Below are 57,671 nucleotides of genomic sequence, written 5' to 3'. Positions count from 1 at the left end.
CGAAATTCAGCGCGAAGGGTCTTGGTTTGCCGGTGCTGAGATCCGCCCCCATCTCGATGAATCCGTATCCGGAATAGGCGTTGTCGAGCGAATGCAGGATCGTCAGCTCCTGCCGGTCATAGCTCTTCTCGCCCTGCCAGGGGATCGTCCGGTCGAAATAATCCTCCCAGATGTCCATCACGAAGCGCACCGTGCCAAAGAGATGCGCCGTCTCGAACTGCGGCGTGCCCGGCTCCAGATAGTCGAAATGGCCCTCTGCATCCGGCATCGCGGGCGCCTCGACCTCGCCGGTCCAGGGCGGCGCCAGCGCATCGGAGCCATCGGGCGAGATGCCGTAGGGCTGCGCCTTGCCGATCGGGAAGATCGTGTACATCCGATCATCCGACGGGCCGGGCCTGAGCGAGCCTGCAGGCGACGAGACCTCGATCACCTCCGGCTCGGCAAAGGCATCGAGAAATCCGGGCTGCGGGAACAGTTTGAACCGCGTTCCTTGCATGGCTGTTACCCCTCACCAAACACCGTGGGTCATGGCTAGCGCAGATTGGCCCGTGCGTCTATTCATCAAAGAGCGAGGCGCCGGCCCTGACGCGGTCGCCCCATTGGTGCCTCTCGCGTGCGACTGAAGCCCGCTGCCGCCAGATCTTTGTCGCCTCATGCCAGAGCGCGGACTCTTCGAAATGCACATCCGGCTGCGGGTCTTCGAAGGCCCCGGCCGCAAGGTGCTTCATCAGGAGGGCTGCGTCCTCTTGCTTCTGATCCACCTCGTTTTTCAAAACCCAGTCGCGCAGAGTTGCGCTTTCGTCCGCGAGAATCGAGGCCCAAGTCCGCGTCTTGTAGAACTGCGCCTTGGCCCGGGCCACGAGACGGGCGGCCCCATCGCCATCCACCACGCCCGCGGTCTCAGCTGCAGCAAGCGTCGCGCGGACGTTCACCATCGCAAGGCTCAGTGCCGGATATCCCATCTCGGCCGGGCCATGCAGGAGTGCCACCTCATCGTCATCCTCCAGCGCCCCGTCCCGATAGCCGTCGTAGATCGCGCCCACGCCGACCATGCCGAAGACATCCATTTCGGCCGCTCGCAAGGCCCCCATGCTCGCCGCCCCCAGCACCGGGATGCTGCGTGTCAGCGCCCAAAGGATCTCCTTGTGCCAGACCGCCGGCATCCCTTCGAAGAAACCGTCAACAACGGCGATGGCGCGCGGGCTCTCAAGAGCTGCGAGGTAGATATCGCCCTGCTGAACCGGCGCGCGCAGGCTGATGTGATCCGGGAGCCCGTCGGTCAGGCCGGCCAGAGAGGGCCCGGCAAAGAGGATTGTCCGGCTCATATCGCCAGGCGATCCGCAGCGGCCAGGGCGCGCGGACCGGGCACATAGGCAACGTCATCATGCGGTGCTTCCAGCCCCGGTATGATCACGCGCACCACGGGGATGCGAAAGGGATCCCGCGTGAGATCGACAACACATATCTCTTCGGTACCAATTGATTGCAGCTTGTTCTTCAACCAGTCAAGATCCTCTCCGACGGTCGTATTGATCACGCCTGTTGTCTGCCCGAAGGTGCGCTGGGGGTCGGATGCCTGCAAGAGATCGGCGAACTCGGCTGCTTTGGCGGCGCGCCCCTCGGCGCTGTATTCGTCATGGAACAGATCTTCACGTGCGCCCGAGATGTAGTTCAGCCGCGTCTGGGCGGCCTCGTTCAAGGTCCGATGCAGCGCGATGACGGGATCGGGGTGCGTGCCCGACCCCAAGCCGATGTGGTCGGCCTGCGCCTCTGGGTCGTGCAGAACGGCAACGAAGCTCGGCACGCCGGCATCGCTGGTCGCCTCCCAGATGGCACAGCGCAGTCCGGCGGCCTCGAACTTCGCCAGCGACTGCTGCAGAAGGCGGTCGTTGATTGTGCCCGGATCGAGCCGCGTCCGCGCGCGGCTGCGCAGAGGCGCGGCATGCCAAAGGGCCAGCGCATCGCGCTCTATCACCTCGCAGATGCCATGGCAGATCGCCTCCATCACGTGATTGCCGGAGGCGAGACCGTTGGTGCTGGCCGGGTATCTGCCCGCCTCGGCCGCAACCGGATAGGTGTAATCCGCATGCACCATCTCGAAGGGCACGAGTTTTTCGCAGTCGTTCAGGATGTCCTGCGCGATGACCCAATGCTGCCGTTCCGTGCGCGGCGGCTGCGGGTGCGGTGTGCCCGGCAGGCGGTCGAGATTGACGAAACTGTGCTCGGCCTCCAGGTCTGCGATACTGGCATAGAACACCGGCTGGTCCAGCCGCTCCGCGTGCCAGATCTCGATCGACTCCATCAGCGCCGAGGCCTTGGCGTGGGCCAGCGTCATCCCCTTGCCCTGCGACACGGCGATCGACCGGGCGTTCGGGCGAATGGCGATCACCACAGGCAGCCCTACCCTGTCCAACCCGGTCACATTGGCCAGCCGCGTGATCCCGAAGGCGCGTTGATGCGGCAGGATGCGCGTCAGCGTTTCCTCCGCGGCGCAGATGCGCTGGGACCCTCCAAGAAACTGCTTCTCGATATGCGATGTCAGATCCAAAACGCGGCCTTTCGATACTGCGATGCCCCGCGCCGATCATATCCCGTCCATCGGCGGAATGACCATATTTTCGCTCACGCTGCGGCCTGCTTGAGGTGATCTGTCAACATGGCTTGACCCGCGAAGCGCATTCTTTCTATGGTCAAACAGGAAATTTGCGCGCGCCAATTTTGACGGATGGCTTGACCAACCCACCGGCGCCGGCGCAGCGCAGGACCAGGCGCCGCAAGCCAGGATGAGGCATGAGCGACAAGAAGATCAAGAATATGGCCGAGTTTGCCAGCGTCAGCGGTATCTCGCGCCCGACAATCTCCAAATACTTCAACGATCCGGGCAGCGTGCGCGACACCATCCGCGAACGTATCGAGGCGGCGTTGGAGCAATACGACTACCGCCCCAACATCTATGCGATGAACCAGAACCGGCGGCTGACCAAGAATATCGGCATCGTCGTGCCCTATCTGGCCGACCCCTTCTTTACCGAGATCGCGCGCAAGATCGAGCGGCGCTGCATCGATGCTGGATTCTGGCCCACGCTCTTCAGCGCGCATGGCTCGCAGGATCTGGAGAACAGCATTCTTGACAGCCTGCGCTCGTTGAAGCCTGCGGGCGTCTTGCTCGCACCACTGGGCCGCGCGTCGGACAAGAGCGTGGTCGAGAAGTTCTGCCGCGACGTGCCCACTGTGCTGTTCGACAGCGATATCGAAGGCGTGGGCGCGGCCTTCGTCGGCTCGGACAACCACAGTTTTGTGGCGCAAAGCGTCGAATACCTGGTGCGCTCGGGCTCGGCGCCCTGCTTTTTCGAGATGCGCACCCCCGCGAACCCCAACGCGAACAAGCGCCGCAACGCCTATATCGGCATCATGGAAGGCATGGGGCTCACCCCCGAGGTCATCAAGGTGGAGGGCGAAGGCTGGGCCTTCGAAGAGATCGGGTATGAGGGCGCCATGCGGGTTCTTTCCGATGGGACGCTGCGCAGCAACACCGTTCTGTGCAGCAATGACCGGCTGGCCATCGGCTTTCTCGCCGCGGCCTTCGAAAAGGGCATCCGGGTCGGCCGCGACGAGGGCTGCCAGATGCGCGTCGCGGCCCATGACGACCACCCGTTCTCGCGCTTCACCTGCCCGTCGCTCACCACGGTGGCACATGACTATGAAGCGGTGTCGAATCACAGCGTCGAGGCCCTCTTCAACCTCATCGAGAGCGGCGGAACGCGGGATGCGCGGACCGAACGGCTCTTCCCGGCGCGGCTGATCCTGCGCACATCGGCTTGAATCTGCGCGCCTTTTGACGCGCGAAAAATATAAACTTGACGCGCGCAAATATTTTATTCATTTTCGGTGTCGGGAAATCCAAAGAACCAAAGGGAGGAATCGGATGCACCTGAGAACCGCATTTTGTGCGGTGAGCGCGCTTGCGCTTACTGCTGGGGCTGCCGTGGCGCAGGCCACCCTCACCATCGCGACCGTGAACAATGGCGACATGATCCGTATGCAGGGCTATACGGATCAATTCACCGCGGAAACGGGCATCGGGGTGGAGTGGGTCACGCTCGAGGAGAACGTGCTGCGCTCGCGTGTCACGACGGACATCACCACCAAGGGCGGTCAGTTCGACATCATGACCATCGGCATGTACGAAACCCCGATCTGGGGCGCAAACGGTTGGCTCGTGCCACTGGACGATCTGTCCGCGGAATATGATGCGGCTGACATCCTGCCCGCGATGGCGGGCGGTCTGAGCCATGATGGCACGCTCTACGCGGCACCCTTCTATGGCGAGAGCTCCATGGTCATGTACCGCACCGACCTGATGGAGAAGGCCGGGCTTGAGATGCCCGACGCGCCCACATGGGAGTTCATCCGTGAGGCGGCCGCAGCCATGACCGACCGGGATGCGGATATCAACGGCATCTGCCTGCGCGGCAAGGCTGGTTGGGGTGAAGGCGGGGCCTTCATCACCGCGATGTCCAACTCCTTCGGCGCGCGCTGGTTCGACATGGACTGGAATGCGCAGTTCGACACCGAAGCCTGGGCCAACACGCTCAATTTCTACAAGGGTATGATGGATGAATCCGGCCCTGCGGGCTACGCCACCAATGGCTTCAACGAGAACCTGAGCCTGTTCAACCAGGGCAAATGCGGCATGTGGATCGACGCCACCGTTGCCGCGTCCTTCGTGACCAACCCGGATTCGTCCGAAGTGGCGGACAGCGTCGGCTTTGCTCTGGCCCCTGACAATGGCCTGGGCAAACGCTCCAACTGGCTCTGGGCCTGGGCGCTGGCGGTTCCGGCCGGCACACAGCAAGAAGCGGAAGCCAAGCAGTTCATCGAGTGGGCCACCTCCAAGGACTACATCGAGCTTGTCGCTGAAAACGAGGGCTGGGCCAATGTGCCTCCCGGTGCGCGGACCTCTCTCTATGAGAATCCCGAGTACCAGAAGGTGCCCTTCGCCCAGATGACGCTCGACTCGATCCTCTCGGCGGATCCGAACGACTCCACCGTCGAGGAGAGCCCCTATGTGGGGATCCAGTTCGCAGCGATCCCGGAGTTCGCGGGTATCGCGACACAGGTGAGCCAGGAATTCTCGGCCGCCTACGCGGGCCAGCAGTCCGTGGAAGAGGCGCTTGAGAAAGCCCAGGCGATCACCAACGAAGCCATGGAGGCGGCGGGCTACCGGTAAGCCACGCCTCCCCTGAGGGCGGCCGCCAGTTGAGCCGCCCTCTGCCCCTCACGTATCTTTCAGGTGTAGATCCGCAATTCTGCAGCGCTGCCTGACCCTGGCCGCTGCGCACAGAGGAGACGTGTCCAATGGCCACCAAAGCTTCCCGATCCGCGGCCCGCGTGATGATGGCCCCCGCCGTCGTCCTGCTTCTGGGCTGGATGCTCGTCCCGCTGATCATGACATTGTGGTTCTCCTTCCGCACCTATTTGCCGCTGCGTGGCGGCGATCAGGGATGGACCGGGTTTGACAACTACGTCCGCTTTGTGACCTCCAGCTCCTTCTGGCCCGCGATCTCGACCACGCTGGTCCTGCTGATCGGCGTTCTGGCCATCACCATCATCTGCGGTGTCTTGCTCGCGATCCTTCTGGATCAGCCCATGTGGGGCCAGGGCGCCGTCCGCATCCTCGTGATTGCCCCGTTTTTCGTTATGCCCACCGTGTCGGCCCTGGTGTGGAAGAACATGTTCATGGATCCGACAAACGGCCTGCTGGCGCATCTGTGGCGCTTCTTCGGAGCCGACTCGGTCAGTTGGTTATCGGACGTTCCGATGCTCTCGCTGATCATGATCGTCAGCTGGCAGTGGCTGCCCTTCGCCACGCTGATCCTGCTGACCGCGATCCAGTCGCTCGACGGTGAGCAGATGGAGGCCGCCGAAATGGACGGCGCCTCGGTCCTGTCACGCTTCTTCTACATCGCCCTGCCCCATCTCAGCCGCGCGATCACCATCGTGATCCTGATCCAGACGATTTTCCTGCTGGCGATCTTCGCCGAGATCTTCGTGACAACCGGCGGCGCCTTCGGCACCCGCACTCTGTCCTACCTGATCTTCCAGCGCGTGCTGGAGAGCCAGAACATCGGGCTCGGCTCCGCCGGCGGCGTCTATGCCATCATCCTGGCCAATATCGTTGCCATCTTCCTGATGCGCATCGTCGGCAAGAACCTCGACTGAAAAAGGGAGGACGACGTTATGGCACGTGCGGTTACCAACCAACGCAAGGCGATCAACACCGCCGCGGCTTGGATCATCGGTCTGCTGATCTTCTTCCCGATCCTGTGGACCATTCTGACCAGCTTCAAAAGCGAGGCGCAGGCCATTGCAGACCCGCCGATTTTCCTCTTCTTCGACTGGACGACCGAGAACTATTCGACGGTGATGGAGCGGTCGAATTACGCGCGCTTCCTATGGAATTCGATCTTCATCGCAGGCGGCTCGACCATCCTGGGCCTGATCATCGCAGTGCCCGCGGCCTGGAGCATGGCCTTCGTCCCCTCCCGGCGCACCAAGGACATCCTGCTCTGGATGCTGTCGACGAAGATGCTGCCGGCGGTGGGCGTGCTCTATCCGATCTACCTGCTCTTCATCCAGTTCGGCCTCTTGGACAACGTCTATGGGCTGACGTTCGTGCTGATGCTGATCAACCTGCCGATCATTGTCTGGATGCTCTACACCTACTTCCGCGAAATTCCGGGAGAGATCCTGGAGGCCGCGCGGATGGACGGCGCCGGGCTGCGCGAAGAGATCTTCTTCGTGCTCACACCCATGGCCCTGCCGGGCATCGCCTCGACGCTGCTTCTGAACTTCATCCTGGCGTGGAACGAGGCGTTCTGGACGCTGAACCTGACCGCGGCCAAGGCGGCGCCGCTCACGGCCTTCATCGCCAGCTATTCGAGCCCCGAGGGCCTCTTCTATGCCAAGCTCTCGGCCGCCTCGACCATGGCGATTGCGCCGATCCTCATCCTGGGCTGGTTCAGCCAGAAACAACTCGTCCGCGGCCTGACGTTCGGCGCGGTCAAATAAGGAGCGACATCATGGGACAGATTACGCTTGAGAACGTGACCAAGAGTTTCGGCGAGACGCAGGTGATCCCGCCGCTGGATCTGGACATTCAGGATGGCGAGTTCACGGTCTTCGTCGGCCCCTCGGGCTGCGGAAAGTCAACGCTGCTGCGCCTGATCGCGGGGCTGGAGGATATCACCAGCGGCACGATCCGCATCGACGGGACGGACGCGACGGACATCCCCCCGGCCAAGCGCGGGCTTGCCATGGTGTTCCAGTCCTACGCGCTTTACCCGCATATGTCGGTGCGCAAGAACATCGCCTTTCCCATGCGCATGGCCGGGATCGACGCCGCCGAGCAGGAGCGGCGGATCGAACAGGCGGCCGCTGCGCTGAACCTCACCGACTACCTCGATCGCCGGCCCGGTCAGCTCTCGGGCGGGCAGCGGCAGCGGGTGGCGATTGGCCGCGCGATTGTGCGCGAACCGGCGGCGTTTCTCTTCGACGAGCCGCTGTCGAACCTCGATGCAGCACTGCGGGTCGGCATGCGGCTGGAGATCAGCGAGCTGCACAAGCGGCTGGCCACAACGATGATCTATGTGACCCACGACCAGGTCGAGGCGATGACCATGGCCGACAAGATCGTGGTGCTGCGCGCCGGCCATATCGAACAGGTGGGCTCGCCGCTGGAGCTCTATCGCAATCCGCGCAACACCTTCGTGGCGGGCTTCATCGGCTCGCCCAAGATGAACCTGATCGAGGGTGAAGAAGCGGCCCGCAACGATGCGCATACGCTGGGTATCCGGCCCGAGCATATCGACGTGTCGGCCACCGAGGGGGCCTGGCATGGCAAGGTCGGTGTGGCCGAACATCTGGGGTCGGACACCTTCTTCCATGTGCATGAGACGGGGCTTGCCGAGACGATCACAGTGCGGGCGCCGGGCGAGGTGAATTTCCGCCATGGCGACACCATCTACATGACACCCCGCAGCGAACAGCTGCATCGCTTCGGCGCAGACGGGCTGCGGATCGGATGAGCCGGGTGAGGGGCAATGGCGCGCCGATGACGAGAGCGGAGCAGGCTCGCTCGGCGCTCCGGATACGGTCTGGTGGGCGTGATGATCGGGCCCGCAGCTTGGATCGGACGAAATGACCGCGTTGGTCCGTCTGTCGAATGCCACCCTGGGGCAATTGCCGACGCGGGTGCGCGTGCCGCGCTATGACCGCGCGGCCCTGAGCCCCGGCATCGTGCATATCGGATTGGGCAATTTTCATCGGGCTCATCAGGCCTGGTATCAGCACCGGCTGTTCGATGCCGGGCTCTGCCACGACTGGGCCATCATAGGCGCCGGCGTCCGCCCGCAGGACGCTGTACAGCGCGACAAGTTGCTGGAGCAGGACTGCCTCACCACGCTGCTGGAGCTGGACCCGAAGAGCAGTTCCGCGGAAGTCACGGGCGCGATGATCGGATATGTCCCGGTCGAGCCGGGGCATGCAGCGCTCATTGCACAGATGGCCGACCCGGCGATCCGCATCGTCGCACTCACCGTGACCGAAGGCGGGTACTATACCGATCCGGCAAGCGGCGGCTTTGACACGGGCCACCCCGACATTCAGCATGACGCGGCCTACCCTGACACGCCGCGCACGGCCTTCGGTGCAATAATCGCCGCCCTGAAGCAACGCCGCGCCGCGGGGCACGGCGCGTTCACCGGACTTTGCTGTGACAATCTTCAGGGCAACGGCGATATTCTGCGGCGCACGGTGGTCTCGCTCGCCAATATGTCCGATCCCGAGCTGGGCGCCTGGATCGACCAGACCTGCAGCTTCCCCAATTCCATGGTGGATTGTATCGTCCCCGCCACAGGACCCAACGAGATCGCGCTGGTGCAGAGCTTCGGGATCGACGACCGCGCACCTGTCACGCATGAGCCGTTCCGGCAATGGGTGATCGAGGATGACTTTTGTGCGGGCCGCCCCGACTGGGACAAGGTGGGGGCCACCTTCACTGCCGATGTGCACAGCTACGAGTCGATGAAGATCCGCATCCTGAACGCGGGGCATCAGGTGCTGGCGAATGCAGGCGAGGTCCTCGGGCTCGAGACCATCGCCGATTGCATGGCTCACCCGCAGATCGCCGCCTTCTTCCGCAAGGTCCAGACCGAAGAGATCGCGCCCCATGTGGCGGCTGTGCCGGGCATGACGGCGATGAGCTACATCGGCCTGATCGAGCGGCGCTTTGCCAATCGCGCGATCGTCGACACCACCCGGCGCGTGGCCTTCGACGGCTCGTCCCGTCACACCGGGTTCGTGCTGCCGATCCTGCGCGACGGGCTGGCCGCTGATGCACCTGTCGAGGGGCTTGCTCTCGTCGAAGCGCTCTGGGCGCGGATGTGCGAGGGCACCCGCGAGAACGGATCGCTGATCGAGCCCAACGATCCGTTCTGGCCCCAGCTCAACACCGCCGCACGCGCGGCCAGGGTCCGCCCCTTGGCCTGGCTGGAACAGCGCCAGTTCTATGGCAGTCTTGCACAGAACCCGCGCTTTGCCATGGCGTTCGAACACTGGCTGAGCGCGCTCTGGGCCCGGGGCTGCGTGCATACTCTCGAAACTTACAGGCAGCACGGCAAACTGGCCGAGCAGGCTTAGGCGCACGCGGTGCGGACCGGCTTATCCGGTTGGTACCGCGTGCGTTCAGGCGTCCTGCACCGCCGGTCGTTTGACCGTGAAGATCCGCCGCAGCGTCACGTAGAAGACCGGCGTCAGGAAGAGCCCGAGGAAGGTCACCCCCGACATACCGAAGAAGACCGCGGTCCCCAGCGCCTGGCGCATCTCCGCACCTGGGCCCGTCGAAACCATCAGGGGAATGACCCCCAGAATGAAGGCAAAGGCCGTCATCAGAATGGGCCGGAACCGCAGCCGCGCGGCATCCAGCGCCGCATCGACAGGGCCAAGCCCCCGCTCCTCCTGCGCCTGTTTCGCGAACTCGACGATCATGATCGCATTCTTCGCGGCAAGCCCGACCAACACGATCAACCCCACTTGCGTAAGGATGTTGTTGTCCATGCCGCGGAACATCACGCCCAGAAGGGCCGCGAGAACCGATAGCGGCACGATCAGGATGATGGCCACCGGCAAAACCCAGCTCTCGTAGAGGGCGGCAAGGAAGAGGAAGGCGAAGAGCACCGAGAAGGCGAAGATGTAAGTCGCGGTATTGCCCTGATTGCGCTCCTGCAAGGCCAATTCCGTCCACTCGTAATCAACACCCGGCGGCAGCACCGTCTCGGCTAGCTGCTCCATCGCGATCAGGGCCTCGCCGGTCGACACGCCCGGCGCGGCATTGCCCTGAACAGGGACCGAGACCTGTTGGTTGTAGCGTTGAACGAGTGCCGGCCCGGCGGTGTCCCGGACGCTGACCAGGGTCCCAAGCGGCACCAGCGCCCCCGTGGCCGAGCGCACCCTCAAAGCGGCGATATCCTCCTCGTCCAAGCGGAACTGCTCATCAGCCTGGGCCCGCACCTGGAACAGCCGCCCGAAGGCGTTGTAATCGTTCACGTAGGACGAGCCGAGGTTGATCGCGAGGGTTTCGAAGATCTCTCCGATGGGCACGTTGAGCATCTGCGCGCGCACCCGGTCGATCTCGAGGAACACTTGCGGCGAGCCCGCCGAGAAGGTGGTGAAGACACCCTGCACCTGCTCGGACTGCTGCGATGCGCCCATGATGGCATAGGCCGATTCCAGCACACGGGTCATCTCGGCGCTTTCGTTCTCGCGCAGTTGCAGCTTGAAGCCGCCACCGGTGCCCACACCGCGCACGGCAGGCGGGGCAATCGCAATGATGAAGGCCTCGCGTAGGGCCTGCATGCGTCCGAAAAGCTGCCCGATGATAGCGTCGGCGCTCAGACCGCTCTCGAGCCGATCCTCGAAGCTCTCGAAGGTGGTGAAGATCACACCCTGGTTGGTGGCATTGGTGAAGGTGGCACCGGAGAACCCCGCAAAGGCCACCGCATTCGTGACACCAGGCGTCTCGAGCGCGATCTGGGCAGCCTGCTGCACCACCTCATCCGTTCTGTCGAGCGAGGCACCGTCGGGCAGTTGCACCACCACAATGGCATATCCCTGATCCGCTTCCGGGATGAAGCCCGTCGGCACCTGCTGGCTGATCCAGTAGGTGGCGCCAAGCAGGCCGACAAAGACGGAGAGCGACAGGCCCAGCATCGTCTTCGAGCACACCATGCGCCTGATGATTGCCATATAGCCGCGCGTGAGCGCATCGAAGCCACGGTTGAACCCTGTCGCGATCGGCCCGAAGATTCGGCCCGCGATGCTGGGCTGTTCCCGGTCATCCTTGGATTTCAGCAGGATCGCCGCCAACGCGGGCGAGAGGCTAAGCGAGTTGATCGAGGAGATAACGGTCGCCACCGAGATCGTCACCGCGAATTGCGTATAGAATTGCCCGGTGATCCCCGGCACGAAGGCCGAGGGCACAAAGACGGCGATCAGCACAAGCGTGGTGCCGATGATCGCACCCTGCACCTCGTCCATGGTGCGCGCCGAGGCCTGCCTCGGGCTCATGCCCTCCCCGATGTTGCGCTCCACATTCTCGATCACGACAATCGCGTCGTCGACCACGATCCCGATGGCGAGGATCAGACCGAAGAGCGTGAGCAGGTTGAGCGTGTAGCCCAGCGCCAGCATCACCGCGAAGGTCCCGATCAGCGATACCGGGATCGCCAGAAGCGGGATCAGCGCCGTCCGCCAGTTCTGCAGGAAGACCACGATGACGATGACCACCAGCAGAACCGCCTCGAAGATCGTCTCATAGACGGCATTGACCGAGGCTTCGATGAATTCCGTGGGGTTGTAGACAACCTGATACTCGAGGCCGGGCGGAAAATCCTCGGACAACTCTTCCATCACCGAGATGATCTCATCGGCCGACGCCAAGGCGTTGGACCCCGGCCTCTGGAAGATGCCGAGTGCCACGGCGGGCTTGTTGTTGAGATAGGAGTTGGTGACGTAAGACCGCGCGCCGATCTCCACCCGCGCCACATCCCGCACTCGTACAACACGGCCATCGTCCGAGGCCCGAACGATGACCTGTCCGAATTCCCGCGGCGTTTGCAGCCGGCCCTGCGTGGTGACGGCCACCTCGAAGGCGCTGTCGGAGTTGTTCGGTGGCGCACCAAGCGCACCACCCGAGACCTGCACGTTCTGTTCGCGCAGCGCATCCACCACATCGCCTGCGGTCAGACCCAGCGAGGCCAGGCGATCCGGATCGAGCCAGACGCGCGCGGAAAACTCTCGCTCGCCGAAGATCATCAGATCTCCGACCCCATCGAGCCTCACCAGCCGGTCGCGGACCCGCGAACGGGCATAGTTCGACACATAAAGCTGGTCGAAGCTTTCATCGGGCGAGAGCATGTGCACGACCATCATCAGGTCCGGCGAGGACTTGGTCGTCGTCACGCCAAGCGCGCGCACTTCCTCGGGCAGTCGCGGCTCGGCAATGGCGACACGGTTCTGCACCAGAACCTGCGCGGCGTCGAGGTCGGTGCCGAGCTCGAAGGTGATGGTCAGGCTCATCGCACCGTCCGACGTCGCGTAGGACGACAGGTAGAGCATGTTCTCGACCCCGTTGATTTCCTGCTCAAGCGGGGTGGCCACAGTGGCCGCGACGGTCGCTGCATCCGCTCCGGGATAGCTTGCGCTTACCACGATGGAGGGCGGCGCGATCTCGGGGTACTGCTCCACCGGCAGCTGGAAATAGGACACGATGCCGACAATCGTCAGCAGGATGGAGATGACGGCCGCAAAGATGGGACGGGTGACGAAGAAGCGACCCATTTCAGTTTTCCGCGATCAGAGGCAGGTCGATCTTCTCGGGCGCCACGACGCTGCCGGGCCGGGCCCGCACGATGCCTTCGACGACAATGACCTCCGAACCGTCGAGCCCGTCGCGGATCACGCGATACCCGTCGATGCGCGGCCCCGGCCGGACCTCGAGCGGCGTCACGTTGCCCTCGCCGTCCACGCTCATCACCAGCCTGCGGTTCTGATCGGCGACGATAGCCTCGTCGGGCACCAGAATACCCTCGTAGGGCAGCGAGCCAGGCACGTTCACCCGCCCGAACAGCCCCGGTGTCAGCACCTCGTCGGGGTTTTCCAGAACCGCGCGGATGCGCATAGTGCCGGTATTGGGATCGATCCGGTTCTCGGAGAAGTCCAGATAGCCGCTCTGTGGCGGGATATCGTCGTCAGAGAGCGTGACCTTCACCTCAAGCCCGCCACCGCCTTCCTGCAGCGACACGCCCCGCGCCCGCGCATCGCGCGCATAGGCCAGGAAGTAGCGCTCGTCGATGTCGAAGTAGAAATAGATCGGGTCGGAGGAGACGATCGAGGTCATCACCGTCTCGTTCGCGGTGACCAGATTGCCGGGGTCGACCTGGCGCCGGTCGATCCGGCCTGCCATGGGCGCGCGGATTTCGGAGTATTCCACGTCGAGCTGGGCCAGCTCCAACGCCGCGCGGGCCTGCTCCAGCCCGCCTTGCGCGGCGAGATAGGCTTCGCGGCGCTCATCCACGGTGCTTTGCGGGATATTGCCGTTCTGCACCAGAGATTGCGCCCGTTCGAGCTGTTCGCTGGCGAAGTCATAGGTCGCCTCGGCCACGTCGATCTGGGCCTGCGCCTGCCGCAGGGCCGTGTTGAACTGGCGCTGATCGACGGTGAAGAGGATCTGCCCCTCTTCCACCAGGCTGCCATCGGTGAAATGCACCTGCTCCAAGTAACCCGAGACACGCGAGCGGACGACAACCTCGGCCCGCGCCTCAAAGCGCCCGACGAACTCGTCGTCCTCCACGATTGTTTTCACAACCGGGTTCGCAACCGTCACCGGGGGCGGGCCCTGCTGGGCGAGCACCGCAGGAGACAGCAGGATCAGGCCGAGGGCAAAAAGAGATGCGGTGAAAGGTTTCATGAAAGCTCCGCCAAAAGGTATCTCGCAGGGTCACAGTAGTCTGCGAGAGTTCAATTGAAAGTAGTTTGTTGAAGACCCAAGACTTTCGGCGGGCCCTGCATGGAGCGCGCCGCGAAGGCCGCAGTTTCGTTCGGATTCTGTGCAGAATGCATGCCGAAGTGTCACGAGACAACAACGGGTTAGTGAAAATCTCGTGATTTGGGAATGATCCGCACGTCGCGCGGGTGGCGCTGCGCATGGGCGGAGACAGGCCGCACCACCTCATCCGCGCGCGCAAGCGGAACCGAGAACGGGTCCTTCGACAGTCTGACCAGGGCATCGGTCCGGTCCGACAGCTGATGCGCGACGACGTGGATCACATCCTCGTCCCGCTGCACGACCCCGCGCACCTCCATCAGCCGCGCCTGCATGATCACCTTGCGAAACGCCACCATCACCTTGGGCCAGACCACCAGATTGGCCACGCCCGTCTCATCCTCCAGCGTGATGAAACAGACCCCCTTGGCGCTGCCCGGGCGCTGGCGGATCAGCACGATCCCGGCGAGCGAGACCGGCTGACCGTTGCGCATCCGCGTCAGATCGGCGGTGGGGGTATACCCCTGCCGCGTCATGCTCTTGCGCAGGAAGGACATCGGATGCGCCTTCAGGGACAGACGCAGGGTCTGGTAATCGGCCACCACATGTTCGCAGACAGGCATTTGCGGCAGGATGAACCGGGTCTCCGGCCCTTCGTCGCGGGTCTCGGAGAAGAGCGGCAGATCGGGCGCGTCCCTGAGCGCGCGCGTGTCCCAGAGCGCCTGGCGCCGGTCGAGCCCCATGGAACGGAAAGCATCCGCCGCTGCCAGCTTGCGCAACGTCCCCGCATCCACGCGGGCGCGCTTTTTCAGATCCTCAAGATCAGCGAAGGGCGTATCGCGCGCGGCCATCATCCGCTCGGCCACCTCCTGGCCCATCCCATCCACTTGCCGCAGCCCCAGACGCACGGCAAAGCGGTTGGGCCCTAAGGGCTCCAGAGTGCTGTCCCAGTTGCTGTAATTCACATCCGGCGCGCGCACCTCGACCCCGTGTTCCCGCGCATCCCGCACGATCTGCGCCGGCGCATAGAACCCCATGGGCTGCGAGTTGAGCAAGGCGGCGCAGAAGACATCCGGGTAGTAATGCTTGATCCAGCTCGAAACATAGACCAGATGCGCGAAGCTCGCGGCATGGCTTTCGGGAAAGCCGTAATCCCCGAACCCCTTGATCTGGTTGAAACAGCGTGCGGCGAATTCCGGGTCATAGCCGCGGTTGATCATGCGGCTGACCATCTTCTCCTCCAGCGCGCCGATGGTGCCCTTGGAGCGGAAGGTGGCCATCGCTTTTCGCAGCTCATTGGCCTCGGCGGCGCTGAATTCGGCGGCCACCATGGCGATCTTCATCGCCTGTTCTTGGAAGATCGGCACACCCTTGGTGCGGCTGAGGATATGATAGAGCTCATCCGGGTCGTGCTCTGGCCCGGGAGAGGGGTAGTCCTCCTTCTCCTTGCCGCTGCGGCGGCGCAGGTAGGGGTGCACCATATCCCCCTGGATCGGGCCGGGCCGCACGATGGCGACCTGGATCACCAGATCGTAGAAGGTGCGTGGCTTCAGGCGCGGCAGCATGTTCATCTGCGCCCGGCTTTCGACCTGGAAGACGCCGATGCTGTCACCCTTGCAGAGCATATCGTAGACCGCTGGATCTTCCTGTTCGATGTTCGCGAGGCTGAGCGTGCGCCCGTACTGCGCCGCGATCATGTCGAAGGATTTGCGGATACAGGTCAGCATCCCCAGCGCCAGCACATCGACTTTGAGAATCCCAAGCTCGTCGATATCGTCCTTGTCCCATTCGATGAAGCTGCGGTCGGCCATCGCGCCATTGCCGATGGGCACGGTGCGGGTCAGCGGGGTTTCCGTCAGGATGAATCCGCCCACATGCTGGGAGAGATGCCGCGGCATGCCGATCATCTGATCCGCGAGCTTTATCGTGCGCGCCATCAGCGGGTCCTTCAGATCAAGCCCCGCCTCTGCCGCTTCAGCGGCCCCCACTTCGCGGCCCCAGCTGCCCCAGATCGTCTTGGCCAGCGCCGATGTGATGTCCTCGGAGAGCCCCATGACCTTGCCCACCTCGCGCACCGCCATGCGCGGGCGGTAGTGGATCACCGTGGCGCAGAGCCCGGCGCGATCGCGCCCGTAGGTGTCGTAGATGTGCTGGATCACCTCCTCGCGCCGCTCGTGTTCGAAATCCACGTCGATGTCGGGCGGCTCCTTGCGCTCTTCGCTGATGAAGCGTTCGAACAGGAGGTCATTGGTGGCGGGGTCCACGGCGGTGATTCCCAGCACGTAACAGACGGCAGAGTTGGCCGCAGACCCCCGGCCCTGGCAGAGAATGGGTGGTTTGCACTCGTACCGGGCATAGTTCACAACCTGCTGGATCGTCAGGAAATATTTGGCAATCTCCAGCTTGCCGATCAGGGCGAGTTCCTTTTCCAGCACGGCCCGCGTTTTCTGCGGCACGCCTTCGGGATAACGCTGTGCCGCGCCCTGCCATGTCAGCTCTTCAAGATACTCTTGCGGGGAGCGGCCCTCGGGCACCGTTTCGCGCGGGTATTCATAGCTCAGATCCCTTAGGTCGAAGGTGCAGGCATCCGCGACCTCACGCGTGGCGGCGATGGCATCCGGCCACTCGGCGAAAAGCCGTTTCATCTCATCAGTCGATTTCAGGTGCCGCTCGGCATTCGCATTCAGCAGAAACCCGGCCTTCTGGATCGTCGTCTTGTGCAGGATGCAGGTCATCACGTCCTGCAGCGGGCGCCGCTCGGGCGCGTGGTAATGCACGTCGTTGGTTGCGAGAAGGCGCAGACCATGTGCCCGGGCCAGCTGGTCCAGCCGGTTGATGCGCGCCCGATCGTCTCCGCGGTAGAGATAGCTCGCCGCGATGTGGCGCAGGCTGGGCAGCATACGGGCCAGCAACCGGAGCTCTGCGGCAAAGCGGTCCAAATTGGGACCCGGCAGAGCGATGAGGTGCACATCCTCGGACTGGGCCGCCAGATCGGCGCGCGTGATGTCGCATTGCCCCTTGGCCTGCCACTCGCCCTGCGAGTCGTGCATCTTGCCCTTCGACAGCAGCTCGCAGAGGGTGCCATAGGCGGCCCGGTTGCGCGGGTAGGCGAGGAATTCCTCACCCGTGACAAGCTGCAGCCGACAGCCGATCACCGGTCGCAGCTTGGCCTTGTGCGCCTCTGCATGGAGACGGACCACCCCGGCCATGGTGTTGAGATCCGCCACCCCCAGTGCGTCATACCCAAGCCGGTTGGCCATGCGCGCCAGATCCACCGCATCGGAGGCGCCACGCAGGAAAGAAAAGCATGTGGTGACCCCCAGTTCGACGAACTCCGAACGCGGGTTCGGCGTGAACTCTTCCTCCAGCGTGCGCCGGGGGCGCTGGTTGTCCATCTCAGGCATAGTGACACACCAAGGCCACGCCCAACCCTGGGGCGAAGGCCGTCTTGCAGTCGCTCCAGTGACACAGAATGCGCGGAGGGTACCCTATAGCATCGCCAGATACTCCCCATTCGCAGATGGAGCACAGTCCCTGCTTACAAGCCCCGCCCGGCCCATAGGCCGGGCATCGCCCGACCTCCCCATCAAACCCGAGGTTTGCCTTTGGCAAAACGAGAGCGATTTCAACGTAAGCAAATAGCAGGGCGCTGGCTTTCTTGGAGATGACCAGAGCAGCTTTGGTGTTACGAACGCCCTCCAGGTCGGGCGATACCCTCAGCACGTTGCCCTCCCACTCATGCAAAACACCCGTGCACAAACCACCGCGGGTCTCCCCCGCGCCCATCCTCATGCAGCCCTTCGCGGTAGAGCCAATAGCGGCAGCCCGCCTGATCCTCGATCCGGAAGTAGTCGCGCAGGCGCGTGCCGGGCCGGTCGGACCACCATTCCGGCGCGATGCGTTCCGGCCCGGCATAGCGCACCACCCGGTGGGTCTGGCGCCGCCAGATGAATTGCGCGGGTGGCCCTTCGGGCACCGCATAGAGCACGCGAATCTCCTCGGGCGGATCCAGCAGGCGGAGAGGGCGTTCTTGTGCCGGCGTCAGCGGATCTGCCCCTGCTCCTGCCATCGCAGGAGCCCACTGCGCGGCCCGCTCCGGCATATGGCTTTCCTTCAGCACCGGGGTCTTGACGGCCCGCGGGCCAAGCCGCGCGGTCAGGCGGTCGATCAGATGCGAGAGCGGTACCCCTCCGTCGCTCCCCCCACCCAGCTGCGCTTGCACTGTCTTAACCGGCTCGATCATCCCGGCTTCGAGCGTGATCAGATCGAAGCCGAAGCCCGGGTCCAGACGCTCCAGCCGGTCATCGAAGAGACGGCAAAGATGGGCGGGCGCGCGGCTCGGGGCCGCCGTGGCCACCTTAAGCCGGCTGATCTCGCCATCCGTGCGGTAGACCACAAGCGTGAGGCGACGACAGCCCGCGCCCTCCCGCTCCAGCTGCGCACAGACCTCTTCGCCGAGCTGCGGCAGATAGGCCGTCGGGTCCATGATGGGCTCGGGCAGTTTCGCCTGCGCGATGATCCTGGGGCGCGCCTCCTGGCTGGCCACCGGCTCGGCAAGACGCCCCATGGCCTGATCGAGCCGCAGAAGCGGGTTCGCCTCCAGCGTGCTGCGGGCGAACCGGCGCGTCAGAGAAAGTCTTGGGACTTCAGACAGTTGCCCGATGGTCTTCAATCCCAAGCGACCCAGCAGCAAGACAGTCTCCGCCTCCAGCCGAAGCGCAGCAACAGGCAAAGGGTGCAAATCCGCCGCGCGCGTCTCTTCAGTGCAGATTGCGCGCACCGGCCCATACCGCGCAAGCGCCCAGGCGGCCCCCCATGTGGGGGCGACAGCGAGCCGCGCGGTCAGCCCCAGCAACGACAGGCGCGTCTCCATCTCTACCAGCATTGCGGCCTCGCCCCCCAACAGGTGATCGCTGCCCGTGGTGTCCAGAATGAGCCCATCGGCCCCATCCACCACCGTCCAGGGGCACCAGCGCCGCGCCCAGAGCGCCAGGCGACCAAGCGCGCGGGCATCCCCGGCGAGATCGGCGTACTCCACCTGCAGCGTCGGGCAGACCGCACGCATGTCGACCACACGCGCGCCAATGGCGATGCCGGCCAGACGCGCCGCACGGTTGGTGGCATGGATCACCTGCCCGTGCGGGCCTTCGGCCACGAGGGCCACGGGCAGATCATCGCTGGGCGCGTTGCCGATGCGCGCCATTGCCTTCTGCCAGCGCTCCATCGCGAACTGGGGGAAGGATATCGATACGATCCGACGCGCGGTCATGGGTGACAGCCCAGGATCCGGGCTTTCTGCTGCGGGATTTGAAAAGCTCCGCCTGCCAACAGGGCGCGCCCGGCGCCTGCGGATCGTGCGGATGTGCCGCGGAGGGCAGCGAGGCGACGCGCCAGCGCTCCCGCGCAGCACTGAGCCCAGGCGCGGCTGCGCGCCGGATCAGCCAGCAGGCGACACCCGCCGCCTCGGCCCGCAGCGCCAGCCGCTTGGTTGCCGTGAAGTCGAGCGCGGGCGGGGCGCCCCAGACCTCGCCGATCACGGCCGAGAGCGCAGTGCACCGCAGCCCTTCCTCCATCGACCAGAGCACATCGGCGGGACGGCCGACATTGACCCAGATGACCGGCGGATGCACCCCCAGCCCGGGCAGGTAAGGCTGCCCGGCTTCCTTGCAGGAGAGACGGTCCTGCACCCAGAGGATGGGGGCGGACGTCTTGGGCAGCCGCGAGAGAACAAAGCCGATTGCGCCCGCATCGGTCACGGTTTGGGAAAACACCTCCGACAATGCGACCTGCTGTATCTCGGCCTGCCGTTTCATCCCCTGAAGGCGTTTTATGGAAAGAGGGGCGGACATGCGTCACATAATGACCTTCGTAAATGTTCTTTTTATGTTCTACTCGATTCGGCGCGGCTTTTCCACCGATATCGCGCTCTTCATGGCAACCTCCCCGTCCCGACATCGACGTGCGCCACCCGATTGCGCTCCACCTTGGGCATCCGCGGGTTTTCATTTTCATCAAATCTGTACATACAGATTTTGATATCTTCATCCTCACTCGTTTCGAAGCATTGGGCCTGCTGCCATTACCGCGCCCCCTCCCGACGCGTCCTTGCATCCTATTGCCCAAGGCGCCTACGCGCCCCGGCGCACCCGTCCGATCTGGTTGCAGATCTACGACCGGTTGCTGCACGCCTGCGAGACCGGCGCGTTGTCCCCCGGACAGCGCTTGCCCGGCGAAATCTCCCTGGCCCGAACATTCGATGTCAGCCGGGTGACCCTCCGCCGGGCTCTGCGCAGGCTGCAACAGGAGGGGCATCTGCAAGCTCGCAAGGGCGCCGGGGTCTACGTGCGCCAGCCGCTGACCCGCTGGCAGGTGGACGACAGCGGGCAGCAGCTCCCGGCGCGCACCGCAGACGCCCGCGCCATGGAGACCCGGACGCTGTCGCTGGCCAAGGGACCGCCCGATGCGGCGACCGCAGAACATCTCGAGATCGCCCCCGATGCCAAGGTCTGGCACCTGACCCGCTTGCGGCTGCACAAGGGGGTTCCGATCTACCTCAGCGACAAATTCTTTCCAGCCGACATTTTCGACAGGTTCGACGCGGCCTACGCTCCCGCCCAATCTGTGCAGGACGTCTTTGCCGCGCATGGCCAGGCTGACTGGCAGCGCACCGAGACCCGGATTTCCGGCGCCTTCGCCACAGCCGAGACTGCCGCGGCCCTGGAACTGTCACCCAGCACTCCGCTGATTGCAGTTGAGGCGTACAATACGGCCCGCAACGGCCGGCGGATCGAACTCACCCAGGGGATCTGGCCGCTGACCGGTGTGGAACTGGTCTTTCAACGGAGCTGACAGGACATGCCCCAGGGACAAACACTCGCCATCGACTTTGGAACGTCAAACTCGGCGGCAGCCCTGATGCATGCCGGTGCCGTGCACCGCATCCCTATCGAGGACGGGCAGCCCACGCTGCCTACGGCGGTCTTCTTTCCAGCGGAGGACGGCCCGATGCAGATCGGGACCGCCGCGATAGAGGCGCTGATCGCAGGCGAGGACGGCCGCTTCATGCGCGCGCTCAAATCCGTGCTCGGGTTGCCTCTCTTTCACGAGCAGCGGCTGATCTCGGGCCGTCGCCGGAGCCTGCTGGAGATCACGGCAGCCTTCCTCGAACGGCTGCGGCGCGCGGCCGAGGATCATACGGGGCAGCGTTTCACGCATGTTCTCTCCGGCCGGCCGGTGCATTTCCATGCGGTCAGCGATGACAAGGAAGCGCAGGCCGAGGACGATCTGCGCGCCAGCTACCACGCCGCCGGCTTTGCCGAGGTTTCCTTTCTTGCCGAACCCGAAGCGGCCGCCCTGACAACCGCGCAGGCCCGGAAAGAGGCTGACATTGAGCTCGTGGTTGATATCGGCGGCGGGACGTCGGATTTCACCGTGGTGCAACAATCGGCAGCCGGCCCGGTCGTGCTCGCCAGCCACGGGCTGCGGCTGGGGGGTACAGATTTCGACCATGCGATCTCGATGTCGCATGCCATGCCCTGCCTCGGCCTGGGCACGCAGCTGCGCCGCGAGATGGGCGATGGGCTGCTTCCCGTGCCCATCGCGCCCTTTGCCGATCTTGCCACCTGGGCCAAGATCCCTTTCCTCTACACGCCAGAGACGCGCCGGATGGTGGCCCGCATGCTCCGCCTGTCGACACAGCCCGATCGGCTGGGCCGGCTGGCACAGGTGCTTGAACAGGAGCTGGGGCACGACATCGCCTTTGCCGTGGAAGCGGGCAAGATCGCGGTCAATGGCGCTGAAGGCGAAGCGGTCATCGACTTGAGGATCGTCGAAACAGGTCTTGACATCGCGGCAACGCGCCCATCCGTGGATGCGGCGCTAACGGTTCACAAGCACAAACTCTCAGAGGCCGTCGCCACCACCCTGACCCGTGCAGGCATCGAGGGCGCTGACGTGCATCAGGTGACGCTCGTCGGGGGCTCGAGCCTGATGTCTCTGGTCTCGGATGTTGTCGCGTTGCGGTGCCCGCAGGCGCGGATTGCCCGTGCCGAAGCCTTCACCGCAGTTGTGGATGGCCTCGCGCACGCCGCTCACGCCCGGGACCGTGCGGCCGCCACGTAAGTGTCGCTCCCACATCCGCTGCGCCAGAGAAATAACCTCAAATTGACTTAACAGAGAGGGCTTTTGTTGGGCTTTTCCAGCGCTGACAGAGAGGTCTTTCCCGGCCAACGGCTGGTCTCAGCCCTCTTCGTTCCACCGCATGACAGCCCCGCTAACATGCTGAGAAGAAACGCCGATCCGTCAGCTACTGCCATGCTTTCCGAGGTTCGTCCCGGTCGAGGTCACGACAGGGTCAGAGAGCAAGCACGCCCAGTGACACATCCAATGCCGCATCGCCTGGCCGGCCTCGCGGCATCCGCACTTTACAGCGCATTAACCGCCGGCTGCTAGCCCGAAGGTCAGTCGTTATACGTCGTTGGTCAGGAGTTTGAGGGTACAGGTGCACAGGCGAGGCGCGCTCCATGGATGCGGGAACCGCATCGGGCTGTCACAGCGTGACAGCAGCAAGAGAGCGCGCCGCAGTCGGCTATCAGGACATCAGGGTGTCACGGCACACCTGTCCCTCAAACCCACCCCACACCGCGGTCGACCAAACTCTGTCCAGCCCCACAATACGGGTCTCGTGCCAGCGCTCTCGCAGTGCGTTGTCGGTTGAGACCTGCCGCATGCAGCAGATCAGCTTCACCGGCCGCTTCCTGAAACTGACCCTGATCGGGTACATGTTCTCGATCATGTCTGTTGCCGCGGCCATATGGTTTGCCTCTGCGCCGGCCCTGCATCAGATGCAACAGGACGCCAAGCGCGCACATCTCGAGACGAAAGCCAGTGTTATCGCCAGCATCCTTGACAACCTGCTCAACGATGGCGAGTTCATTGCGCGCTCGACGGAAATCATCAGTTACCTCAAGGGGTCCGACAGTCGCCCGGGGCAGGCGCAAAGCGCTCTTCTGCGGTTGCCGGATGCAACCAACGTGCGGCTGATCGATACAAGCGGTCAGGTCATCCTCGCCGCCCGTCAAGACGGCAGCTCCTCGCCGTTCCTGCCGGTCGAGGCGCTTGAAGGCATGGCCGCGATGCTGGAGGGCCGCGCGCCGGCTGCGCCGCGCATCTCCTACCGCCCCACGGGCAATACCTACGAGGCGCAGTTCCTGATCACCATCCCGATCCTTTCGCACGGCCTGGTCGAGGGGCTGCTGGCCTTCGAGCGCCGGCTCGATCTCACCCATGTGTTGAGAGCAGGCGCAGACGCGCCCCAGACAATCATCGCGACGACGTTCCAGAACAGTTTTTGGGAGGAGTGGCACGGCGGTGCAGGCCCCAGCGTATCGACGCCCATGCCGGGGGCCGATTTCCACCTCATCGTCGACACCGACGCCCAGGAAATCCAGACAGTTGGGCGCACTCTGGTATTGACAGGGATCGGCGTGGCGCTCCTGGCATTGATCCTGCCCTTCAGCCTCATGGCCGCGTCCGGCATGCGCGCCATCGTGCGCCCGCACCAGGAGTTGGAGCGCTCCCGAAGGGTTCTTGCCATTCAGCAGGATGAGCTGGCCGAACTGGCGCAGATCGCCGAGCTGGCGCGCGAAAGCATCTCCGTCACGGATTCGAGTGAACGCATCCAATGGGTGAACCAGGCCTTTACCAAGCTGACCGGCTATTCCCAAGAAGAGGCCGTGGGAAAGACACCCAAAGAGCTTCTGCACGGCCCCAACACCGATCCGCAAACGCGGCAGGTCATCAGACGCGCGCTCGAAGCGGGCCGGCCGGTTCAGGCCGAAATCCTGAACTACCGCAAGGACGGGACGACCTATTGGATCAGCCTCGGTATCTCGCCGCTTGATACGTCAAAGAAGTCCGGGCGCCGGTTTGCCGCCATTGCCACCGATATCACCAGCGCCAAGGAAGCGCAGGCCAAGCTCGCCGAGGCCAAAGCGGCCACTGAGCGGCAATCGCTTCAGGATGCGCTCACCGGGCTGCCGAACCGCCGCTTTCTCGACGATATCCTCGAGACCGAGGTGACAAATGCCGATCCGCCCCGGACACTCATCCGGATCGACCTCGATCACTTCAAGAATGTGAACGACACCCTTGGGCACAGCGCGGGGGACTACGTTCTTCAGCAGGTCGGAACGATTCTGCGGATGGGGATCCGGCCCGGCGATGTTGCGGTACGGGTTGGCGGTGATGAGTTTGTGATCCTGCTCGCCCGCGGCAGCGCCTCATCCGATGCCACGCAGCTCTCGGAGCGGCTGCTGGCGCGGATCCGTGAAGAGATGAACTTCGAAGGCAAGATTTGCAGGGTCGGTGCCAGCTTCGGTGTCGCCTCTGCCATCGGCGGGCTGATCGAGAACTCCGACCTTCTGAAAAGCGCCGATTCCGCACTCTACACGGCCAAGGAGCTTGGGCGGAACACCACCACCGTCTACACGCCGCAACTACACAGCATCGTCAACGAAAAGCGCCTGCTCTCGGCGGAGATCGAAATCGGTCTGAAGGGGCGCGAGTTTCAGCCCTTCTTCCAGCCCCAGTTCGATGCCCGGACCGAAGAGCTGGTCGGGATCGAAGCCCTTGCCCGGTGGCATCACCCCACACGCGGCCTGCTCGTTCCGTCACAGTTCCTGCGCGTTGCGAACCAGCTCCGCCTGACACCGGAGATCGACCGTCAGATCTTTCGCTCCGGGCTCGAGGCGGTGCGTAAACTGAATGCCGAGGATCTCTTCATCCCCAAGATTGCGTTCAACATGGACGTTCATCAGATCGCGAACACCCGGATCGAAGACATCGCGGAGGCCTACGACATCGGCGACACGCGCATCGCCGTCGAAGTGCTCGAAAGCGTACTGGTGGAAGAGCAGGACGGCAACTTCGTCGATCGCATCGACAGCCTGCGCCGCCAGGGTTTTCAGATCGAGGTTGACGATTTCGGCTCGGGCCATGCCTCGGTGATCGGCCTGAAACACCTGCATCCGCATGTGATGAAACTCGACCGGATGCTGGTGCAACCGGTCGACACCGATCCGACAGCACGGGCGCTGGTGCGCAACATGATCGAGATGGGTAAGGCACTTGGCATTTCCGTCACAGCCGAGGGCGTCGAGACGGCGGAACATGCCGCGATCATGGCCGATCTCGGCTGCGACACCCTGCAGGGCTTCTACTTTGCCCGGCCGATGGACTTCGAAGAGCTTCGGACATTTGCGCAAGCGGCCTGTGGCATGCGTTCCGGACAGGTGGCATCGTTCACGGCGCATCGCGAGAAGCGGCGCGAGACCCGTTGACAGGAACTTTCGGTGGGGCCAGCGCGGTCAGACAGGCCGAGATCGCCTGCTTTCCGTTGCCCGAGAGCAGAAGCGCCTCCGGCGACGGGGTCGAAGCCTCGCGCCCCATGACCCGCGCGAAGATCGGCGCCGCAGCACCGGGCTTGACCGAGGCTGGTGCGAGCGCCGCCTCGGCGAGGTTCGACTTGAAGAACTGCGCCGTCGACCGCGCGATCTGGCCGCAGGCCCCGGCACCGAGCCGAAACATGATTTCGAGATCAATGCCGGCGCGCGACGGCTCCTGAAGCGCCGGATCGAGCGGCGCAAAACGATTGGTCACATAGGTGCCGCGCCCAACCTCGCCCGACACCAAACCGCGCCTGCGCAACGTTCGTAGAGGCGACTGGCGGTCGACGCAGCGATGCCCATCTCATGCGCGAAAACACGCTGTGGTGGCAGCCGCGTGCCAACGGGCAGCTCACCCGTCGCGATCTGCGCTGCGATCCGGTTGGCGATGCGGGCGTAGGACGTGCTCACGACATTGCTCCGAGAGCAATTAAAACCGCGCTCGGAGCAATTGATGAGACCACACCGAAGACAGTCAAGGAATCTGCCAGATGCCCCAGCTTTCGCACCTCCACCGCATGGTCGCCTAGATGGCCTAGGCGGATGACGTCATGCTGATGAACGCGGAGCAGCTGGCAGAAGATGTCCTGATGGCCCCATGCGATACGCTCTTCGGCAGCATCTCGGGCACCTTCGATCACATCCTTGTGGTGGCAGAGATCTTCCGTGCGCCTCTCGAGGGACGGGTGCACCCGCACCAGGCCCGCTCCCGCGCGGCACCCCTTGCATTTCGCGACGTTGCGCAGCGCCTGCGCGCGATGAACACCCATTATGTGGATCTTGCCGAACAGTGGAGCGCCGCGGACCTGGCCCAAGTCATCCGCTTTGATTTCATCGGCGGCGGCTCACGCGCAATGACGCGCTGGGATATCCTGCAGCATCTCGTCAATCACGCCACCCACCACCGCGGCTTTGTCAGCACCTTGCCGTTTCCGCATCGGATCGACCTTGCGCCAAACGATCTGACCGTCTTTCTCCGCAACGTCTGGCCCGGGTTGGCCGAGACGCCCTCTGCGTGAGGCAAGTTTGTCAAAGGAAATCGTCCCGGCGGGGTGTGAAACAATCGATAAGTTCCCCCGATGCGAGGCACACGCAGCCATGCCGCGCGTTCGAGGGGATGACAAGGCTGTCGCCGGGTCCGACAACCCGCTCGTCACCGTCGATGGAGAAGCGAAACTCGCCCGACCGCACATAAGTGGACTGCACATGCGGATGCGCGTGCAACTGGCCTTCCGCCCCTGTCTCGAAACGAAAGGCGACGACCATCAACTCGGGGTGGTCTGACAGCACCTGGCGGGTTACGCCGGGGTCCGTTGCAACGATTGGAAACTCTTCGGGCACGGGTGTAACTCCTGACAGGGTGGAGGCGCGCAGGGCGCCCATATCAATCGAAGAACTCCGCATGGGTCCGGTGTACCTCGGCGATGGTATCGTCGAGCCGCGCGAGATGCCGCCGGGCAACCTGCGCGGCGGTCTCCGCATCCCGTCGATTGAGCGCGGCCGCGATCTCTTTATGGTCTTCGAGAAGGGTCGCCGCTTCACGCGCCCGCCCCAGGCTCAACATGCACAGCCGGTCAATCCGCTGCTTGCATTCCTCGATCGTACCGAAGGCCAGAGGATGCCCACCCAGCTCGCAGATCAGCTTGTGGAACGCGTAGTCGAGCGCATGAAACGCCTCCGGCTTTCCGGCGTCGATCACGGCCTGCTGCTCATCCAGGTTCTCCTGGAGCGCCGCCTCGCGCGACGGGTCCCAGATCGCGCAGGCGCTTCGGATCACCTCAAGCTCGACCGCCAGGCGCACAAAGCGGGCGTGATCGATCCGCTCCATCGAAAAGCCGCGGACCTTCGTGGCCTTCTGCGGCTGAATGACCAGCAGATCGAGGCTCTCCAGCCGGTTGAACGCGTCGCGCACCGGCTGACGTGACACGCCAAAACGCCGGGCGACATCGGCCTCCGAAACCTTTGCGCCCGGCAACAGCTCCAGCGACACGATCTCGTCGCGCAGTTGATCGAAGACCAGATCTGTGGTCGTCCGCCGCTCCAACACGTCCGAAAACCCTTGCATGCCCTGTCCTCACTGCATCTCCCGGCCATCCGGGGGCTGACATCCTCGACAGGATCGGCAGCCGAAGATACTCCTTGACAATACTAGTATACTAGTCGACTAAATTAGCCAAGAGAGAACCTGCGCTGTGCGATCACATCCCGGCGCAGGACCGCATCGACGGGGGGGGAAGCGATGTTGATGCCGCAGCGGCTGGCAGACCAGATGATCGGGGTGGCGCGCGCGAGACAGCGCCGGGCCGCGAGGCCACAGGCCTCACCGCGGCACGTCCCTTCACTCTCCAAGACAGCGGAGGAGGGAACATGAGCCAGCCAGACATAACATATGCTGCCCCCGCCCGGACACTCGACGGAAAGACTGCAATCGTCACGGGAGGTGGCCGCGATATCGGGCGGGCCTGTGCGCTGCGCTTGGCCGCCGCCGGCGCCGCTGTTGCCATCAACTACAACAGCTCTGCCGATGGCGCACAAAGCGCCGTCTCTGAAATCGTCGAAGGAGGTGGCAAGGCCCTCGCACGACAAGGCGACATGACCTCGGATGATGACGTCTCCGCCTTGGTCCGTGAGACGGTCGAGCGGTTCGGGGGCGAGATCGACGTGCTCGTGCATGTCACCGGCGGGCTTGTGGCGCGCAAGACGATCGCCGAGATGGACGTGGCCCACTGGAACCGCGTGATGGATCTGAACGCCACCTCCTTCATGCGCATGGTCAAAGCGGTCCTGCCGCACATGTCCCACGGAGGCGCCATCGTCGGGCTGGCCAGCCAGGCCGGGCGCGACGGCGGCGGGCCCGGCGCGGTGGCCTATGGTGCGTCCAAGGGCGCGGTGATGACCATGACACGCGGTCTTGCCAAGGAGCTGGGGCCAAAGATCCGCGTGAACTCCGTCTGTCCCGGCATGATCGACACCGATTTTCACAACATTTTCACCAAGGACGACGTGCGCAAGCACGTGGCCAGCATTACGCCGCTGAAGCGCGAGGGCCGCTCCGAAGATGTGGCGAACCTGGTGGCCTATCTCGCATCCGACGAGGCTGCTTTCATCACAGGCGCAAACATCGACATCAACGGAGGGCTCGTCTTTTCGTAATCGGCTTCGGCCAACACTCTGCGGCCTCAGGCCCAGTATCCAAGGGAGGAACCAACATGTACCAGAAGTTATCAGCATCCTTGCTCGGGGCCGCGGCTGCGGTTTCGATGCTCTGCACCGCCGCGGTCGCCGCTGACTGGCGCGGATGGAATATCCATGCCGACGGCTACCCCAATACCGTTGCCATGGACAAATTCGCCGAGCTGCTGGCCGAGAAGACCGGTGGCGAGATCTCGTTGCAGATGTTCCACGGCGGCACGCTCGGCAGCCAGCCGGATGCCATCGAACAGGTGCGCCTCGGCGGCCTGGAGATCGGCAATTTCAACCTCGGCCCCATCGGTCCAATTGCAGCCGAGGCCAACGTCGTCTCACTGCCCTTCATCTTCAAGGACGTGCCGCACATGTTCCGTGTGCTCGACGGTGAAGGCGGTGAAGCGATTTCGGCGGGCATGACGGCGAAGGGTCTGGTGCCGCTCGCGTGGTACGATGCAGGTGCGCGCTCCTTCTACAATGGCGCAAAGCCGATCAACACGCCGGAAGACGTGGCGGGCATGAAGGTGCGGGTCATGAACAATGACCTTTACTCCGGCATGATTTCCCAGCTGGGCGGCAACCCCTCACCCATGGCCTTCGCCGAAGTCTACCAGGCGCTGAAGACAGGGGTCGTGGACGGGGCGGAGAACAACTGGCCATCCTACGAATCGACCGGGCATTTCGAGGTGGCGGGGTTCTACTCGCTCAGCCAACACCTGATCATTCCCGAATGCATCTGCATCAACGCCGACGTCTACAACGGCCTTTCGGATGAGATGAAAGCCGCCGTGAGAGAGGCGGCAGTGGAATCAGCGGAGCTGCAGCGCGAGCTCTGGGCGGCCCGTGAAGCGACCAGCCGCAAGATGGTCGAAGAGGGTGGCGTCGTGGTCAACGAGATTGCCGACAAGGGCCCTTTCCAGGCCGCCATGGCCCCGGTCTACGAGGCCTATCTGGCCAGCAATCCCGACCTGCGCCCGCTGGTCGAGATGATCCAGGCCACCGAATAGACGGCCCAGACACCGACACGCCCGGCCATCCGGCCCGGGCGTGTCCCCGCCGCCAGGAGGGCGCTCATGACAGATCAGCACACCCCGACCGCGGCCCCTGCCGCACTGTCGATGATGAATACAGCGCTCGATCGGATCGCTGCGGTCTGCCGGCTCATCACTGGCCTCTCTCTGGTGACGCTGACCATTATCTTCGGCTGGCTTGTCTTCGGCCGTTACGTCCTGAACGCGACGCCCACCTGGGTCGAGCAGGCCGCCCTTCTGCTGGTGATGACAATCGCCTTTCTTGGCGCGGCCGTCGGCATTCATGAAAACACACATCTTTCAGTGACCGCCTTCCGCAGCATCGCGCCCGGCTGGATGCGCAGGCTCTTCGTTGTGATAACCGACCTCTCGCTTGCCGGCTTCGGGCTGCTCCTGCTCTGGCAGGGGACCAAGCTCACGCTTTTCAAATGGGGATCGACCATCCCGCTGATCCAGGTGCCGGAGGGCCTGCGGTCGCTGCCGCTCACAATCGGCGGCGGGCTGATCCTGCTGTTCACACTTGGTCATCTGGTGCGTCTTGCCACCGGCCGCGATCCGCGCCGCGATACAATCGTGTAGGGCGACGCAGTGGGCCTCTTCGTTCTTCTGGGCATGTTCGCCCTTTGCGTGATCATCGGCGTTCCGGTGGCCTTCGCGCTTGGTATCTCGGCGATGGCGGCCTTCTGGTTCGAAGGCCTGCCGCTGATGATCGGCGTGCAGCGGATCATTTCGGGCATCAACGTCTTCTCGCTGATGGCGATCCCCTTCTTCATCTTCGCGGGCGAGTTGATGTTCCACGGCGGCATCGCAGCCCGCCTCGTGCGCTTCGCCTCCGCCGCCGTTGGGGCCGTACGCGGGGGCTTGGGCATCGTGAATGTCTTCTCCTCGATGCTCTTCGGCGGGATTTCAGGCTCCGCCGTTGCAGATATCTCGGCGCTCGGGTCGATCCTGATCCCAGTGATGAAGGAAAAGGGCTACGACGCAGACTACGCGGTGAATGTCACCGTCACCTCCTCCATCGCGGGCATCATCATCCCGCCCAGCCACAACATGATCATCTTCGCCATCGCCGCAGGCGGCGGCATTTCGATCTCGAAGCTCTTTCTTGCGGGCGTTCTGCCCGGCCTGCTGATGTGTCTGTGTCTTGCGGTCGCGGCCTATCTGGTTGCGGTCAAGCGCGGCTATCGGGCCGAGGTCTTTCCCGGCTGGAGCAGCCTGCTGCTGAGCTTCGTGGCTGCCATTCCGGGCCTCTTTACGGCTGTAATCATCGTCGGGGGCGTTCTGTCGGGCGTGTTCACGGTCACCGAATCCGGGGCTTTTGGCGCAATCTACGCCTTTCTCGTCACCCTTCTTGTCTATCGCAGCATCACATGGGCCAATTTCCGCGTCGCGGTGGCACAATCGGTGCGCACGACCGCGATGGTGATGATCCTAATCGCCTGCGCCGGCGCCTTTGCCTATATGCTCACCTTCTACCGCGTCCCGGACAAGACGGCCGCCCTGCTCACCGGGCTTACCGACAACCCGATCCTGATCCTGCTCATGATCAACGCGGTTTTGCTGATCCTTGGCATGATCATGGACATGGCGGCGCTGATCCTGATCTGCACGCCGATCTTCCTCCCCGTGGCCGTCAGCCTCGGGATCGATCCGCTGCAATTCGGGATGATCCTGATGGTCAACCTCGGCCTTGGTCTTTGTACGCCGCCCGTTGGATCCTGCCTCTTCGTTGGCTGCGCCGTGGGCAAACTTCCAATGGAAACTGCGGTGCGTACGATCTGGCCCTTCTATCTGGCGATCTTCGCTGCCTTGATGATGATCACCTTCATCCCGGCCGTCTCGATGACCCTGCCCACATGGCTCAGCCCTTAGCGTGTCATCTCCATCGCGCCCCGCCGCCAAAGCAATTCGCCGTGGACCTGCATCCCCTATCGCTGCGTGATTTCAATGAAATCAACGCAATAGGTGATCCACCCGCCGCACGTGAAAGGCCAGACGATCTAGATCTCGAGGATCGTGCGTCGTTCAACCTCGGTGAGTTCACGCCCTGCCATGCGATTGACACGGGCCGCCCAGCTCTCTGGCTTGAAATCCAGCAGCAAGAGCCCGCCGTCTGAATCGTCGACGGCCAGCTCCGACCCATCGGGCGAAAACATCATGCCAATGCCCGCATCCGCCTCGCCCAGCGGCGGCACTGTTGCGATCTGGGCCCCGTCCTTGGCGTCATAGAGCGTGAAGGTCCCGCCATAGTCGCCTTTGGCGGCAATGAAGTAGGCGCTGGGGTCAATGGTGGCGCGCCAGGCCGCACCGATACCACTGCCGCTGCCGTAGTCCGCCAGTTTCTCGAAACTCTCCGCATCCCAGACCTCGAAGGCCTCACACCCCGCCAGAAGCAACCGCTTGCCGTTCTGCGTCAGGCTGACATCAACGATGTCCAGCACCGTCTCAAGGGTGCGGATCCGCTCGAACCGCCCCGTGTCCGAGCCAAAGATGTCGACATGGCCGGTCTCGCGCGGCACCGCCAGCCGCCCGGTTGCCGCGCAATAGTCGAGGCTGCTGATATCGGCATCATCCGCCAGATCCAGCGCCGCCCAGGACCCAAGCGGACGGAGCGCGCCGCGCGCGGCATCGAAGATCGCAAAATCCCCCGTGGGACTGCGCCCGATCAGCCCGCCATCGGCGCCGCGCGGGGCGACACGCGGATCGAAGGCGACCCCGGGCAAAGGACGGCTCGCCGACTTCAGAAGCGCAACCCGCCCGTCCTGCAGCGCCCCGAAAAGATCCGATCCCGCGAAATGGATCGCCGAAACCGGAGGCGCCTTCATCGCCTTGCCCCCGCGTTTCACACGGTCCCAGACCACGAGTTGCCCGTCATCGTTGAGACGGGCAAGCCGCGACATATCCGACTGATATGCGATCTGGCGCACGAAGGGCTGCGGGGTCTTGAACCGCGTCTCATCGGGCGGCGCCAAATGCACGCACAAGGGGTTGCGCCTCTGCTTCGACCAAAGCGCGGCGGAGCCATCGGGGGCGAGCGAGACATAGCCCATGGCGCAGTTGCGCGGTCCGGGCTGGACGCAATCCACATACCAGCCATGTGCCGGCGGAGCAGGACGCGCATGCACAGGCGCGTATCGCGGCGAGGCGTCCCGCCTCGCCCCTTGCATCCGGATGTCACTCTCGTCGGCAAAGGCGATCTCATCATCGTCGCTGTGCACAGCGAAGCACTCCGGCTGGTTTTTGTTCCCGAACCAGGGCTGCGGGGCGTAGTCATCACGACCCACGTGGCGCATCACGTCGGCGCCGCCCTCAACGGTCCTGAGGTATCCATCCCGGCCCGCCAAGGGCGCTGCGGCACCGTGATCCTGCCGCAAAAAGCGGTTGGAGGCGGGGTCGAGCACGGCACTCACCGGCTGGCGGTTCTGCATCAGGTCCTCTGAGGCGGGCTTGCCGGTGATCAGCACGCGGCCATCCGCCAGCCACCACGCGCGATCCACCATGTCGAAGTGTGACATGGCATTGTAGGTCTGGGTCCCGCTGGCGAAATCGACGATCTGCATCTGCCCGCCAGAGCAGATGAAGATCTTGTCATGCTCCGCGCTGGCCGCAAAGACGCGCAAGGACGGACCAGGATCGCCCCGGTAGACCTCGACCAAGGGCGCATCCGGGCGCGCCTTCTCCGCCCGCAGGAACGTGCCCTCATTGGTGAGCAGCGTTAGGTGCTGGGCCGGCCCGACAAAGCCGATGCCGAGGATGGACACTGCCGGATCGACCGCGGGCGTCTCGCCGACAAGCTCCGCCTGCTCGCCAAGCGCCCAGATGCGCAGCCGGTCCCGGTCGATGCCGTTCACATGGGCGAGATAGCGGCCATCGGCCGAGAAGGCAGCGCCGTCGCGCAGCTGATACTTGGCGCCGGGATGCGTATAGGACCCGACCGGCGCCAACATCTGCATCAGCCGCGGATGGCTCATCGCGCGCTGGCAGAGCGCGATGCGGGCCAGGCGGGTCGGCGATCGCGTCCAGGCCGCCACGGCCACGAGCCCCGCTAGATCGTGCCGCTGATCAGCGAGGATCTGACTGCGCGCCGCGAGCGCCCGCGACTCCGCCTCCAGCCGCAAGCGACGCTCTCGCGCCGCGCGTTCCTCTGCCGCCTTCAACGCGGCCTCCTGCTCGGCGCGCTCCCGCTCGCCCGAGGCCATCACGAAGCGGCGCACCAGTTCGCCGACGTCAGGCGCGTCCTTCGGTGGGTGCAATACGAATTGCTCCGCCTCTTTCAGGACGGATCCGGTCAGTAACTCCTCGTCCAGCTCGGGCCCGCTGTCCCAGGCCCGCGCGCGCTGGAGGAGCCGGGTATGATAGCGCAACAGATGCGGGGCCACGCGGATGCCATCGGCAAGCCGCGCCATGTTGTCGGCCAGCTCCGCTTGGGTGCGCATCGAGACGTAGTTCAACGCGCGCATCCAGGTCGGTACTTGCGCGCGGTCATGCTGGCCCATGACCACGATGATCATGCGCTTTTTCTGAACCCGCGCCTGTTCCATTTCCCACAGGCAGACACGCGAGGCGAGGCTGGCCTCTGTCAGCGCAAAGATGACCACATGCGCCGCGTCGATCATCCCGATCAGACGCGCGCGCCATGGCTCTCCGGGTCGAATGTCCTCTACGTCAATGAGCACGTCGAAAGCGCCGCGATCAAGATGGGCCAGAAGCGCGTCCACCTGGGCGCGGTCGCGCCGCGCGTAGGACAGAAAGACCGAAAGCGGCGCGTCAGCTGCCATGCCTGGCTCGCTCACCTTGCGCTCAGCCCGCGCCGCTGTTCGCCGCGGGAACCGCGGGCGCCTTGGTCGCGTTTGCGGCAAGGTTGACGAACGCCTGCGTATCGCCGGTAAGAACGGCGATCACCTCGTCCACATACTCGAGCGCTGCCGTCAGATCGCCATCGTCCGCCGCCTGCGTCAGCCGCGCAGCGTCGGCCGAGAGCGGGCTCAGCTGATGCAATGTCGTCTCATGCAGGGAGGACCGCTCGCGATCAAAACTCATCTCGCGCCAGCTCTTCACGCCAGCCAGCAAGGCCGGAGACATGACCCCGAGGAAGGCCGCGATAACGACCAGCGAGGGGCTGCCAAGCGACCCCAGCGACGAGGCGACCACGCCAAGCCCGAGGACCAGTGCCCCAACCAGCGCCAGGCGCGACGACCGGCTCTCATGATCCGCGGCCGCTTTGCGAAGGTAAGACATCTGGCCCTGGACGAAGGCCTCGTAGACATACCGTCCGGTATGGGCAAACACCTCCGGACCCTGCCCATGCGCCACTTCGAGTGCGGTGCGGTAGAGCACGCCGCGGTCAGCCTCGGCTTTGGTGCGATTGGCGATCCATTTTGCCGCAAAGCGGCTCTCGTTGAGCAGAAAGGCAAAGACCGCCGCGGCCCCGAGAGCCAGCGCCTGCAAGATCCCGAGCGGCGTGCGGTAGACCGCGGCCAGATCCTGAAACTGTGCAACGAGACCGGCAGACGCCCCGCCCTCTTCCAGCCTTTCGCCACTGGCCTCGAACCCCAGCAACAACAGACCGCCGAGCAACGCGGACAGTGCCGTTGCGAGGACAAAAGCGCTCATGCAGCGCCGATACGCGGCCTGCGCCCCACGCGCCTTGGCGGCCGCATGCGCGCGCCGCGTCTTGATTTCCCGAAACCTCGGGTCTTGCTCAACGCTCTTGGGCAGCGCAGCCATGGTGGTCCCCCTTCACCCGGTCATCACAGTTGGCGGTTCACCGGATGACACCGCGCCCGCCGGGAAAGCTTTGCAAATTGGGCCTGAGCTGTCCAGTTTGCAGCCGTGCCGGCGCCCAGCGCGCCCGCTGGCCAGATGTGGCCGGCGCAGGCGCCGCAGACCGCAGCGGCTCTGCCGTGCGATGATCCGCCTGCTGATGCGCTCAAGCCGCTGTGAGCGCAGGCGATGTGGCGTGGGGCGACCCCCGCTTTTTCGGAAAACACCGGTGATCCTGGCCGACAACCTCTTGTGTGCGCGGAAGAATTCCCCACATCGGATGAAGAGTAACATGCAGCGGATCAGGGGAGGAGATCAGCCGGTGAAAAACATCTTGGTGGCGAGCGACTTGTCCGACCGATCGCGTCAGGCGGTCCGGCGCGGCGTTGAGCTTTCGGCACGGACCGGGGCCAGGCTGACGGTGCTGCATGTGGTCGATGCCGCGATGCCCGAACCGCTGTCGGGCTCGGTCAAAACCGATGCCACACGGCTGCTTGCGCAAGAGGTGGCCGAGGATGCGGGCACGCGCAGCATCGCGCATGAGATCAAGGTCGTGATCGGCGACACGGTCGAGGAAATCCATCAGATCGCCGAGGAGATCGAGGCCGATCTTCTGATCGTCGGGCTTCATCGGCGCAGGGTGTTTCTGGATCACATAAAAGAAACCACGATGGAGCACCTGATCCGTGCAAGCGCTCGCCCCGTATTGCTTGTGGCGCGCGATGTCACCGGGCCCTATTCGCGGGTTCTGGGCGGTGTCGATCTGTCTTCGGTCTGCGCCTCGGGTCTGCACAAGATCGAGATGGTCGCACCCGGTGCCGAACTGACATTGTTTCACGCCCATGAGGTCTCGTTCCGCGAGGAGGCCGAGCGGGACTATGAGACGTGGCAGGCGGTTTCCGAATTGCCCGACGGGCTGCCAGACCCGGTTTTTGTCGAAGCGAAGGCGCGGGATGCGCTGACCGACATCATGGCCGAGGATGACTACGATCTGCTTGTGATCGGCGCCTATACGCGGTCGAACGCCGGCCGTTACATCTTGGGCGGTTTCTCCTCCGGTCTGATCCGACAGCCGCCCTGCGATCTGCTGCTGGCGAAGTAGACCCATCGGGCTGCACCGGTGTCGACGGCACGCGGCTGATGTCCTGTGCTTCGCTCCTCGGATCGGCCGGGCTATGGCTGAGCGTAGACCTGCGGCGTCCGCAGGTCCGACAGATGTGCCGGGTCAGGTGAGCCAAGGGCAACGGCATAGAGCGGCCATTCCCGCTCGGCATCGAGGCCGGCGGCACAGCACAGCCGATAATCCTCGAACCCGCCCAAGGGACAGCCCGCGAGGCCAAGTGCTGCAGCGCCAAGCAGGAGATTCTGCCCCACATGCCCGCACTCCAGAAGGAGAAAGCGGTATCCCCGCGCGTGGTAGCGTCCGACAACCGCTTGCGGCTGTCCGGTCATGACGACGATTGCCGGGGCCTGCGCAGCCCAGGGTTGTTGCAGGAAGACCTGCATCATCGTCGGCGCGTCCGGCAGTGCGGCGATGGCGGACAGGGATTGGGCAGATGGATCATAGCGGTAGATCGCGGCGGGCAGGTTTTCAACCGCTCGCGCGAAGACCAGAAACGCCAGCGGGTAGAAACCGGATGCCGATGGCACCGGTCGCGTCTCCAGCGTCTGCTGCAACGTCTCGACCATGCCCAGATGGCCATATGAGAGGTGAAGCAGGCTGGACAGCGCCGCGGCCGGGAGGGCGGCGGCCTGATCGAACCTGCGACAGGAGAGCCGGCCAGCAATGCAGGCCGAGAGCGCATTATCCGGGAGGGCCGCTGGCGGCAGCGCCTGCGTGCTGGGCGCGGTCGGGCGAAACGGCGTGTCAGCCCGATCCCAGCTGTGCCGACTGCTGGCGCGATGAAAATCGGCAACCGCTGAAAGCGGCGCGTCATCGAAGCGGGGGGGCGCGGACGTCGTCATGGAAACGGGTGCGGCACCCGGTTCAGAGCCGCCTCCGGACTTGGTGCGGATCTCAATCCTACCCGGACGGGCGTTTCGATCATGCGGCGACCGCCCAGGTGCGGCCAGAGCGCGTCGAAGTTCATCGGATAGGCCCCGGGGACGACGCACTTGACGGTGAAGAGACCCAGCTCGGCCATCGCAGGCATCGTCAGATCGACCACCGTCGGACCAAGCCCGGCGGCGGCCATGGTGTGGATGAGGGCTGCGCAGCTCTGCCCTGGCGGGTGCGCCGCGCGCAGCTCTTTGGTCAGCCGCAGAGGGGCGGCGTCGCTGTGCCACCAGACGTCGACCTCGGCGCGCATCTCCGGACGTGCATAGAGCAGGCCGTGCGCCGTCTCGTCCCGGATATGCGCAGGCTCCGCATCCGTGGGCGGCGGCGTACCTGCCAGGGTGTGATGCACGTTGAGCCAGTTTGCCGTCAGCTCCGTCAGTGCCTTTTCGCAGGCCGACCAGCGCGACATCGCCGCCGCTGCGGCGACGACCAGGCCGGGGTGTCCGGCCACGTCGGACCGCGCCATCGCAATCGCGACGGGCGCCCCGAGATCCAGCTGGATCAGGCCGACGCGGACCTCCACGCCGACATCCTCGAAGATGCCGCGCAAATGCGCCAAAGCGCCGCCATCTTCCAGATCGACCGGTTGTAGGCGCAGACGATTGGCCCAGGCGATCATGAAACTGTCGCGTTCCACGACTTCGAGCAAGGCCGACAGCAGCGCGCTCTCGCGGCTGGCCCCGGCTGCAAATCCGCTGAGCAGCGGATAGTCGGTGACGGCCTCCTCCGCGGGGGGCGTGAAGGGGACGAACACCTGCGATGCGGGCACCAGCACGGGCTGCGCGCGCGTAAGATCCGTGCCCCAGATCCAGTGCCGCCGCTCTGCGCGGCTCGGGGCGGCATAGGGGAAGCCCGCGCGCTGCCGATCGGCAGGCAGAAACAGATCGAAGCTGAGGGGGTCCAGCGCCTGCGGGCCAAGCTCGTCCCACGAGCCGACAGTCAGATGACCCGGCCAGACCTCGCTCGCCGTCGCCCGTTCGATTGCTTCGCCCAGGGCCGCCGCGCGGGACCGGGCGGGCTCGAGCTCATTGCCGCCGCAATCGAGCGTGGCAAAGCCGCTGCGCGCCCAACCGGGATCGGCCAAGGTCGCCACCGTGTGACAGATCGACGGCACGCCCGGCGGCTGCTCGAGCTGCTCCACCGATTTGATCGGCCCGGTCATCGGATCCACGAGCCGGTCTTCGAGGCGCAGAATGCGCTCCTGATCCGGTTCGGCCTTCGGATCGATCTGGAAGATGCGCGGCACGCAGAAGGGCATGACCGGGGCCTGTTCGGCACAAAGCGGGCAGGCCACGGTCCGCAACACGGGATGCGCGCTCTGCCCACCGTTGCTCCAGACGAAGGTCAGTTGGTTCGTGAAGCGCTCCATCGCTGCGGACCAATCTGCCAGCAGCGCGGCAGTATGCGGAACGAGGTGGCGACGGAGATCGTCGGTCATCGGCCAGGCCGCGTCGAGGGCCGAGCGCCCTGTCAGCACCGCCATCCGGGTGTCCGCGCAAAGCACGCAGGCCCCGGCAGGCCCACTTCGGGTGAGCGGGCCGATCTGCGCCACCTCGCCCATCAGCAGAAACGGCAGCAGCGGGCATTCCTGGCGCATGGCCCGTTCGGCTGAAGCCAGGACGGCCTGACGATCAACCACATCATCGACGGTCACCAGGCCCGCATACGCCGAGAGGTCCGCAGGGCACTGCTCCACCACCTCGTGTCGGCCGCCTTGGGCTCTCAGGGCCACAGAGAGCTGCTGTGCGAACTTCCCCTTGCCGACAAGGAGCAGCGGGCGCGCCATGCTGTGCGGCTGGGCCGAGAGGTGCGGTCGTTCATTCATGGCAGGGTCCGTCCTGAAATTCGGAAACACGGGGCGGCAGATCGCCGCCCCGCGCAATGTCACAGTTTAGGCCGGTCTATTGCGACCCGCCCTCGCCGTCATCATACCAACCCGCGTAGGGGTCGGCATACCCATAGGCTGACCAGTCATAGCCTGACCCGTCGCCGTATCCGGACCAGTCGTAGCCTGACCAATCATAGCCCGACCAATCCCCGGCCCAACCGGCATCGCCGTAGCCCGCGGACGGATCGCCATACGCACCCGTCTCGCTGCTCTGGCCAGGGCTGGCGAAGAAGCAGGGTGGCGGAGGCGGTGGCACGCACGGCCGGCACGGGAAGCACGGCGGTGGCGGTGGCGGCGGTGGGGGCAGACACGGCCGGCATGGGAAGCACGGCGGTGGCGGCAGACACGGCCTGCAGGGCGGCGGCGGTGGCAGACATGGCTGACACGGCGGCGGGGGCGGCGGCAAGCACGGCTGGCACGGCCCCACGCACGGCGGACACGGCGGGGGCGTGAAGGTCGGGCTCGCCGCATCGCCAGATCCGGCCGCAGAGGCCTGGGCCGATCCACTCGCTGCCTCTTCCGCGCTGCCGCGTCTTATGCACGGACCGCAAGGCGGACAGGCAATGCAAGGCGGCGGGGGCGGTGGCGGCGGCAGGCAGGCCACACAGGGCGGTGGCGGCAGGCAAGGCCGGCACGGCGGCGGGGGCAAGCAGGGCCGACACGGCGGCGGCGGGGGTGGAATGATACACGGTCGGCACGGTGGCGGCGGAATGATGCAGGGCCGACAGGGCGGGAGCGTGAACCGCGGACAGGCGCGGTTGATCGCCTTCTGCGCATCAATCAGGCCGGCACCATAGCTGTCATTGGGCACCGGATCACCGGGATTGTCGCGCAGCGGCTCGGCGGTCTGCCGGATGATATCTGCGATCTGATCCGCAGTGAGGCTCGATTTGCAGCACTTCATCAGCGCGGCCAGACCCGCGACATGGGGCGTCGCCATCGAGGTCCCGCTCTTCGAGCTGTAGGTGTCGTCCCAATCGGTTGACCGGATGCCGACACCGGGTGCGACCACATCGATATGCGGGCCCCGGACAGAGAACGGCGCGCGCTGCTTGGCCTGGTTCACCGCACCCACCGACAGAACGTTCGGATAGGCGGCGGGGTAGCTCGGCGCACCGGGGTTGCGCTGTTCGTGATTGCCCATGGCAGCCACGACCAAGACGCCCCGCGAGACCGCATAAGCCACCGCGTCCCGTTCCACGAAGGTGCTCGACAGCGACCCGAGGCTGAGGTTCAGGATATGGGCGCCATTGTCGACGGCCCAGCGAATGCCTGCTGCGACGTCTGCGGAGGAGCCGGTTCCGCGCACGTCGAGCGGATCGGTGTTGTTGACGATGCGGGTCAGCACTTTCACGGGCATCAGCTTGACGGACCAGCAGACGCCGACGACGCCCGTGCCATTGTTGCCCACCGCACCGATGGTGCCGGCGACATGGGTGCCGTGGCCCACCTCGTCCTGCGGGATACTGTCCCGCCCAACATTATCGCCTTCGAAGTGGAACCCCGGCGGTGGCGTCGCACCGGGCAGATCGACCATGTCGCGTCCCTGCACGAGGTTGGGCGCAAGGTCAGGATGGTTCAGGTCGACCCCGGTGTCGAGCACGCCCACCACCACGTTGCTGCATCCGGTTGTGCGGTCCCAGGCGGCAGGCGCGTTGATCGCCTGCATGCCCCAGAGCTGGCCGAAATCCGGGTCGTTGGGTGTTGCGCTGCTGAACCGGTAATACTCCGCCGAAGCGTCGGTGACGCCTGCGGCTTTCTTGAGGTCCTTGGCAACCTGCTCCGGGTCATCGCCGCTGTCGTAGCGGACACGCATGGTGCCAACGAGGTCACCTGCGACCTCGGCGGTGGCAGCGTTGGAGAGCGTGCTCGTGGGGATCGGCCCATGCAGGCGGTTGATCGTGCGCGCCTTGCACTTCTTCAGCACCTTGTCGATGGTATCGACCCCAAGCTCGCAGGGCGCATCGGCGGTCATGCCGCGCATCGGCCCTGTCGGCACCGCTGCGGTCATCTGTCGTTGCGCTGTCTGGGTGAGCTTGATGATCACCTGGCCGGGAACGACCTGTGGTCCTTCCGGTAGATCGTCGTAGTCTGCCATGTCATATACTCCTTCACGGGGCGGCAAAATAGGCCGCGAGGACGGAACGCGCTCTGGCACGCGCGGTCCGGTTTCAAATCGACATGTCAGGGCCGGATAGGCTGCGGGCGATAAAAAAGACCCGCGAAATGCAAGTTACTGACTAAATGTCCAACTATCTTCTTCTGCACTCCGGACGGCCGGCATGCCATTCAGGGTTCGGAGAAGCGCGGAAACATCTGTCTCCGAAGGGACGGTTCCGGTTACAACAACCGGACCGCTCTGCTCGGATCGACGAATATTGTCGATCCCGAGTGAGACCAATTCTGTCTGCACGTCATCTGGAGAGATCGGGGAGGCCTCGTCGGAGGCAAGAACAATGATAAGGCGTCTGTTTCCCATGAACCGAGCAACCTGAAACGAACAAACAAAATGCTTCTCTCAAAAGTAGAATACCACAAGATAAGCAATCCGCGAAGAAACTTTGTTGCGCAGCTGCTTTTGTCTGCAGCGGGACGCGGGGGACCGATCCGAAAGGCTCTCTGGTCCGGGGGGTAACGAAGCCTCTGAATACCCCTGTCCGACGCTCAAGCCGAGAGACCCGCTTTGCCCGGAGCGGCCGCAAGCAACGCGCGGGTATACGCATGCTGCGGGTTGGCATAAACAGCCGCCGTCGGGCCGGTTTCGACCACTTCACCCTTGTTCATGACCATGATCCGGTCGCAGATCTGTGCTGCCACGCGCAAATCGTGCGTGATGAAGAGCATCGCCAGATCGAAGCGCTTGCGGACATCGTCCAGCAGATCCAACACCTGCGCCTGCACCGAGACGTCGAGGGCCGAGACCGCCTCATCGGCGATCAGGATAGCCGGTTCCATCGCCAGCGCGCGCGCGATGCAGATGCGTTGGCGCTGACCGCCGGAGAATTGATGCGGGAAGCGCTCCAGCGCATCGGCGGACAGGCCGACCACTTGCATGAGGTCAGCGGCGCGTGCTTTGGCCTCCGCAACCTCAAGTCCGAAGTTCACCGGGCCTTCGACAATGCTTTGCCCCACGGTTCGGCGTGGATTGAGCGAACGATAGGGGTCCTGAAACACGATCTGGATGTCACGCCGATGCGGGCGCAGTTGGCCTTCGCGCAGGGTCGCGATGTTCTCACCGTCGATCAGGATCGCGCCGGAGGTCGGGTCAATCAACCGCATGACACAGCGCGCCACGGTGGATTTGCCCGAGCCACTTTCGCCGACGATCCCGAGCGTCTCGCCGCGCCGCACGGTCAGGTCCACGTCCTGCGCCGCCTTGACCACACGGCCGGTGCCGAAGAGCCCCGCGTGCCCATAGGTCTTGACCAGGTCCTGTGTCTGAAGCGCCACGGCACCCCGCGCCTCTGCCCGTTCCGGTGGGATCATCGATGGCACCGCCGCAATCAGCTTTTGCGTATAGGGATCTTTCGGCGCGCCCAGCACCTCGGCCACTGTGCCCTGCTCCACGATGCGGCCATGTTTCATCACGGCCACGCGGTCGGCAATCTCGGCCACCACGCCGAAGTCATGGGTGATGAACATGACACCCATGCCCTTGCGGCGCTGGATGTCCTTGATCAGGCTGAGGATCTGCGCCTGCGTCGTCACATCGAGCGCTGTTGTCGGCTCATCCGCGATCAGAAGCTGCGGCTCCAGCGTCAGCGCCATGGCGATCATGATCCGCTGCCGTTGCCCGCCCGAGAGCTGATGCGGATAGGAGCGGTACATCTTTTCCGGGTCCGGCAGGCGCACATCCCGCATCGCTTCGATGACCTTGGCCTTGCGGGCGGAAGCAGAGAGGTCCGTGTGGATCTCAAGCATTTCGCCAATCTGATCGCCGACACGCAGCACGGGGTTCAGCGCCGTCATCGGCTCCTGAAAGATCATCGCCATCTTCTCGCCGCGCAGCTTGCGCAGGCGCTCGTCACTGGCGGTCAGCAGATCCTCACCTTCCAACCTGATCGTTCCGGCCACAGGCGTCAGCGCGCGCTTGTCCGCCAGCCCCATGACCGAGAAGGCGGTGACGGATTTGCCCGACCCGCTTTCCCCCACGACGCAGAGGATTTCGCCGGTGTCGACTTTCAGCGTGATATCCTCGACCGCAAAGGGCCGGTCGGCGCTCGGAGGCAGTTTCACGGTCAGCCCCGCCACCTCGAGCACGGCCATCAGCGCATCGCCTTTGCGATGCGCGGGTCCAACGTGTCGCGCAGCCCGTCGCCCACCACGTTCACCGCCAGCACCGTGAGGGCCAGGCAGACGCCGGGGAAGAAGATGATCCATGGCGTCAACTGGAAGAACGTTCGCCCTTCCGACATGATATTGCCCCAGGACGGGATTTCCGGCGGGATGCCGGCGCCCAGAAAACCGAGGATCGACTCCGTCAGCATGGCCGAGCCGCAAATGTACGTCGCCTGCACGATCAGCGGCGCGATGGTGTTGGGCAGCACGTGGCGCACGAGAATGGTGGGCACTTTGGTCCCGGCCGAGATAGCCGCTTCCACGTAGGGCTCCTCCCGCACAGTCAGGACAACAGACCGCACCAGCCGCACCACGCGCGGGATCTCCGGGATCACGATGGCCACAATCACCGTGGCCAGCGTCGCCCCAGAGAGCGAGATGAGCGCAATCGCCAGAAGGATCGCGGGGATCGACATCAGACCATCCATCAGCCGCATGATCAGCGCATCCATCAGCCGGATATAGCCCGCGATCAGCCCCAGAAAGAGCCCGAGCGCCACGGCAATCACCGCCACCGACAGCCCAACCACCAGGGAAACCTGTGCCCCGTTCACAACTCGCGAATAAACGTCGCGCCCCAGCATGTCCGTGCCGAAGAGCCCTGCCGCCCCGGGTGGTTTCAGACGGTTGATCGGGTTCAGCGCCGTGGGATCCACCACGAAGAATGGGCCAATAATTGCGATCACCGCTATCAGAAGCAGCACCACCCCGCCCCAGAACACCCCGCGATTGCGCAGCGCATGGCGGATGAGGCTGATATCCTGTGGCTTCTCGGAGGCTGCGGGGAGGGTCGCGTAGGTCATCAGTAGCGAATCCTCGGATCAAGCAGCGTATAGCTGAGGTCGATCATCAGGTTGATGAAGATGTAGATAAAGCTGAAGAACAGGATCAGCCCCTGGATGATCGGGTAGTCCCGCGCCAGCACCGCATCGAGCACCAGCCGCCCCAGACCGGGGATGTTGAACACGCTTTCGGTGACCACCACGCCACCAATCAGCAGCGCGATACCGATGCCGATCACCGTCACCACCGGCACGGCAGCATTGCGCAGCGCGTGGCGCATCAGGATCGTCAGCTCCGACTGCCCCTTGGCGCGGGCAGTGCGGATATAGTCCTCCTCCAGCACCTCGATGACAGAGGCGCGGGTCATGCGCGCGATCAGCGCAATGAAGATCACCGACAGGGTCACGGTCGGCAGAGTGATGTGGTAGAGAAACGGCCCCAAGCCTTCGACGAAGGGCGATTTGTACCCCTGCACCGGCAGGACCTTCAGGGACATCGAAAAGGTGTAGATGAGGATATAGCCGAGTACGAAGACCGGCACGGAAAATCCGCTCACCGAGAAGAGCATCACCACACGGTCGAGCAGTGAACCTGCGCGGAAGGCGGCGATTGTGCCCAATGGCACAGCCACGACGACGGCGAAGACAATGGTGGTCAGCGCTAGAAGGATCGTGGGCTCGATACGCTGGCCGATGAGCTCTGTTACCGGCTTGCCAGAGAAGATCGACGTGCCCAGATCGCCCTGCGCAAGTGCGCCCACCCAGCGGACGAACTGCACCACGATGGGGTCCGACAGCCCAAGCTGTTCGCGGATGCGCGCGACATCCTCTGCCGTGGCATAGTCCCCCGCGATGACCGAGGCCGGATCGCCCGGCGCGAGCCGCAGCATCAGGAAGACAAACAGAGCCACGAGCACCATGACCGGAATGGTCGAGAGCACACGCATGGTTATGTAGCGCGTCATGGCGCCTCCGCGATGGTCGGAAAACAGGCATCCCGGCGCCGCCCGCAGACCGCGCCGGGACCGTCAGACAGGTTCAGATCACTCGACCGAGATGTTCCAGAAGAACTGCACTGGCGATTCGATCAGGCCCTGCACATTGTTGCGATAGGCCACCGGGTTGAAGAACTGACCCAACTGGCCCGAGGCGCCAATTGACCACAGGCGGTCCTGCACGGTCTGGGCCACTTCCTTCTTCTCCTCCTCTGTGCCGGCGACGGCAAAGGCGGCGCGCGCCTCTTCCAAAGCAGCATCCTCGGCCCAGCCGAACCACCCCGCATCCGGATCACCGGAGAAGGCAATCGCCATCGGGTCGATCACATCCGCGCCGATCCACCATGTGTGGAACATGTTCCAGCCGCCATCGGCCACCGGATCACGCGAGGCGCGGCGTGAGGTCAGCGTCGACCAATCCATCGCCTGCACCTCGACCTCGAAGCCCGCATTGCGGAGCTTTTCGGCTGTGACCAGAGAGAAGGCCGAGAGGATCGGGATATCGGTCGGTTGCATGATCACTACGGGTGTGCCGTCATAGCCCGTCTCGGCCAATGCGGCCTTCGCCGCATCAATGTCGCCCATGGACATCACCTCGGAGCCGACGTCATTGTCGAGTGGCGTGCCACAGGGGAAGACCGAATAGCAGGTCTTCCAGAACTTCGGATCGCCCACGGCGGCTGCCATGTAGTCTTCCTGCTTCATCGCCATCATCGCTGCACGCCGCACATCCGCATTGTCGAAGGGCGGTAGCAGGTGGTTGAACCGGGCAAAGCCGATGTTGCCGAGCGGGTCGTTGACCTGCACGGTGATGTCAGGGTTCGCCTCCAGCAGCGGTGCGAGGTCGTTGGCCGGTTGCTCGAAGAAATCGACCTCACCGGCCATCAGCGCGTTCATCGCGGTGGTCTGATCCGGAAAATATGTCCAGACCACTTTGTCGACCTTGGCCACCTTGCCACCGGAGGCGGCCGAAACGGGTTCTTCCCGCGGCACATAGTCTTCGAATTTCGTGTAAACCACGGTGCTGCCCGGCACCCACTGATCTTCCTGGAACACGAACGGGCCAGAGCCGGTGAAGTCGGTGATCTGCTCGAACGGATCGGTCGCGGCCACGCGCGCGGGCATGATGAAGGGCACGTTGGACGAGATCTTGCCGATGGATTCCAGCACCAGCCCGTACTCATTGGCGAGCGTCAGAACCACGGTCTTGTCGTCCTTGGCTTCGAGGCTCGCGGTATTCGCAAAGAGCTGTTGGCCCATGCCGTCCCGCTTGCCCCAACGCTCGAGCGAGGCGACCACATCCGCCGCCGTGACCGGCGCACCGTCGTGGAATGTCAGCCCGTCGCGCAGCACGAAGGTCCAGGTCAGCCCGTCCTCGGAGGTCTCCCAGGTGTCGACCATCTGCGGCTGAGGCTCGAAATTCTCGTTCATCGCAAACAGCGTGTCATAGATCATGTAGCCGTGGTTGCGCGTGATATAGGCGGTCGTCCAGATCGGGTCGAGGTTCTTCAGATCTGCGTGCGGAATCACCCGCAAGGTCGTCTCGGCCTGTGCCACACCCGGTAGAGCCCCAAGGGCAAGCGGCCCCGCCAGCAGCGCCGCCAGCAGGCTGCGGCGCGTTGTCCATCCAAGCATCTTCGTCTCCCTCTTGGTCTTGTGTCGTTTGTTCGCTTACGCAAGGTTAATCAGGCACGCGCCACGCTGGGTTGTCAATCTCGCGCGGGCGGGTTTGTCTGGTCGGCGTCGCAGGTGCCCGAACGTAAGGCACGCATTGCAAAGGGGCTCTCATGATCACAGTTTTCCGCGCCGCCAGGATCATCACCATGGATCCGAACCGCCCCGAAGCCACCCATGTGGCCGTGCGCGATGGCCGCGTACTCGCCGTGGGTGGCGCAGATTGTGCCGACGGCTGGGGCGCCGCGACCCTCGACGAGCGCTTTGCCGAACAGGTCATTTTGCCCGGGCTGATCGAGGCCCATGCCCATGTCATGGCAGGCGGCATCTGGGATTACACCTACTGCGGCCATTACGCGCGCACCGACCCGCAGGGCAAGGTCTGGGACGGCGTGGGCGACTATAATGCGATCATCACCCGGCTGCGCGCGGTGGCCGCCAGCACGCCGAAAGGCGAACCGATCATAGGTTGGGGGCTCGACCCGAACTTCCTCGCCGGCAGGCGGTTCGACAAGGACCACCTCGATCAGGTCTCGACCGATCATCCGGTGATCGTCTCGCATTCGAACTTCCACCTGATGACGGTGAACTCCACAGCCCTTGCGCTGGCAGGCTTCGACGCGGGGACCAATATCGAAGGGGTTATGAAGGGCCCCGACGGCACGCCGAACGGAGAATTGCAGGAGTTCGCCGCAATGACGCCCATGTGCGAGGCGAGCGGCTACAACTTCCTCAACATGGCGACCGAGCCGAGCCTGCGCGCCTATGGCCAGGTCGCGCGGCTCTGCGGCGTGACCACGGTGGCGGAGCTGCTGTCGGACCTGCACGAGAACGAGGTGCAGATGATCGAGCGGGTGGTGCATGACGCCGCCTTTCCCGCGCGCTATGTCCCGATCATGAACGCCATGGTGGGCGATCCGGAGGCGGAGGCCGCGAGGGCGCTCGCCTTGCGCGCCCGCTCCACTGACAAACTCTCGCTGGGCCGCGCCAAGCTTTTCACCGATGGCGCGATCCAGGGCTACACCGCAAAGCTGAAGGCGCCGGGGTACTTCACCGGCGAGGACAATGCTATCTGGAACATGGAGCTGGATCATTACCGCCGCGCGGTCGAGGCACTGCACAAGGCGGGGGTGAAGACGCACATCCATACGAACGGCGATGCCGCCTCGGAGTTCGCCATCGAGGTCTATGAAGAGGTCATGCTCAAACACCCGAACCCGGACCTGCGCCATACGCTGGAGCATGTTCAGCTCGCCACCCGCGATCAGTTCAAACGCATGAAAGCGCTTGGGCTGACCTGCAATATCTTCGGCAACCACATCCACTATTTCGGCGACATTCACTGGACCAAGACGCTCGGCCCGGACCGTGCCAGCCGCATGAACGCCTGCCGCGATGCGGTGGAGATTTTCGACAATGAATTCGCCATCCACTCCGACGCGCCCATCACCCCCATGGCGCCGCTGGTCACCGCCTGGGCGACGGTGAACCGGGTGACGGAAACGGGCCGCGTGCTGGGCACAAGCCAGCAGATCACCGTGCCGCAGGCGTTGCATTGCATCACGCTGGGAGCCGCGCATGTGCTGAAGCTCGATCACGAGATCGGTTCGATCCAGACCGGCAAGCATGCGGATTTCTGCGTGCTGGCCGAAGACCCGTTGAGCGTGGACCCCATGGCGCTCCGCGATATCGAAGTGGTGGCAACCGTTCTGGGCGGTGAGGTGACCGCATGACCCGCGTTGCCGTCGCCGGGTTCCAGCACGAAACCAATACCTTCGCCCCCTTCCCCACGCGGCTGAGCCTCTTTGAGACCGGAGGCGCCTGGCCAGCGTTGACCCGCGGCGACGCGCTGCATCACACCATGCGCGGGCTGAACATCCCGCTGTCGGGCTTCATGGCCGCCTGCCCGCATGAGATGATCCCGATCCTCTGGGCCGGCGCGGAACCGGGCGGTTATGTAGAGGACGACGCCTTCGAGGCGATCACCGGCGAGATCGTGGCCGCTGTGGCCGAGGCCCAACCCGACGCCGTCTATCTTGACCTGCACGGCGCCATGGTCACCCGCGCCTTCGACGATGCGGAGGCGGAAATCCTGCGCCGCCTGCGCGGAGTGATCGGCCCGGACGTGCCGCTGGTGGCGAGCTTTGATCTGCACGCCAACCTCTCACCCGCGATTTCCCAACTGGCCGATGGCGTAACGCTCTACCGCACCTATCCGCACACGGATCTGGCCGAGACCGGCGCGCGGGCCGCGCATCTGCTCGACCGGTTGCTGCAAGGTCCGCTTTCCAAGGCCTATGCACAGGTCGACTTGCTGGTGCCGATCACGGCGCAGGCAACGGAGTTCGAGCCCGCGCGCAGCCTTTATGCGATGCTGGAGACCCTCGATGTCATCTCCGCCGACATCGCCATGGGCTTTCCGCCGGCCGACATCCCCGATTGCGGCCCCAGCCTCTTTGCCTATGACCCGGACCCGGCCAAGGCGCAGGCCGCCGTCGATCGCATTGCTGCCGCCTTCACCGCCGCCGAAGGACGCTTCGACGCCCGCCTCGAACCCGCCCGGACCTGTGTCGCCCGTGCACTGACCCTGCCCGGCCCGGTGGTGATCGCCGATCCGCAGGACAACCCCGGCGCGGGCGGCACAGGAGAGACCACCGGCGTTCTGCGGGCCCTGATCGACGCGGAGGTGCCCGATGCCGTGCTCTCGATGCTCTACGACCCGGAGGCCGCCGCGAAGGCCCATGCCGCGGGTGAAGGCGCCGAGATCGAGATCGCGCTCGGCGGGGCCTTCCCAGACTACTCTCAGCCGGTGACAGCCACCGTGATCGTCGAGCGGCTGTCCAATGGCGTCTTCGATTTCACTGGCCCGATGTACGGCGGCGCGCGGGCGCATCTTGGCCCTGTCGCCCGGCTAAAGCTCAAGGACACCGGCATCACGGTGGTCGTCGGCTCCCGCCGCAGCCAGAACGCCGATCAGGAGATGTTCCGCGTCGTCGGCATCGAACCCGCCGATCACGCCATCGTCTGCGTGAAATCGGGCGTGCATTTCATGGCCGACTATCTGCGCATCACGGATCGCATCCTCTTCGCCGAAGCGCCGGGCGCCAACCCGTGCCATCTGGAGAGGTTGCCTTACACGCGCCTGCGCCCCGGCATTCGCTTGCTCTAACGGCGATGTGGTGCCAGACCGTCGCGCAGCCGGAGGCGACGTCGCCCTTGCCCATCACAAACATGTGGCGGGGGTTTTCAAGACGGCACATCTGACTACATTTCAAAGCACACAAAGTTCCCAAAGACCGCGGTGGTCGCTCCTCGGGCCACCTATTGCCCTCGTTCGACAGGAGAACTTCAGATGCCACATAGGACTTTCACCCGCCGATCCCTCCTTGCCGCCGGCAGCGCTGGCATGGCGACACTTGGCACCGGCCTTTTGGTACCCGCCCGCGCTGCCGGCGTGGCACCAACCCCCACGATGCGCGGCGGCGCGAACAACTACCTGCCCGGCGCCCCCGTCGTGGACCGTATCGGTGGCGGCGGCTTCTGGATGACAGGCACGGTGCGCCGCGCCGGCGACGGTGCGCCGCTTGCAGGGCAGCGGATCCAGATCTGGGCTCACACGACCGAAGGCCACGAGCGTGACCCGCACAGTCACGGGGCGACGCTCACGGACGCCAATGGCGTTTTCCGGCTTGAAATGCCCCAGATCGTTCCGGCCTTCGGCCAGCCGCACGGGCATCTGGCCTACGACAGCGGCGAGTTCGACACCGTGTTCCTGCGCCCTGTGATGCCAAGCTCGAGCGACACAAGCCTCGAGGCCCATTTCGTCTTGCAGCCCCTCTGACGCATATGGCGGCGGTCGACCGGCACCGCGTGCGCACGGGGCTGATCTGGGCTACCCTGGCCGGCGCAATGCTCTCGCCCGTAGGCCTTGCCGCAGCCAGCCCTTTGCTCGCCTGGCGTGACCCGGTCTATGTCACCGGCGGTTTCGCCGGCATCCTCGCCATGAGTTTGCTTCTGTTGCAACCGTTGCTTGCCACGGGTGTGTTGCCCGGTCTCTCACAGGCGGGCGCGCGGCGTGTTCATCGCTGGGTCGGAGGGTCGCTGGTCGGCGCCGTCGTCGTTCATGTCGCGGCACTCTGGATCACCAGCCCCCCGGACATGATCGACGCTCTGCTGCTCGCCTCGCCCACACCCTTCTCCATCTGGGGCGTGATTGCGATGTGGGCCGTTTTTGCCGCGGCGACCCTGGCAGCGCTGCGGCGCAGGCTGCGACTGCGGCCGACCACCTGGCGGGCGGCCCATCGCACTTTGGCCACGGCGGTTGTGATCACTGCCGTGCTGCATACGATGCTGATCGAAGGCACGATGGAGACGCTGTCGAAAGCCGCTCTCTGTGCACTCGTCATCGGCGCCATGGCCGCCGCCCTGCTCACAATCCGAAGCCGGAAGCGCCGGGCACCGCAGAAGCGCAGGCCTGAGACGACGGTGCCAACCGAAGACGCGGGCGGGTAGGTCCGGAGCTTACGAGATCGCACTCGACGGCATGCTGAGATAGGCGAAAGGTGCCGGACACCGACGCCCCAAATGCGGACCCGCCAGATCCCGTTCTCGAACAAGGCAGCACGGAAACTTGATGCAATCGTGATTCGCAAATGCCGGGCTTTGCGAGGACGGTATCAGGCAGGACGGCGCCTTGGTCACTGCGGCGGGTATCGATTGACGCCTTCGCAGCACGAGTTGCCGCCACTGAAACACCCATGCGAGAGGTCGCGCCATGCTATCGGCACCCCACATCTGCACCCGGATCCTTGCAACGGCCGCGGCCATCACCATGGTGCTGGTCCAACCCGCTGCCGCCCAGTCACAGCCCACCCCCCTGCCCGACTACATCGTCGCGGAATACGGAACGCCGCCCGCGGTGCCGGACGGCCCATTGTCGGCCGAGTTGGAGACCGCGGTGCAGGTGGCCTTTGTCGACAGCATTGTTGAGGAAACCTGGAGCCGCGATCAGACAACCGCGCTGGAGACGATTGCAGCGTCTGAGGATCCACGTCTGGTCTGGATCATCAGCGATCTTCTGCGTTTCGTCTCGGAGCGGCATCTGAATGCCGCACTCACCAACACGGCGTCAGGGCTGCTGGGCAAGGAGATATCAGATCGCAACAGCTGGGGTGCCATCACCGATCACCTGATTGCATGGGATATCCCCGAACCTCCCGGCTACCTGCCGGTGAAACGCGCCATCTTCACCAGCATCATCCCGGGCTGGGAGCAGATCTTTGTCGAAGGGAACATTGACTGGCGGCATGTCTCCTGGGGTGGCGTGCTGATCGACGACCGGGCCTATGACCGCACACAGGATCCGTGCAACTGCATCCCCGCGGCCGACAACCCCGAGGTCAGCACCGCCGAAGAAGCGACCTGGCTCAAGGACGACGACATCGTCTTCGGCATCGAGATCAACGGCGAGGCCCGCGCCTATCCGCGGCGCATCATGGAAGTGCGCGAGATGGTCAACGACACCCTGGGCGGGCGCGATCTGGGCATTCCCTATTGCACGCTCTGCGGGGCCGCGCAGGCCTATTTCACCGACCGTCTGCCGGAGGGCGTCGAGCGGCCCGTGCTGCGCACCTCGGGTCTGCTGATCCGCTCCAACAAGGTGATGTATGACGTGAACACCTATTCCGTTTTCGACACATTCCTCGGCCATGCCGTCACAGGCCCGCTGGCAGAGCAAGACGTGAATCTGGAACAGGCGACGGTGATCACCACCGATTGGGGCACCTGGAAAGAAGAGTACCCTGAGACGACGGTTCTGATCGAAGCGCTGGCCCTGGGGCGTGACTTCGACTTCCGCAACGGGCGCGATGCGAACGGCCCCATCTTCCCGGTCGGCGATGTCGACCCGCGGCTACCCGTGCACGAAGATATCATCGGGATCGTCACGGCCTCCGGCAAACCCATCGCCTTCCAGCGCAGCAAGGTCATCGCCGCGTTGAAACAGGGCCAGGAGATCGCGTTCGAGAACGTGCGCCTTGAGCTCAACGCAGGCGGGGTCGGCGCCGTCGATGCCGAGGGAAATGATCTCGGCAGTCACCAGGCCTTCTGGTTCGCCTGGTCGCAGTTCCATCCGCAAACGGTACTCTGGCCCGAGTAGAGCAGCGCTTGGGCCCCCCCCGGGCCGTGGAGGACCTCGCTCAATGCGAGATCATCCACGGCCTTTTTGTCGGGAAGCTCTTGGAACCATCCGGCCGGTAAAGTGTTTTGCCGGCTGTCTTTTTGCCACCACCGCAGCACCCACAGCCTGGGCCATGGGCGCTGCGTTTCGGGCTGTCGGCAGCGCGCTCGTTGGTCTCATGCGCCCGACGTGTGCTCGACGCCATCCCGGAGATATGCGGAACGGAAAACATCACGCGCGCGGCGGACTGCCCGCAGTCGGGGCACTGGCAAGGGTCCGCGAAGGCCGACATGGGCGCAGTCTCCTCAAAGACACCGCAGTCGGAGCATTGGTATTCGTAAATGGGCATGGGTCTGCTCCAGCAAAATATGTCGGCGCCGCCATGCGACGCCGAGACATGGTTTAGAGATCAGGCGCCAGCGGCACGTCGATGCTGCCGTCGAGGTACTTCGTCGGCCCATCGGCATTGGGCATCATGTCCCACTCGAAGATGTCATTCGGCAGCCAAAGCGTCGCACAGGCATTTGGAATATCCACGACGCCCGAGATATGCCCCTGTACCGGCGCCGTGCCGAGGATCGCATAGGCCTGCGCGCCGGAGTAGCCGAATTTCTTCAGATACTCGATCGCGTTGAGGCACGCCTGCCGGTAGGCGATATGCACATCGAGATAATGCTGCTCGCCCTCTTCATCGACCGAAATGCCTTCGAAAATCAGATAGTCGTTATAGGCGGGTGTGATCGGCGAGGGTTTGAAGATCGGGTTCTTGACCCCGTATTTGGACATGCCGTCTTTGATCAGCTCAACCTTCAGATGCAGCCAGCCCGCCATCTCGATGGCGCCGCAGAAGGTGATCTCGCCATCGCCCTGGCTGAAGTGCAGATCGCCCATCGAAAGCCCCGCGCCGTCCACATAGACGGGGAAGTAGATCTTGGAGCCACGGCTGAGATCCTTGATGTCGCAGTTCCCGCCATGCTCGCGCGGGGGCACGGTGCGCGCGGCTTCAGCGGCGGCCGCATCCCGCGCCTCGCCCTTCATCGCCCCCATATGCGCGCTCTGCGTGTTGGGCAGGGCTGCCAAGGGCGGCGTGCGGTCGGGATCGGTGTTGAAGAGCGCTGTCTCGCGGCTGTTCCACATATCCAGCATCTTGCGGTCCGGCAGACAGCCGATCAGCCCGGGGTGGATCAGCCCCGCGTATTTCACCCCCGGCACGTGACGCGATTTGGTGAACATACCCTCGATGTCCCAGATCGACTTCTGCGCCTCGGGGAAATGCTCGGTCAGAAAGCCGCCGCCATTCTGCTTGGAGAAGAACCCGTTGAAGCCCCAGAGCATCTCCTCCTTGGCGCCGATGTCGAGGATATCGACCACCAGCAGGTCGCCCGGCTCCGCGCCCTTCACGCCAATGGGGCCGGAGAGATAATGCACCTGCTCCAGTTCCACATCGCGCACGTCCGAGGCATCGTCGTCGTTCTTGATCTGCCCGCCGGTCCAGTCGTAGGTCTCGATGCGGAAGTCGTCGCCCGGCTCGACCCAGACGTTGATCGGGATGTCCGGATGCCAGCGGTTGTGGACGTTTTCGTTGGTGTGCGGGCTCTCACTCAGATCGACGGAAATCAGCGTGTTCGACGCGGTCGATGTGTGGCTCTGCAATGTATCTGGCATATCAGCCTCCCAGGTTGGTTGTCATACGGATAGGAATTTCGAGACCTTGGCCTCGTCGATGCCGTCGCGCGGGCTGTCGTGTACGAAGGTGCCGTTTTCGATCACCATGACCCGGTCGGCCACGTCGAGCGCGAAGCTCAGCACCTGTTCAGAGACGACGATGCTGAGGCCCTTCTCGTCACGGATGCGGCGCAGGGTGCGGGCCATCTCGCGAATGATCGACGGCTGGATGCCTTCGGTCGGCTCATCGAGCAGCAGCACCTTGGGGTTCGACGCCAGCGCGCGGGCGATGGCGAGCTGCTGCTGCTGCCCGCCCGAGAGGTTGCCGCCCCGACGGCCCTTCATCTCCAGCAGCACCGGGAAAAGTTCGTAGATATCCTCGGGCACGGTCGATTTGCCGGTCACAGTGAGCCCGGTCTCGACGTTTTCCTGCACGGTCATGGCGGAGAAGATCATCCGCCCCTGCGGCACATAGCCGATGCCGCACGCGACGCGCTGGTGTGATTTCAGCCCGGTGACAGGCTGGTCACCCACCGTGACTTCACCACCCCGTTCCGGGACGATGCCCATGAGCGTCTTCATGAGTGTGGTCTTGCCCATGCCGTTGCGGCCCATGATCGCCACGATCTCGCCCGGCGCCACATCGAGGTTCAGACTGTGCAGGATCTCGCTTTCGCCGTAGGCCGCACGGAGGGATTTCACGTTCAGCATCTTGGTCTCTCCTTCAATGGCCCAGGTAGACTTCGACGACCTTGGGGTCGTTCTGCACCCGCTCCATGGAGCCTTCGGAAAGCGTCTTGCCCTGGTGCAGCACGGTCACGCGGGTGGCGATGTCGGCGACGAAGCCCATGTCATGCTCGATCACGATGACGGAGCGGTCCTGGATGATCCGGTTGAGCAGTTCGGCGGTCTTCTTGCGCTCGGCCACCGACATGCCGGCCACGGGTTCGTCCAGCATCAGAAGCTCCGGGTCCTGGATCAGCAGCATGCCGATCTCCAGCCATTGCTTCTGCCCGTGGCTGAGGAAGGCGGCCTTCTCGTCCAATTGATCGCCAAGGAAGATCGTGCCCGCGATCTCTTCAATCCGCTCCCGCACCTCCGCATCGCGCTTGAAGGCGAGCGCGCCGAAGACGCTGTGGCCCTTGGGATAGCTTAGTTCGAGGTTCTCAAAAACCGTGAGGTCTTCATAGACCGAGGGCGTCTGGAATTTGCGGCCGACACCCGCATTCACGATCTGGTCTTCGCGCATGGTCAGAAGCTCCTGATCGTGGAACTTGACCGACCCGGCCGTCGCCTTGGTGCGCCCACAGATGAGGTCCAGCACCGTGGTCTTGCCCGCGCCATTGGGCCCGATGATCACGCGGCACTCGTTGGGCTCGACGTAGAAGCTCAGTGCGTCGACCGCCTTGAACCCATCGAAGGACACGGTGAGGTCTTCCACCTGGAGAATGAATCGCTCCTGCATCTCGCTCACTCCGCTGGGGCGCCATCGGGCGCGGGTTTGTCCTCACGGGATTTGCCGAAGAGGGCCATCAGCCGCGGCTCGACCTTCTCGGACCACACGCCCGCCAAGCCGTTCGGGAAGAGCATCACCACCGCGATGAAGAGCCCGCCGAGGCCAAGCAGCCAGAGTTCCGGGAAGCTTTCGGAGAAGGTGGTCTTGGCCCAGTTGACCAGCAGCGCGCCGTAGACCGCACCGAGGATCGACAGCCGCCCGCCCACGGCGCAGAAGATCACCATTTCAATCGAAGGCACGATGCCCACGAGCGTCGGCGACATGAAGCCCACCTGCAGCGTGAACATGGCCCCACCGATGCCCGCGAAGGCCGCACCCAAACAGAAGATGAAGATCTTGAAGTTCGCCACGTTGTAGCCGGAGAACCGCACCCGGTCCTCCTGATCGCGCATGGCGATCAGCAGCCGCCCCAGCTTGGATTTACGCACGTACTGCGCTGCGAACAGCACTGCGAAGAGCAGCACGCCGTTCACGAAGTAAAGCGTCGTCTTGGCCTCGTCGGTGCGGATGTCCCAGCCCATCAGTGTGCGCAGGTCGGTGATCCCATTGACCCCGCCGGTGTAGCCTTGCTGGCCGATGATCAGGATCGTCATGATTGCTGCGAAGGCCTGCGTGATGATCGCGAAATAGACGCCACCCACGCGCCGGGTGAACATCGCCACGCCGATGATGAAGGCGAACATGACAGGGACGGCGACCACAGCGAGCAGCGCAAGGGGCAGAGAGTAGAACGGCTCCCACCACCAGGGCAGTTCGGTCAGCTGGTTCCAGTCCATGAAGTCGGGGATGCCGGGGGTGGATTGGATCGCCGTGTTCTCGGGCGTCGAGGCTTCGAGCTTGAGAAACATCGCCATGCAGTAGCCGCCCAGACCGAAGAACACGCCCTGCCCGAGGCTGAGGATGCCGCCTGCGCCCCAGCAGAGCGAGAGACCAATGGCGACGAAGGCGTAGGTCAGATACTTGCCGAAGAGATTCAGGCGAAAGCTGTCCAGAACCATCGGGAAAACAATGAAGATCAGCGCGGCAAGGATGGCGAAGCCGATGATGTCCT

45 protein-coding genes (2 of these 45 running past the window's edge) are annotated in these 57,671 nt (G+C 64.2%); 20 read left to right on the top strand and 25 right to left on the bottom strand.

The annotated features are described in order from the left end of the window. The 3 genes in view from MUB52_RS15555 to MUB52_RS15545 are tightly spaced (at most 58 nt apart) and all read right to left on the bottom strand, a layout consistent with a single transcriptional unit that may run on beyond the window. Positions 1 to 496: the 5' end (the start) of a gluzincin family metallopeptidase gene (locus tag MUB52_RS15555; protein WP_263845158.1), read on the bottom strand. It extends 761 nt beyond the left edge of the window; 496 of the gene's 1,257 nt are visible here — the first part of the coding sequence; it begins with the start codon at positions 494 to 496; its stop codon lies off the left edge, out of view. A gap of 58 nt (positions 497 to 554) precedes the next feature. Continuing rightward, positions 555 to 1,325: a TfuA-like protein gene (locus MUB52_RS15550; protein WP_263845157.1), complete on the bottom strand. Its 771-nt coding sequence runs from the start codon at positions 1,323 to 1,325 to the stop codon at positions 555 to 557. Beyond that, on the bottom strand, positions 1,322 to 2,548 hold the full coding sequence (locus MUB52_RS15545; RefSeq protein ID WP_263845156.1) for a YcaO-like family protein: 1,227 nt from the start codon (positions 2,546 to 2,548) through the stop codon (positions 1,322 to 1,324). The genes MUB52_RS15550 and MUB52_RS15545 overlap by 4 nt, the downstream gene beginning before the upstream one ends. Before the next feature lie 242 nt (positions 2,549 to 2,790). On the opposite strand from MUB52_RS15545, the gene MUB52_RS15540 reads away from it, so the two are divergent. The 6 genes from MUB52_RS15540 (at position 2,791) to MUB52_RS15515 (ending at position 9,699) form a co-directional block, all read left to right on the top strand. After that, positions 2,791 to 3,822 (top strand): LacI family DNA-binding transcriptional regulator, encoded by a 1,032-nt coding sequence (locus MUB52_RS15540; RefSeq protein WP_263845155.1) that lies wholly within the window; start codon positions 2,791 to 2,793, stop codon positions 3,820 to 3,822. A gap of 103 nt (positions 3,823 to 3,925) precedes the next feature. Then, positions 3,926 to 5,230: an ABC transporter substrate-binding protein gene (locus MUB52_RS15535; RefSeq protein WP_263845154.1), complete on the top strand. Its 1,305-nt coding sequence runs from the start codon at positions 3,926 to 3,928 to the stop codon at positions 5,228 to 5,230. 128 nt (positions 5,231 to 5,358) lie between these two features. Beyond that, the gene (locus tag MUB52_RS15530; protein ID WP_263845153.1) at positions 5,359 to 6,222 is read left to right on the top strand and encodes a carbohydrate ABC transporter permease; all 864 of its coding nucleotides are present in this window, start codon (positions 5,359 to 5,361) and stop codon (positions 6,220 to 6,222) included. 18 nt (positions 6,223 to 6,240) lie between these two features. Beyond that, positions 6,241 to 7,071, top strand: a complete 831-nt coding sequence (locus tag MUB52_RS15525) for a carbohydrate ABC transporter permease (RefSeq protein ID WP_263845152.1) — start codon at positions 6,241 to 6,243, stop codon at positions 7,069 to 7,071. An 11-nt stretch (positions 7,072 to 7,082) separates the two neighbouring features. Beyond that, positions 7,083 to 8,087: an ABC transporter ATP-binding protein gene (locus tag MUB52_RS15520; protein ID WP_263845151.1), complete on the top strand. Its 1,005-nt coding sequence runs from the start codon at positions 7,083 to 7,085 to the stop codon at positions 8,085 to 8,087. Between the two features lie 112 nt (positions 8,088 to 8,199). Next, positions 8,200 to 9,699, top strand: coding sequence for a mannitol dehydrogenase family protein (locus MUB52_RS15515; protein WP_263845150.1), 1,500 nt, complete (start codon positions 8,200 to 8,202; stop codon positions 9,697 to 9,699). Positions 9,700 to 9,744: 45 nt separating this feature from the next. Here MUB52_RS15515 and MUB52_RS15510 read toward each other — a convergent pair whose 3' ends face one another. The 5 genes from MUB52_RS15510 to MUB52_RS15490 form a co-directional block, all read right to left on the bottom strand. Continuing rightward, entirely contained in the window at positions 9,745 to 12,897 is a 3,153-nt protein-coding gene (locus MUB52_RS15510; RefSeq protein WP_263845149.1) for an efflux RND transporter permease subunit, read from the bottom strand. 1 nt (position 12,898) lies between these two features. After that, a complete protein-coding gene (locus tag MUB52_RS15505) occupies positions 12,899 to 14,026 on the bottom strand; it encodes an efflux RND transporter periplasmic adaptor subunit (RefSeq protein WP_263845148.1) in 1,128 nt (375 codons plus the stop codon). Between the two features lie 179 nt (positions 14,027 to 14,205). Next, entirely contained in the window at positions 14,206 to 17,505 is a 3,300-nt protein-coding gene (locus tag MUB52_RS15500) for an error-prone DNA polymerase (protein WP_263845147.1), read from the bottom strand. A gap of 332 nt (positions 17,506 to 17,837) precedes the next feature. After that, entirely contained in the window at positions 17,838 to 19,304 is a 1,467-nt protein-coding gene (locus tag MUB52_RS15495; RefSeq protein ID WP_263845146.1) for a Y-family DNA polymerase, read from the bottom strand. Continuing rightward, positions 19,273 to 19,914, bottom strand: a complete 642-nt coding sequence (locus tag MUB52_RS15490; RefSeq protein WP_263845145.1) for an ImuA family protein — start codon at positions 19,912 to 19,914, stop codon at positions 19,273 to 19,275. The genes MUB52_RS15495 and MUB52_RS15490 overlap by 32 nt, the downstream gene beginning before the upstream one ends. 292 nt (positions 19,915 to 20,206) lie before the next feature. On the opposite strand from MUB52_RS15490, the gene MUB52_RS15485 reads away from it, so the two are divergent. The 3 genes from MUB52_RS15485 to MUB52_RS15475 all read left to right on the top strand — a co-directional run bounded on the left by MUB52_RS15485 (position 20,207) and on the right by MUB52_RS15475 (position 25,440). Beyond that, positions 20,207 to 20,950 carry a GntR family transcriptional regulator gene (locus MUB52_RS15485; protein WP_263845144.1) on the top strand — a complete coding sequence of 248 codons (744 nt, stop codon included), beginning with the start codon at positions 20,207 to 20,209 and terminating at the stop codon, positions 20,948 to 20,950. A 6-nt stretch (positions 20,951 to 20,956) separates the two neighbouring features. Beyond that, positions 20,957 to 22,222 (top strand): Hsp70 family protein, encoded by a 1,266-nt coding sequence (locus MUB52_RS15480; RefSeq protein ID WP_263845143.1) that lies wholly within the window; start codon positions 20,957 to 20,959, stop codon positions 22,220 to 22,222. 605 nt (positions 22,223 to 22,827) lie between these two features. Then, positions 22,828 to 25,440, top strand: a complete 2,613-nt coding sequence (locus tag MUB52_RS15475; RefSeq protein ID WP_263845142.1) for a bifunctional diguanylate cyclase/phosphodiesterase — start codon at positions 22,828 to 22,830, stop codon at positions 25,438 to 25,440. On the opposite strand, the gene MUB52_RS15470 is transcribed toward MUB52_RS15475, so the two are convergent. Next, a complete protein-coding gene (locus MUB52_RS15470; RefSeq protein ID WP_263845141.1) occupies positions 25,403 to 25,789 on the bottom strand; it encodes a hypothetical protein in 387 nt (128 codons plus the stop codon). The genes MUB52_RS15475 and MUB52_RS15470 overlap by 38 nt on opposite strands. A 307-nt stretch (positions 25,790 to 26,096) precedes the next feature. On the opposite strand from MUB52_RS15470, the gene MUB52_RS15460 reads away from it, so the two are divergent. After that, positions 26,097 to 26,564, top strand: a complete 468-nt coding sequence (locus MUB52_RS15460) for a DinB family protein (protein WP_263845139.1) — start codon at positions 26,097 to 26,099, stop codon at positions 26,562 to 26,564. A 10-nt stretch (positions 26,565 to 26,574) separates the two neighbouring features. On the opposite strand, the gene MUB52_RS15455 is transcribed toward MUB52_RS15460, so the two are convergent. Continuing rightward, on the bottom strand, positions 26,575 to 26,928 hold the full coding sequence (locus tag MUB52_RS15455; protein WP_404818234.1) for a cupin domain-containing protein: 354 nt from the start codon (positions 26,926 to 26,928) through the stop codon (positions 26,575 to 26,577). 1 nt (position 26,929) lies between these two features. Next, the gene (locus MUB52_RS15450; protein WP_263845137.1) at positions 26,930 to 27,610 is read right to left on the bottom strand and encodes a GntR family transcriptional regulator; all 681 of its coding nucleotides are present in this window, start codon (positions 27,608 to 27,610) and stop codon (positions 26,930 to 26,932) included. A 302-nt stretch (positions 27,611 to 27,912) separates the two neighbouring features. Between MUB52_RS15450 and MUB52_RS15445 the strand changes: the two genes are divergently transcribed. The 4 genes from MUB52_RS15445 (at position 27,913) to MUB52_RS15430 (ending at position 31,634) form a co-directional block, all read left to right on the top strand. Continuing rightward, the gene (locus MUB52_RS15445) at positions 27,913 to 28,698 is read left to right on the top strand and encodes an SDR family NAD(P)-dependent oxidoreductase (RefSeq protein ID WP_263845136.1); all 786 of its coding nucleotides are present in this window, start codon (positions 27,913 to 27,915) and stop codon (positions 28,696 to 28,698) included. A 56-nt stretch (positions 28,699 to 28,754) separates the two neighbouring features. Beyond that, positions 28,755 to 29,738, top strand: a complete 984-nt coding sequence (locus tag MUB52_RS15440) for a TRAP transporter substrate-binding protein (RefSeq protein WP_263845135.1) — start codon at positions 28,755 to 28,757, stop codon at positions 29,736 to 29,738. A 66-nt stretch (positions 29,739 to 29,804) separates the two neighbouring features. Further along, positions 29,805 to 30,341 (top strand): TRAP transporter small permease, encoded by a 537-nt coding sequence (locus MUB52_RS15435; RefSeq protein WP_263845134.1) that lies wholly within the window; start codon positions 29,805 to 29,807, stop codon positions 30,339 to 30,341. A gap of 9 nt (positions 30,342 to 30,350) precedes the next feature. Next, entirely contained in the window at positions 30,351 to 31,634 is a 1,284-nt protein-coding gene (locus tag MUB52_RS15430) for a TRAP transporter large permease (protein ID WP_263845133.1), read from the top strand. A gap of 128 nt (positions 31,635 to 31,762) precedes the next feature. Here the strand turns inward: MUB52_RS15430 and MUB52_RS15425 are convergent, their stop codons facing one another. Both MUB52_RS15425 and MUB52_RS15420 read right to left on the bottom strand, forming a co-directional pair. Continuing rightward, complete coding sequence (locus tag MUB52_RS15425) at positions 31,763 to 34,540, bottom strand: toll/interleukin-1 receptor domain-containing protein (protein ID WP_263845132.1); 2,778 nt, start codon at positions 34,538 to 34,540, stop codon at positions 31,763 to 31,765. A gap of 22 nt (positions 34,541 to 34,562) precedes the next feature. Beyond that, the gene (locus MUB52_RS15420) at positions 34,563 to 35,489 is read right to left on the bottom strand and encodes a hypothetical protein (RefSeq protein ID WP_263845131.1); all 927 of its coding nucleotides are present in this window, start codon (positions 35,487 to 35,489) and stop codon (positions 34,563 to 34,565) included. A 358-nt stretch (positions 35,490 to 35,847) separates the two neighbouring features. On the opposite strand from MUB52_RS15420, the gene MUB52_RS15415 reads away from it, so the two are divergent. Continuing rightward, positions 35,848 to 36,627: a universal stress protein gene (locus tag MUB52_RS15415; RefSeq protein ID WP_263845130.1), complete on the top strand. Its 780-nt coding sequence runs from the start codon at positions 35,848 to 35,850 to the stop codon at positions 36,625 to 36,627. Positions 36,628 to 36,698: 71 nt separating this feature from the next. Here MUB52_RS15415 and MUB52_RS15410 read toward each other — a convergent pair whose 3' ends face one another. The 7 genes from MUB52_RS15410 to MUB52_RS15380 all read right to left on the bottom strand — a co-directional run bounded on the left by MUB52_RS15410 (position 36,699) and on the right by MUB52_RS15380 (position 47,222). Continuing rightward, entirely contained in the window at positions 36,699 to 37,490 is a 792-nt protein-coding gene (locus tag MUB52_RS15410) for a SagB/ThcOx family dehydrogenase (RefSeq protein ID WP_263845129.1), read from the bottom strand. Then, entirely contained in the window at positions 37,487 to 39,409 is a 1,923-nt protein-coding gene (locus MUB52_RS15405) for a YcaO-like family protein (RefSeq protein ID WP_263845128.1), read from the bottom strand. The genes MUB52_RS15410 and MUB52_RS15405 overlap by 4 nt, the downstream gene beginning before the upstream one ends. Before the next feature lie 76 nt (positions 39,410 to 39,485). After that, on the bottom strand, positions 39,486 to 41,570 hold the full coding sequence (locus tag MUB52_RS15400; protein WP_263845127.1) for a S8 family peptidase: 2,085 nt from the start codon (positions 41,568 to 41,570) through the stop codon (positions 39,486 to 39,488). A 566-nt stretch (positions 41,571 to 42,136) separates the two neighbouring features. Continuing rightward, entirely contained in the window at positions 42,137 to 43,738 is a 1,602-nt protein-coding gene (locus tag MUB52_RS15395; protein WP_263845126.1) for an ABC transporter ATP-binding protein, read from the bottom strand. Further along, complete coding sequence (locus MUB52_RS15390; protein WP_263845125.1) at positions 43,738 to 44,613, bottom strand: ABC transporter permease; 876 nt, start codon at positions 44,611 to 44,613, stop codon at positions 43,738 to 43,740. Before MUB52_RS15390 ends, MUB52_RS15395 begins: the two co-directional genes overlap by 1 nt. Further along, entirely contained in the window at positions 44,613 to 45,557 is a 945-nt protein-coding gene (locus MUB52_RS15385; protein WP_263845124.1) for an ABC transporter permease, read from the bottom strand. Before MUB52_RS15385 ends, MUB52_RS15390 begins: the two co-directional genes overlap by 1 nt. A gap of 78 nt (positions 45,558 to 45,635) precedes the next feature. Then, a complete protein-coding gene (locus MUB52_RS15380) occupies positions 45,636 to 47,222 on the bottom strand; it encodes an ABC transporter substrate-binding protein (RefSeq protein ID WP_263845123.1) in 1,587 nt (528 codons plus the stop codon). A 152-nt stretch (positions 47,223 to 47,374) separates the two neighbouring features. Between MUB52_RS15380 and MUB52_RS15375 the strand changes: the two genes are divergently transcribed. The 5 genes from MUB52_RS15375 (at position 47,375) to MUB52_RS15355 (ending at position 53,418) form a co-directional block, all read left to right on the top strand. Then, positions 47,375 to 48,994, top strand: coding sequence for an amidohydrolase (locus tag MUB52_RS15375; protein ID WP_263845122.1), 1,620 nt, complete (start codon positions 47,375 to 47,377; stop codon positions 48,992 to 48,994). Continuing rightward, entirely contained in the window at positions 48,991 to 50,430 is a 1,440-nt protein-coding gene (locus MUB52_RS15370; protein ID WP_263845121.1) for a M81 family metallopeptidase, read from the top strand. Before MUB52_RS15375 ends, MUB52_RS15370 begins: the two co-directional genes overlap by 4 nt. Positions 50,431 to 50,613: 183 nt before the next feature. Further along, complete coding sequence (locus tag MUB52_RS15365; RefSeq protein ID WP_404818232.1) at positions 50,614 to 51,102, top strand: peptidase associated/transthyretin-like domain-containing protein; 489 nt, start codon at positions 50,614 to 50,616, stop codon at positions 51,100 to 51,102. Between the two features lie 5 nt (positions 51,103 to 51,107). After that, positions 51,108 to 51,773, top strand: coding sequence for a ferric reductase-like transmembrane domain-containing protein (locus MUB52_RS15360; RefSeq protein WP_263845120.1), 666 nt, complete (start codon positions 51,108 to 51,110; stop codon positions 51,771 to 51,773). Positions 51,774 to 52,035: 262 nt separating this feature from the next. Continuing rightward, the gene (locus MUB52_RS15355) at positions 52,036 to 53,418 is read left to right on the top strand and encodes a DUF3179 domain-containing protein (protein WP_263845119.1); all 1,383 of its coding nucleotides are present in this window, start codon (positions 52,036 to 52,038) and stop codon (positions 53,416 to 53,418) included. Positions 53,419 to 53,458: 40 nt separating this feature from the next. Here the strand turns inward: MUB52_RS15355 and MUB52_RS15350 are convergent, their stop codons facing one another. The 5 genes in view from MUB52_RS15350 to urtC are tightly spaced (at most 53 nt apart) and all read right to left on the bottom strand, a layout consistent with a single transcriptional unit that may run on beyond the window. Continuing rightward, complete coding sequence (locus MUB52_RS15350; protein ID WP_263845118.1) at positions 53,459 to 53,788, bottom strand: FmdB family zinc ribbon protein; 330 nt, start codon at positions 53,786 to 53,788, stop codon at positions 53,459 to 53,461. Between the two features lie 53 nt (positions 53,789 to 53,841). Next, entirely contained in the window at positions 53,842 to 55,104 is a 1,263-nt protein-coding gene (gene fmdA, locus MUB52_RS15345) for a formamidase (RefSeq protein ID WP_263845117.1), read from the bottom strand. Positions 55,105 to 55,125: 21 nt separating this feature from the next. Further along, positions 55,126 to 55,815, bottom strand: a complete 690-nt coding sequence (urtE, locus tag MUB52_RS15340) for an urea ABC transporter ATP-binding subunit UrtE (RefSeq protein WP_263845116.1) — start codon at positions 55,813 to 55,815, stop codon at positions 55,126 to 55,128. Positions 55,816 to 55,828: 13 nt separating this feature from the next. Next, positions 55,829 to 56,569, bottom strand: coding sequence for an urea ABC transporter ATP-binding protein UrtD (gene urtD, locus MUB52_RS15335; protein WP_263845115.1), 741 nt, complete (start codon positions 56,567 to 56,569; stop codon positions 55,829 to 55,831). A gap of 5 nt (positions 56,570 to 56,574) precedes the next feature. After that, a protein-coding gene (urtC, locus tag MUB52_RS15330) for an urea ABC transporter permease subunit UrtC (protein WP_263845114.1) crosses the window boundary here: on the bottom strand, positions 56,575 to 57,671 show its 3' portion. 28 nt of this gene lie beyond the right edge of the window; the window shows 1,097 of its 1,125 coding nt (coding positions 29–1,125); the start codon falls outside the window, past its right edge — the gene reads right to left on this strand; its stop codon occupies positions 56,575 to 56,577.

The sequence above is a fragment of the Roseobacter sinensis genome, assembly GCF_025755255.1.
Classification (GTDB): domain Bacteria; phylum Pseudomonadota; class Alphaproteobacteria; order Rhodobacterales; family Rhodobacteraceae; genus Roseobacter; species Roseobacter sinensis.
Note: the sequence above shows the minus strand (reverse complement) of the source record. Positions and strands in the feature narration are given on the sequence as shown.

Bases quoted from the DNA above. Each gene is read 5' to 3' on its own strand.
- MUB52_RS15550 (WP_263845157.1), bottom strand. From the start codon at position 1,325: ATGAGCCGGACAATCCTCTTTGCCGGGCCCTCTCTGGCCGGCCTGACC.
- MUB52_RS15540 (WP_263845155.1), top strand. From the start codon at position 2,791: ATGAGCGACAAGAAGATCAAGAATATGGCCGAGTTTGCCAGCGTCAGC.
- MUB52_RS15535 (WP_263845154.1), top strand. From the start codon at position 3,926: ATGCACCTGAGAACCGCATTTTGTGCGGTGAGCGCGCTTGCGCTTACT.
- MUB52_RS15530 (WP_263845153.1), top strand. From the start codon at position 5,359: ATGGCCACCAAAGCTTCCCGATCCGCGGCCCGCGTGATGATGGCCCCC.
- MUB52_RS15525 (WP_263845152.1), top strand. From the start codon at position 6,241: ATGGCACGTGCGGTTACCAACCAACGCAAGGCGATCAACACCGCCGCG.
- MUB52_RS15520 (WP_263845151.1), top strand. From the start codon at position 7,083: ATGGGACAGATTACGCTTGAGAACGTGACCAAGAGTTTCGGCGAGACG.
- MUB52_RS15515 (WP_263845150.1), top strand. From the start codon at position 8,200: ATGACCGCGTTGGTCCGTCTGTCGAATGCCACCCTGGGGCAATTGCCG.
- MUB52_RS15510 (WP_263845149.1), bottom strand. From the start codon at position 12,897: ATGGGTCGCTTCTTCGTCACCCGTCCCATCTTTGCGGCCGTCATCTCC.
- MUB52_RS15505 (WP_263845148.1), bottom strand. From the start codon at position 14,026: ATGAAACCTTTCACCGCATCTCTTTTTGCCCTCGGCCTGATCCTGCTG.
- MUB52_RS15500 (WP_263845147.1), bottom strand. From the start codon at position 17,505: ATGCCTGAGATGGACAACCAGCGCCCCCGGCGCACGCTGGAGGAAGAG.
- MUB52_RS15495 (WP_263845146.1), bottom strand. From the start codon at position 19,304: ATGGCGCGCATCGGCAACGCGCCCAGCGATGATCTGCCCGTGGCCCTC.
- MUB52_RS15490 (WP_263845145.1), bottom strand. From the start codon at position 19,914: ATGAAACGGCAGGCCGAGATACAGCAGGTCGCATTGTCGGAGGTGTTT.
- MUB52_RS15480 (WP_263845143.1), top strand. From the start codon at position 20,957: ATGCCCCAGGGACAAACACTCGCCATCGACTTTGGAACGTCAAACTCG.
- MUB52_RS15475 (WP_263845142.1), top strand. From the start codon at position 22,828: ATGCAGCAGATCAGCTTCACCGGCCGCTTCCTGAAACTGACCCTGATC.
- MUB52_RS15460 (WP_263845139.1), top strand. From the start codon at position 26,097: ATGCTGATGAACGCGGAGCAGCTGGCAGAAGATGTCCTGATGGCCCCA.
- MUB52_RS15455 (WP_404818234.1), bottom strand. From the start codon at position 26,928: ATGGGCGCCCTGCGCGCCTCCACCCTGTCAGGAGTTACACCCGTGCCC.
- MUB52_RS15450 (WP_263845137.1), bottom strand. From the start codon at position 27,610: ATGCAAGGGTTTTCGGACGTGTTGGAGCGGCGGACGACCACAGATCTG.
- MUB52_RS15445 (WP_263845136.1), top strand. From the start codon at position 27,913: ATGAGCCAGCCAGACATAACATATGCTGCCCCCGCCCGGACACTCGAC.
- MUB52_RS15440 (WP_263845135.1), top strand. From the start codon at position 28,755: ATGTACCAGAAGTTATCAGCATCCTTGCTCGGGGCCGCGGCTGCGGTT.
- MUB52_RS15435 (WP_263845134.1), top strand. From the start codon at position 29,805: ATGACAGATCAGCACACCCCGACCGCGGCCCCTGCCGCACTGTCGATG.
- MUB52_RS15425 (WP_263845132.1), bottom strand. From the start codon at position 34,540: ATGGCAGCTGACGCGCCGCTTTCGGTCTTTCTGTCCTACGCGCGGCGC.
- MUB52_RS15420 (WP_263845131.1), bottom strand. From the start codon at position 35,489: ATGGCTGCGCTGCCCAAGAGCGTTGAGCAAGACCCGAGGTTTCGGGAA.
- MUB52_RS15410 (WP_263845129.1), bottom strand. From the start codon at position 37,490: ATGACGACGTCCGCGCCCCCCCGCTTCGATGACGCGCCGCTTTCAGCG.
- MUB52_RS15405 (WP_263845128.1), bottom strand. From the start codon at position 39,409: ATGAATGAACGACCGCACCTCTCGGCCCAGCCGCACAGCATGGCGCGC.
- MUB52_RS15400 (WP_263845127.1), bottom strand. From the start codon at position 41,570: ATGGCAGACTACGACGATCTACCGGAAGGACCACAGGTCGTTCCCGGC.
- MUB52_RS15395 (WP_263845126.1), bottom strand. From the start codon at position 43,738: ATGGCCGTGCTCGAGGTGGCGGGGCTGACCGTGAAACTGCCTCCGAGC.
- MUB52_RS15390 (WP_263845125.1), bottom strand. From the start codon at position 44,613: ATGACCTACGCGACCCTCCCCGCAGCCTCCGAGAAGCCACAGGATATC.
- MUB52_RS15385 (WP_263845124.1), bottom strand. From the start codon at position 45,557: ATGACGCGCTACATAACCATGCGTGTGCTCTCGACCATTCCGGTCATG.
- MUB52_RS15380 (WP_263845123.1), bottom strand. From the start codon at position 47,222: ATGCTTGGATGGACAACGCGCCGCAGCCTGCTGGCGGCGCTGCTGGCG.
- MUB52_RS15375 (WP_263845122.1), top strand. From the start codon at position 47,375: ATGATCACAGTTTTCCGCGCCGCCAGGATCATCACCATGGATCCGAAC.
- MUB52_RS15370 (WP_263845121.1), top strand. From the start codon at position 48,991: ATGACCCGCGTTGCCGTCGCCGGGTTCCAGCACGAAACCAATACCTTC.
- MUB52_RS15365 (WP_404818232.1), top strand. From the start codon at position 50,614: ATGCCACATAGGACTTTCACCCGCCGATCCCTCCTTGCCGCCGGCAGC.
- MUB52_RS15360 (WP_263845120.1), top strand. From the start codon at position 51,108: ATGGCGGCGGTCGACCGGCACCGCGTGCGCACGGGGCTGATCTGGGCT.
- MUB52_RS15355 (WP_263845119.1), top strand. From the start codon at position 52,036: ATGCTATCGGCACCCCACATCTGCACCCGGATCCTTGCAACGGCCGCG.
- MUB52_RS15350 (WP_263845118.1), bottom strand. From the start codon at position 53,788: ATGCCCATTTACGAATACCAATGCTCCGACTGCGGTGTCTTTGAGGAG.
- fmdA (WP_263845117.1), bottom strand. From the start codon at position 55,104: ATGCCAGATACATTGCAGAGCCACACATCGACCGCGTCGAACACGCTG.
- urtE (WP_263845116.1), bottom strand. From the start codon at position 55,815: ATGCTGAACGTGAAATCCCTCCGTGCGGCCTACGGCGAAAGCGAGATC.
- urtD (WP_263845115.1), bottom strand. From the start codon at position 56,569: ATGCAGGAGCGATTCATTCTCCAGGTGGAAGACCTCACCGTGTCCTTC.